This is a genomic window from Nonomuraea sp. NPDC049504, assembly GCF_040676845.1.
Lineage (GTDB): Bacteria > Actinomycetota > Actinomycetes > Streptosporangiales > Streptosporangiaceae > Nonomuraea > Nonomuraea salmonea.
Window position 1 is genome coordinate 113,954 of the sequence record NZ_JBFAPT010000009.1, and the last position, 56,642, is coordinate 170,595.

At 71.1% G+C, this 56,642-nt stretch carries 54 protein-coding genes (2 of these 54 running past the window's edge); 23 read left to right on the plus strand and 31 right to left on the minus strand.

Annotated elements, in window-relative coordinates:
• Window positions 1–149 carry the start of an ABC transporter ATP-binding protein gene (locus AB0K28_RS18945; protein ID WP_364371412.1) on the minus strand. The gene continues 1,699 nt to the left of window position 1, outside the view, so only the first 149 of its 1,848 coding nucleotides appear in the window; its start codon is at window positions 147–149; its stop codon lies off the left edge, out of view.
• Window positions 150–1,838, minus strand: coding sequence for an ABC transporter ATP-binding protein (locus tag AB0K28_RS18950; RefSeq protein ID WP_364371415.1), 1,689 nt, complete (start codon window positions 1,836–1,838; stop codon window positions 150–152). It lies immediately after the preceding gene.
• A gap of 257 nt (window positions 1,839–2,095) precedes the next feature.
• On the opposite strand from AB0K28_RS18950, the gene AB0K28_RS18955 reads away from it, so the two are divergent.
• From AB0K28_RS18955 to AB0K28_RS18970, 4 genes are all read left to right on the plus strand, one after another.
• Entirely contained in the window at window positions 2,096–2,716 is a 621-nt protein-coding gene (locus tag AB0K28_RS18955) for a phosphotransferase (RefSeq protein ID WP_345389950.1), read from the plus strand.
• A gap of 66 nt (window positions 2,717–2,782) precedes the next feature.
• Window positions 2,783–3,574, plus strand: a complete 792-nt coding sequence (locus tag AB0K28_RS18960; RefSeq protein ID WP_345389952.1) for an NmrA family NAD(P)-binding protein — start codon at window positions 2,783–2,785, stop codon at window positions 3,572–3,574.
• Between the two features lie 103 nt (window positions 3,575–3,677).
• On the plus strand, window positions 3,678–4,832 hold the full coding sequence (locus tag AB0K28_RS18965; RefSeq protein ID WP_345389953.1) for an RtcB family protein: 1,155 nt from the start codon (window positions 3,678–3,680) through the stop codon (window positions 4,830–4,832).
• A gap of 4 nt (window positions 4,833–4,836) precedes the next feature.
• Complete coding sequence (locus tag AB0K28_RS18970; protein WP_345389955.1) at window positions 4,837–5,238, plus strand: hypothetical protein; 402 nt, start codon at window positions 4,837–4,839, stop codon at window positions 5,236–5,238.
• On the opposite strand, the gene AB0K28_RS18975 is transcribed toward AB0K28_RS18970, so the two are convergent.
• The gene (locus AB0K28_RS18975) at window positions 5,181–6,650 is read right to left on the minus strand and encodes a DHA2 family efflux MFS transporter permease subunit (RefSeq protein WP_364371420.1); all 1,470 of its coding nucleotides are present in this window, start codon (window positions 6,648–6,650) and stop codon (window positions 5,181–5,183) included. The two genes, AB0K28_RS18970 and AB0K28_RS18975, sit on opposite strands and share 58 nt — an antisense overlap.
• Window positions 6,651–6,730: 80 nt before the next feature.
• Here AB0K28_RS18975 and AB0K28_RS18980 point away from each other — a divergent pair, with 80 nt between their 5' ends.
• A complete protein-coding gene (locus tag AB0K28_RS18980) occupies window positions 6,731–7,351 on the plus strand; it encodes a TetR/AcrR family transcriptional regulator (protein ID WP_345389966.1) in 621 nt (206 codons plus the stop codon).
• Here AB0K28_RS18980 and AB0K28_RS18985 read toward each other — a convergent pair.
• From AB0K28_RS18985 to AB0K28_RS19010, 6 genes are all read right to left on the minus strand, one after another.
• On the minus strand, window positions 7,348–8,520 hold the full coding sequence (locus tag AB0K28_RS18985) for a CU044_5270 family protein (RefSeq protein ID WP_364371423.1): 1,173 nt from the start codon (window positions 8,518–8,520) through the stop codon (window positions 7,348–7,350). The two genes, AB0K28_RS18980 and AB0K28_RS18985, sit on opposite strands and share 4 nt — an antisense overlap.
• A complete protein-coding gene (locus AB0K28_RS18990; protein WP_345389975.1) occupies window positions 8,517–9,065 on the minus strand; it encodes an RNA polymerase sigma factor in 549 nt (182 codons plus the stop codon). The genes AB0K28_RS18985 and AB0K28_RS18990 overlap by 4 nt, the downstream gene beginning before the upstream one ends.
• A 43-nt stretch (window positions 9,066–9,108) precedes the next feature.
• On the minus strand, window positions 9,109–9,450 hold the full coding sequence (locus AB0K28_RS18995; protein WP_364371426.1) for a hypothetical protein: 342 nt from the start codon (window positions 9,448–9,450) through the stop codon (window positions 9,109–9,111).
• Window positions 9,451–9,807: 357 nt separating this feature from the next.
• Complete coding sequence (locus AB0K28_RS19000) at window positions 9,808–10,548, minus strand: succinate dehydrogenase/fumarate reductase iron-sulfur subunit (RefSeq protein ID WP_345389981.1); 741 nt, start codon at window positions 10,546–10,548, stop codon at window positions 9,808–9,810.
• The gene (locus tag AB0K28_RS19005; RefSeq protein ID WP_364371430.1) at window positions 10,545–12,467 is read right to left on the minus strand and encodes a fumarate reductase/succinate dehydrogenase flavoprotein subunit; all 1,923 of its coding nucleotides are present in this window, start codon (window positions 12,465–12,467) and stop codon (window positions 10,545–10,547) included. Before AB0K28_RS19005 ends, AB0K28_RS19000 begins: the two co-directional genes overlap by 4 nt.
• The gene (locus AB0K28_RS19010; protein WP_364371433.1) at window positions 12,464–13,213 is read right to left on the minus strand and encodes a succinate dehydrogenase cytochrome b subunit; all 750 of its coding nucleotides are present in this window, start codon (window positions 13,211–13,213) and stop codon (window positions 12,464–12,466) included. The genes AB0K28_RS19005 and AB0K28_RS19010 overlap by 4 nt, the downstream gene beginning before the upstream one ends.
• A gap of 133 nt (window positions 13,214–13,346) precedes the next feature.
• On the opposite strand from AB0K28_RS19010, the gene AB0K28_RS19015 reads away from it, so the two are divergent.
• From AB0K28_RS19015 to AB0K28_RS19045, 7 genes are all read left to right on the plus strand, one after another.
• Window positions 13,347–14,276, plus strand: coding sequence for a LysR substrate-binding domain-containing protein (locus tag AB0K28_RS19015; protein ID WP_364371436.1), 930 nt, complete (start codon window positions 13,347–13,349; stop codon window positions 14,274–14,276).
• A 35-nt stretch (window positions 14,277–14,311) separates the two neighbouring features.
• Window positions 14,312–15,445 carry a fused response regulator/phosphatase gene (locus tag AB0K28_RS19020; protein ID WP_364371438.1) on the plus strand — a complete coding sequence of 378 codons (1,134 nt, stop codon included), beginning with the start codon at window positions 14,312–14,314 and terminating at the stop codon, window positions 15,443–15,445.
• The gene (locus AB0K28_RS19025; RefSeq protein WP_364371441.1) at window positions 15,442–16,593 is read left to right on the plus strand and encodes an ATP-binding protein; all 1,152 of its coding nucleotides are present in this window, start codon (window positions 15,442–15,444) and stop codon (window positions 16,591–16,593) included. The genes AB0K28_RS19020 and AB0K28_RS19025 overlap by 4 nt, the downstream gene beginning before the upstream one ends.
• Window positions 16,590–17,039 (plus strand): response regulator, encoded by a 450-nt coding sequence (locus tag AB0K28_RS19030; RefSeq protein ID WP_364371444.1) that lies wholly within the window; start codon window positions 16,590–16,592, stop codon window positions 17,037–17,039. Before AB0K28_RS19025 ends, AB0K28_RS19030 begins: the two co-directional genes overlap by 4 nt.
• A 193-nt stretch (window positions 17,040–17,232) precedes the next feature.
• On the plus strand, window positions 17,233–18,021 hold the full coding sequence (locus AB0K28_RS19035; RefSeq protein WP_355424269.1) for a hypothetical protein: 789 nt from the start codon (window positions 17,233–17,235) through the stop codon (window positions 18,019–18,021).
• 13 nt (window positions 18,022–18,034) lie between these two features.
• Window positions 18,035–19,939, plus strand: coding sequence for a fumarate reductase/succinate dehydrogenase flavoprotein subunit (locus AB0K28_RS19040; protein ID WP_345389987.1), 1,905 nt, complete (start codon window positions 18,035–18,037; stop codon window positions 19,937–19,939).
• Window positions 19,936–20,703, plus strand: a complete 768-nt coding sequence (locus AB0K28_RS19045) for a succinate dehydrogenase/fumarate reductase iron-sulfur subunit (protein WP_345389990.1) — start codon at window positions 19,936–19,938, stop codon at window positions 20,701–20,703. The genes AB0K28_RS19040 and AB0K28_RS19045 overlap by 4 nt, the downstream gene beginning before the upstream one ends.
• Before the next feature lie 308 nt (window positions 20,704–21,011).
• Here AB0K28_RS19045 and AB0K28_RS19050 read toward each other — a convergent pair whose 3' ends face one another.
• From AB0K28_RS19050 to AB0K28_RS19110, 13 genes are all read right to left on the minus strand, one after another.
• Window positions 21,012–22,352, minus strand: coding sequence for a hypothetical protein (locus AB0K28_RS19050; protein WP_364371449.1), 1,341 nt, complete (start codon window positions 22,350–22,352; stop codon window positions 21,012–21,014).
• Between the two features lie 98 nt (window positions 22,353–22,450).
• Entirely contained in the window at window positions 22,451–24,067 is a 1,617-nt protein-coding gene (locus tag AB0K28_RS19055; RefSeq protein WP_364371452.1) for a hypothetical protein, read from the minus strand.
• Between the two features lie 65 nt (window positions 24,068–24,132).
• A complete protein-coding gene (locus tag AB0K28_RS19060) occupies window positions 24,133–24,522 on the minus strand; it encodes a (deoxy)nucleoside triphosphate pyrophosphohydrolase (protein ID WP_364371455.1) in 390 nt (129 codons plus the stop codon).
• Window positions 24,519–25,613: a bifunctional lytic transglycosylase/C40 family peptidase gene (locus tag AB0K28_RS19065; protein WP_345390005.1), complete on the minus strand. Its 1,095-nt coding sequence runs from the start codon at window positions 25,611–25,613 to the stop codon at window positions 24,519–24,521. The genes AB0K28_RS19060 and AB0K28_RS19065 overlap by 4 nt, the downstream gene beginning before the upstream one ends.
• A complete protein-coding gene (locus tag AB0K28_RS19070; protein ID WP_345390008.1) occupies window positions 25,610–26,236 on the minus strand; it encodes a hypothetical protein in 627 nt (208 codons plus the stop codon). Before AB0K28_RS19070 ends, AB0K28_RS19065 begins: the two co-directional genes overlap by 4 nt.
• A 3-nt stretch (window positions 26,237–26,239) precedes the next feature.
• Window positions 26,240–28,555: a type IV secretion system protein gene (locus tag AB0K28_RS19075; protein ID WP_364371460.1), complete on the minus strand. Its 2,316-nt coding sequence runs from the start codon at window positions 28,553–28,555 to the stop codon at window positions 26,240–26,242.
• Complete coding sequence (locus AB0K28_RS19080) at window positions 28,552–31,029, minus strand: ATP-binding protein (protein ID WP_364371463.1); 2,478 nt, start codon at window positions 31,027–31,029, stop codon at window positions 28,552–28,554. Before AB0K28_RS19080 ends, AB0K28_RS19075 begins: the two co-directional genes overlap by 4 nt.
• 47 nt (window positions 31,030–31,076) lie before the next feature.
• Entirely contained in the window at window positions 31,077–34,508 is a 3,432-nt protein-coding gene (locus tag AB0K28_RS19085) for a TcpE family conjugal transfer membrane protein (RefSeq protein ID WP_364371466.1), read from the minus strand.
• A 55-nt stretch (window positions 34,509–34,563) separates the two neighbouring features.
• The gene (locus AB0K28_RS19090; protein ID WP_345409394.1) at window positions 34,564–34,815 is read right to left on the minus strand and encodes a hypothetical protein; all 252 of its coding nucleotides are present in this window, start codon (window positions 34,813–34,815) and stop codon (window positions 34,564–34,566) included.
• Between the two features lie 75 nt (window positions 34,816–34,890).
• Window positions 34,891–35,901, minus strand: coding sequence for a conjugal transfer protein (locus tag AB0K28_RS19095; RefSeq protein WP_364371469.1), 1,011 nt, complete (start codon window positions 35,899–35,901; stop codon window positions 34,891–34,893).
• Between the two features lie 351 nt (window positions 35,902–36,252).
• Window positions 36,253–36,552, minus strand: a complete 300-nt coding sequence (locus tag AB0K28_RS19100) for a hypothetical protein (protein ID WP_345390029.1) — start codon at window positions 36,550–36,552, stop codon at window positions 36,253–36,255.
• A 199-nt stretch (window positions 36,553–36,751) separates the two neighbouring features.
• Window positions 36,752–37,828 carry a redox-regulated ATPase YchF gene (ychF, locus tag AB0K28_RS19105; RefSeq protein WP_345390032.1) on the minus strand — a complete coding sequence of 359 codons (1,077 nt, stop codon included), beginning with the start codon at window positions 37,826–37,828 and terminating at the stop codon, window positions 36,752–36,754.
• Between the two features lie 76 nt (window positions 37,829–37,904).
• Window positions 37,905–38,633 carry a hypothetical protein gene (locus tag AB0K28_RS19110; protein ID WP_364371474.1) on the minus strand — a complete coding sequence of 243 codons (729 nt, stop codon included), beginning with the start codon at window positions 38,631–38,633 and terminating at the stop codon, window positions 37,905–37,907.
• Between the two features lie 96 nt (window positions 38,634–38,729).
• Here AB0K28_RS19110 and rmuC point away from each other — a divergent pair, with 96 nt between their 5' ends.
• Together rmuC and AB0K28_RS19120 are read left to right on the plus strand one after the other, a co-directional pair.
• Window positions 38,730–39,986 (plus strand): DNA recombination protein RmuC, encoded by a 1,257-nt coding sequence (gene rmuC, locus AB0K28_RS19115; RefSeq protein WP_364371477.1) that lies wholly within the window; start codon window positions 38,730–38,732, stop codon window positions 39,984–39,986.
• Window positions 39,987–40,001: 15 nt separating this feature from the next.
• Entirely contained in the window at window positions 40,002–40,511 is a 510-nt protein-coding gene (locus AB0K28_RS19120) for a DUF6542 domain-containing protein (protein ID WP_364371480.1), read from the plus strand.
• Here the strand turns inward: AB0K28_RS19120 and AB0K28_RS19125 are convergent.
• On the minus strand, window positions 40,508–41,473 hold the full coding sequence (locus AB0K28_RS19125) for a 4-hydroxy-3-methylbut-2-enyl diphosphate reductase (RefSeq protein WP_364371483.1): 966 nt from the start codon (window positions 41,471–41,473) through the stop codon (window positions 40,508–40,510). The two genes, AB0K28_RS19120 and AB0K28_RS19125, sit on opposite strands and share 4 nt — an antisense overlap.
• A 102-nt stretch (window positions 41,474–41,575) precedes the next feature.
• Between AB0K28_RS19125 and AB0K28_RS19130 the strand changes: the two genes are divergently transcribed.
• Window positions 41,576–42,481, plus strand: coding sequence for a hypothetical protein (locus AB0K28_RS19130; protein ID WP_364371486.1), 906 nt, complete (start codon window positions 41,576–41,578; stop codon window positions 42,479–42,481).
• Window positions 42,482–42,510: 29 nt separating this feature from the next.
• Window positions 42,511–43,719, plus strand: a complete 1,209-nt coding sequence (gene xseA / locus AB0K28_RS19135; protein ID WP_364371489.1) for an exodeoxyribonuclease VII large subunit — start codon at window positions 42,511–42,513, stop codon at window positions 43,717–43,719.
• Between the two features lie 2 nt (window positions 43,720–43,721).
• Here the strand turns inward: xseA and AB0K28_RS19140 are convergent, their stop codons facing one another.
• Window positions 43,722–44,321 (minus strand): helix-turn-helix domain-containing protein, encoded by a 600-nt coding sequence (locus tag AB0K28_RS19140; protein ID WP_364371492.1) that lies wholly within the window; start codon window positions 44,319–44,321, stop codon window positions 43,722–43,724.
• A gap of 94 nt (window positions 44,322–44,415) precedes the next feature.
• Between AB0K28_RS19140 and AB0K28_RS19145 the strand changes: the two genes are divergently transcribed.
• Window positions 44,416–44,826 (plus strand): nitroreductase family deazaflavin-dependent oxidoreductase, encoded by a 411-nt coding sequence (locus tag AB0K28_RS19145; RefSeq protein ID WP_364371495.1) that lies wholly within the window; start codon window positions 44,416–44,418, stop codon window positions 44,824–44,826.
• Window positions 44,827–45,075: 249 nt separating this feature from the next.
• Here AB0K28_RS19145 and AB0K28_RS19150 read toward each other — a convergent pair whose 3' ends face one another.
• Genes AB0K28_RS19150 through AB0K28_RS19160 form a run of 3 tightly spaced genes read right to left on the minus strand, consistent with a single transcriptional unit; the run spans window position 45,076 to window position 46,552 of the window.
• Entirely contained in the window at window positions 45,076–45,324 is a 249-nt protein-coding gene (locus AB0K28_RS19150) for an exodeoxyribonuclease VII small subunit (protein ID WP_364371498.1), read from the minus strand.
• A 32-nt stretch (window positions 45,325–45,356) separates the two neighbouring features.
• On the minus strand, window positions 45,357–45,887 hold the full coding sequence (locus AB0K28_RS19155; protein ID WP_364371501.1) for a DUF4245 domain-containing protein: 531 nt from the start codon (window positions 45,885–45,887) through the stop codon (window positions 45,357–45,359).
• An 11-nt stretch (window positions 45,888–45,898) separates the two neighbouring features.
• Window positions 45,899–46,552 carry a TetR/AcrR family transcriptional regulator gene (locus tag AB0K28_RS19160; protein ID WP_364371504.1) on the minus strand — a complete coding sequence of 218 codons (654 nt, stop codon included), beginning with the start codon at window positions 46,550–46,552 and terminating at the stop codon, window positions 45,899–45,901.
• Between the two features lie 171 nt (window positions 46,553–46,723).
• Between AB0K28_RS19160 and glpX the strand changes: the two genes are divergently transcribed.
• Window positions 46,724–47,758 (plus strand): class II fructose-bisphosphatase, encoded by a 1,035-nt coding sequence (gene glpX, locus AB0K28_RS19165; protein WP_345390048.1) that lies wholly within the window; start codon window positions 46,724–46,726, stop codon window positions 47,756–47,758.
• A gap of 15 nt (window positions 47,759–47,773) precedes the next feature.
• On the opposite strand, the gene AB0K28_RS19170 is transcribed toward glpX, so the two are convergent.
• On the minus strand, window positions 47,774–48,427 hold the full coding sequence (locus tag AB0K28_RS19170; protein WP_345390051.1) for a DUF1707 domain-containing protein: 654 nt from the start codon (window positions 48,425–48,427) through the stop codon (window positions 47,774–47,776).
• A gap of 164 nt (window positions 48,428–48,591) precedes the next feature.
• Between AB0K28_RS19170 and AB0K28_RS19175 the strand changes: the two genes are divergently transcribed.
• Both AB0K28_RS19175 and AB0K28_RS19180 read left to right on the plus strand, forming a co-directional pair.
• On the plus strand, window positions 48,592–49,257 hold the full coding sequence (locus AB0K28_RS19175; protein ID WP_345390054.1) for a DUF998 domain-containing protein: 666 nt from the start codon (window positions 48,592–48,594) through the stop codon (window positions 49,255–49,257).
• An 87-nt stretch (window positions 49,258–49,344) separates the two neighbouring features.
• The gene (locus AB0K28_RS19180; RefSeq protein ID WP_345390057.1) at window positions 49,345–50,505 is read left to right on the plus strand and encodes an MFS transporter; all 1,161 of its coding nucleotides are present in this window, start codon (window positions 49,345–49,347) and stop codon (window positions 50,503–50,505) included.
• 56 nt (window positions 50,506–50,561) lie between these two features.
• Here the strand turns inward: AB0K28_RS19180 and AB0K28_RS19185 are convergent, their stop codons facing one another.
• A complete protein-coding gene (locus tag AB0K28_RS19185; RefSeq protein WP_345390060.1) occupies window positions 50,562–51,500 on the minus strand; it encodes a Gfo/Idh/MocA family oxidoreductase in 939 nt (312 codons plus the stop codon).
• Window positions 51,501–51,534: 34 nt separating this feature from the next.
• The gene (locus AB0K28_RS19190; RefSeq protein ID WP_345390064.1) at window positions 51,535–52,944 is read right to left on the minus strand and encodes a PLP-dependent aminotransferase family protein; all 1,410 of its coding nucleotides are present in this window, start codon (window positions 52,942–52,944) and stop codon (window positions 51,535–51,537) included.
• 68 nt (window positions 52,945–53,012) lie between these two features.
• Between AB0K28_RS19190 and AB0K28_RS19195 the strand changes: the two genes are divergently transcribed.
• Together AB0K28_RS19195 and AB0K28_RS19200 are read left to right on the plus strand one after the other, a co-directional pair.
• Window positions 53,013–53,894, plus strand: a complete 882-nt coding sequence (locus AB0K28_RS19195; protein WP_364371511.1) for a DMT family transporter — start codon at window positions 53,013–53,015, stop codon at window positions 53,892–53,894.
• Between the two features lie 59 nt (window positions 53,895–53,953).
• Window positions 53,954–55,606 carry a fumarate hydratase gene (locus AB0K28_RS19200; RefSeq protein ID WP_364371514.1) on the plus strand — a complete coding sequence of 551 codons (1,653 nt, stop codon included), beginning with the start codon at window positions 53,954–53,956 and terminating at the stop codon, window positions 55,604–55,606.
• Window positions 55,607–55,675: 69 nt separating this feature from the next.
• On the opposite strand, the gene AB0K28_RS19205 is transcribed toward AB0K28_RS19200, so the two are convergent.
• Window positions 55,676–55,864 carry a DUF5999 family protein gene (locus tag AB0K28_RS19205; RefSeq protein ID WP_345390070.1) on the minus strand — a complete coding sequence of 63 codons (189 nt, stop codon included), beginning with the start codon at window positions 55,862–55,864 and terminating at the stop codon, window positions 55,676–55,678.
• 636 nt (window positions 55,865–56,500) lie between these two features.
• Here AB0K28_RS19205 and AB0K28_RS19210 point away from each other — a divergent pair.
• Window positions 56,501–56,642: the 5' end (the start) of a serine/threonine-protein kinase gene (locus AB0K28_RS19210; RefSeq protein ID WP_364371517.1), read on the plus strand. The gene runs 995 nt beyond the window's last position; the window shows 142 of its 1,137 coding nt (coding positions 1–142); it begins with the start codon at window positions 56,501–56,503; the stop codon falls past the right edge of the window.

Genomic DNA, 56,642 nt, shown 5'->3' on the forward strand with positions numbered 1-56,642 from the left:
AGCTGCCAAGGGACGAGCAGGCCGGCGACGGCGGCCAGGCCGTGCAGGAGCAGGGCGAAGCCGAGCTCGCGCGGATATTTGAGGGTGAGCCGCCTGGCGTAGGCGCGCACCTGTCTGCGATCGGCGACCGGCAGGATCTCGCGTGCCATTCAGTCCTCCCCGCGGGTCACGGTCGCCGCGTAGGCGGGCGAGCCGTCGAGCAGTTGCCGATGTGTGCCTTCGGCCAGCACCCGGCCCTCCTCGACATAGATGACGTGTTCGGCCCGGTCGAGCACGAGCGGGCTGGTGGTGCAGATGAGCGTGGTGCGGCCGGCTCGGGCGGCGGCGAGGCGTTCGGCGATGCGGGCCTCGCTGTGGGCGTCGACGGCGCTGGTGGGCTCGACGAGGATGAGCACCTCGGGGTCGGTGATCAGCGCTCTGGCGAGCCGCAGCCGCTGCTGCTGGCCGCCGGAGAACTCGCGCCCCGCCTCGGCCACCTCGGTGTCGAGCCCGTCGGGCAGGGCGTCGACGATGTCGGTGGCGCAGGCGGCGCGCAGGGCCCGGTGGATGTCCTCGTCGGTGGCCTGGCCGCGGACGTCGAGCTCGTCGCGGAGCCGGCCGTTGAACAGGCGGGCGTCGTTGTCGGCGACGAGGATGCGGGAGCGCACCTCGTCGATGGGGAGGGTGCGCAGCTCGGCGGAGCCGAAGGTGACGTCGCCGTCGGCGTAGCGGCCGAGCCGGTCGGCGATGGCGATGGCGTCGCCGGGCGCGGCGGCGGCGACGGCGGTGAGCCAGCCGGGCTGGAGGGTGACTCCGCTGTAGGAGTCGCGCAGCACGCCGCCCGCGCTGCTGCCGGTGCCGCCGGTGACCTCGGGCTCTAGCGACAGGATGCGGATGACCCGGCCGGCGGCGACGTGGCCTTTGGTGAGCTTGTCCGCGGCTTCGGTGAGGGTGCGCATGGGGCCGATGAGGAAGACCGCGTAGAGGTAGAAGGCGACGAGTTGCCCGGTGGGGATGTCGCCGGCGACGGCGAAGGAGGCGCCGATACCGGTGACGAGGGCGATGAGCAGGCCGGGCAGCACGATCTGGGCGCCTTCGAGCACGGACTCGACGCCGGCGACGCGGACGCCCGCCCCGCGTACGTCCTGGGACTCGTCGCGGTAGCGCCGGGAGAAGACCTGCTCGCCGCCGACGCCGCGCAGCACCCGCAGCCCGGCGACGATGTCGGCGGCTCGGGTGGACAGCTCGCCGGTCAGCTCGCGCTGGTGGCGCTGGCGCCGGTGGAGCGGGCGGAGCAGGGGCGCGACGGCGGCGGCCATGATCGGCACGCCGACCAGCACGAGGAGGCCGAGCGGCAGCGAGGTGGAGATGAGGATCACCGTGACGGTGACGATGGCGACGACCGCGCCGGTGCCGCGCAGCAGGATGTCGATGCTGTTGCCGATGTGGGCGATGTCGGAGTTTCCGACGCTGACGACCTCGCCGGTGGACAGGCGTTTGGGCAGCGTGGCGCCGAGCCTGGCGGCCTGGCGGGAGGTGAGCTGGACGGTGCGGTAGGCGGCGGCCAGCCAGTTGTAGACGGCCATGCGGTGCCGCATGATGCCGCTGAACGCCTGGATCAGCCCCAGCCCGAACAGCACGGCCGACCACGTGACCAGGGACGGGGTGTCCTTGGCGGTGACGGCCTGGATGCCCTGCCCGAGCACGGCCGGCATGAGGGCCTGCACCAGCCACCACAGCACGGCGAAGCCGATGCCGAGGAGCAGGGACGGCGCCTGGCGCCCGGCGTTCCACCACAGGTAGCGGAGCGGGCTGCGGATGTCGGGCACGCCGGGATCGGCCTCAGGAAGGGAGCGCATAGCTCGACCACCTTGACAAGGCGTCACCTGGACCGGCAAACCGTTTTCATCCAGTTACAAGAGCCCCGTCCACAATCTTTACAAGGTGCACATCCGGGGCGAATGGGGTGCCCCGGACGCTTCCCGTCCAGCCTCCCGGTGCCCAGAATTTCCGCCCTGTTGGGGCATTTGTACCGTCCTTACATCGTGTATCGGAGCCGCCCGGATCGCGCGGCGCAGCGCCCGGCGAGGGTACGCGTACGCCAGAATCGACCCTTGTGAAGCACGGGTACACCAACAGCACGTTCGGCGACGGCGCCCTGGTCGTGAAGTGCTACCAGGGTCCCGAGGCGGCCTTCAGGCTGACCACCGAGAGCCGCTACCTGCGCCGCCTGCGCGGCCGCCTGCCCGTCCCCCGCGTCCACCAGGTCACCGCCACCAGCCTCACCACCCGCTACGTCGACGGGCTGCACGGCCAGGACCTCCTCGACGAGGGGCGGGCCGAGGAGGTGTTCGCCGAGTGCGGACGCATGCTGGCCCGCATCCACCGGCTCGGCATCGTCCACGGCGACTACGGGCCCCAGAACATGCTGTTCGACCCGGCCACGTACGAGACGGCGGCCATCCTCGACTGGGAGTGGGCGCACCCTGGGCGCCCTGTCGAGGACCTCGCCTGGGTGGAGTGGATCGTGCGCAGTCACCACCCCGAGCACGTGGCCCTGCTGCCGCGCTTCTTCGCCGCGTACGGCGACCCCGTGCCCGCCTGGCCCGACCGCCACGCCGCCATGGCGGCCCGCTGCCGCGCCCTGCTCGACTTCTGCGCCCGCTGGGAGCCGGGCGGCGACGGCGAGAAGCTGTGGCGCACCCGCCTCGACGCCACCACCGCCTGGACGGAGTGACCCACCGGCACACCGTGGACGGTTTCTGTCGGTGGGCTTTGCTTGAGTGCGGGGATGAACTCTCAAGTGATCCTTGTCCTCGGTGCCACGGGGTCCACCGGCCGCCGCGTGGCGAAGATCCTGCGTGAGGCCGGTCACCCCGTCCGTGCCGCCTCCAGGAGCGGCCAGACCAGGTTCGACTGGTCCGACCAGGCCACCTGGGAGCCGGCCGTCACCGGAGCTTCGGCGGTCTACCTCATGGCGCCCGACGGCGTCCCGATCGACCCTGAGTTCGTGTCCCTGGCGGTCGCCAGGGGCGTGGCGCGGGTGGTGCTGCTGTCGAGCGGCGCCATCGAGGTGATGCGCGACGAGCGCCTGCTGGCCGCCGAGCGGACCGTGCGCGACTGCGGCGCCGCGTGGACGATCCTGCGGCCGAGCTGGTTCGACCAGAACTTCGACGAGGGCTTCCTGCGTCCCGCGATCATGGCGGGCGAGCTCCTGCTGCCGCTCGGCGACGTGGGCCAGGCGTTCGTGGACGCGGGCGACATCGCGGCGGTCGCCGCGGCGGCGCTGACCCAGGACGGTCACGCCGGCCGCTCGTACGAGGTCACCGGCCCGCGCTCGCTGTCGTTCGGTGAGGCCGTCGAGATCATCGGCCGGGAAATCGGCCGCGAGGTGCGTTACCGGGGCGGCGAGGAGGACTACATCGCGGCCAACGCCTTCTCGGACGAGTCGATCGGGGCGGCGAAGGCGTTCGCGGCGCTGCGCGCGCTCGGCGACCAGCCGGTCTCCGAGGTGGTCGCCCAGGTGACGGGCCGCCCGCCGAAACCCTTCGAGACGTACGCGGCCCGGGCCGCGGCGGCAGGAGCATGGCGCTGACCTGGCTGTACAGGGCCTGAGCCACCCCCCGAACGGTAAAATAGATGGGAAATCCTCTCGGGTCACGACACACTGATCACGACTCAGTGAGGAGATTCCTTTCATGCCGAACCAGCCCGCACCGAACCTGCTGTCGTGGGCCAGCGAGATCGACGAAGGCGCGATCATGCAGGCCGCACGCACCGCCCGCCTGCCATTCGTCGCCGGTCACGTCGCTCTCATGCCTGACGCTCACGTCGGCATCGGTGCGACGGTCGGCTCGGTGATCCCGACCGAGAACGCCATCATCCCGGCCGCCGTCGGCGTCGACATCGGCTGCGGCATGGTGGCGACCGAGACCACGCTCACGGCCGCCGACCTGCCCGACACGCTGGCCGCGCTGATGCCGATGGTCGAGCGCCGCATCCCGGCCGGCGTCGGCAAGGGCCACGACGACCCGGGCATCGACCGTTCGCTGAGCGAGCTCGGCCTGCCCCACACCGACCTCAACCCGAAGCAGACGAAGAAGGTCGCCGACCAGTTCGGCACCCTCGGCTCCGGCAACCACTTCGTCGAGGTCTGCCTCGACGAGCGTGACCGGGTCTGGACGGTTCTGCACTCGGGTTCGCGTGGCATCGGCAATCAGCTCGCCCAGTTCCACATCACGGGCGCGAAGAAGCTCATGCGCAAGCAGGCCGTCGGTCTCGAGGACCCCGACCTGGCCTACCTCGTGCAGAGCACGCCGGAGTTCACCGCGTACATCGAGGACATGCTGTGGGCGCAGCGCTACGCGATGGCCTCGCGGGCGCGGATGGACCGGGTGCTGATCAACGCGCTGTTCAAGGTCGTCGGGAAGGGGCAGCGGGTCCGTACGATCAACTGCCACCACAACTTCACCCAGCAGGAGACCCACTTCGGCAAGTCGTTGTGGATCACCCGCAAGGGCGCCATCAAGGCCGACCACGGTGACGAGGGCGTGATCCCGGGCTCGATGGGCACCCGCTCGTACATCGTGCGCGGGCGCGGCAACCCCGACTCCTACCACTCGTGCTCGCACGGGGCGGGGCGGCGCATGTCGCGGACGAAGGCCAAGAAGCAGCTGTCGGCGCGGTCGCTGACCGAGGCGATGAGCGGCCGCACCTGGAACGCCGACCGGGCGGCCGCCCTGGTGGACGAGCATCCGGAGGCGTACAAGCCGATCGACCAGGTCATGGCCGACCAGCAGGACCTGGTCGAGGTGCAGCACACGCTGCGCCAGATCTTCAACTACAAGGGGTGAGCCGGTGGCGATGCCGAAGAAGGGCTCGCGACGCATCACCGTCGCCGGCGGTTCCTACCGCTGGCGGGTGCGCCGCAAGCCGTCCTACAGCCAGGGCAACGGGTGGACGCCGCTGACGTTCGCGGTCGAACGGGCGGAGGAGCCGGGCGACGTCCTGGTGGTGTCGCTGCCGTGCGCCCGGCCGGACAACTGGCTGGGTCACCGTACGATCCCGGTCACGCCCGCCCTGGTGGCCGCCTGCGTCGGGCGGGCGCTGGAGCGGGGCTGGGACCCGGGGCGGTCCGGCTCGGCCGTCACGCTGAAGGTCTCCGAGGACGATCTCACGCACTTCCTGGGCGAGCAGCCGCGCTACCTGATCCCGTTCTTGTGGGGTTTCGTCCCCGCGGACGGCACGGCCTCCGCCTGAGCCGCCGCTGCTGCCCGGCCCGGCAGCAGCGGGATGAGCGCCAGGACGACCACGACGGCGGCGAACGAGATCCAGAAGACGCCGCGCAGCCCGCTCATGGTGTCGGCGGCGGTCTGGACGACGAGCGTGACGAGGGCGACGCCCAGGGCGGCGCCGAGCTGGTTGAGCATGTACAGCACGGAGCTGCCCTGGGCCACCATCGGCCCGGGGAGCGTGCGGTAGAGGGAGCCCATGGTGGGCGCGCTGAAGCAGCCACTGCCCAGCCCGAACGTCAGTGCCGCCAGGGCCGGCCACACCTCGGGGGTGTCGGGGCCGATGCGGGTGAGGGCGTACACGCTGAGCAGGGCCACCAGCGCGCCTCCCGTGGCGAGGCCGCGCGCGCCGAGCCGGTCGGACAGCCGGCCGGCCAGCGGCATCGCGATGGAGCCGCCCAGCCCGAGCGGCGCCATGAGCAGCCCGGCCGCCAGCACGTCATGGCCGTGCTCCTGCTGGTAGTACAGGGGCAGCGCGAACAGGGCGGCGTACAGGCCCATCCCGCCGAGCCCCATGATCGTGACGCTGGCGGTGAAGCCGCGGCTGCGGAACAGCCCGAGGTCGATCAGCGGGCGCTGGCGCCTGGCGTGCCCGGCGTACGCGATGAGCAGCACGATCCCCGCGACCAGCGGCAGCAGCACCTGCCACGCCCCGAACCCGCCCTGCTCCGCCGTCTGCGACAGCCCCAGCACGACGGCCGCGAACCCGGGCCCGAGCAGCGCCAGGCCAATGACGTCGAGCCGCGCGGGCCGCTCGCCGGCCGGTGAGTCGGCCGGTGAGTCGGCGGGTGAGTCGGCGGGTGAGTCGGCGGGGATCACCCGTACGGCGAGCACCAGCGCCACCACCCCCACGGCCACGCTGAGCAGGAACATCGCCCGCCACGACAGCGACCCGAGTATCGCGCCACCGGCGATCGGCCCCAGCACGGGCCCGAGCGACAGCACGACCCCCATGAGCCCCATCACCCGCCCGGCCCTGGGCGCCCCCGCCGCCCTGGCGAGCAGGATGAGCACGAGCGGGTCGAGCAGCCCGGCCCCGAATCCCTGCACCACGCGGAACGCGATCAGGCTGCCGATGTCCCAGGCCAGCCCGGCGGCCAGCGACCCGGCGAGGAACACGCCGAGGCCGGCGAGCCAGAGCCGCTTGCCGCCGTAGCGGTCGACGGCCCAGGTGGTGAACGGGATGGTGGCCGTCACCGCGAGCAGGAACCCGGTGGACGCCCACCCGACCGTGCTCAGCGAGGTGTCGAAGACCGTGGCCAGGCTGCCGGTGGCGACGGCGGCCATCGTGCTGTTGAGGATGCCCAGCAGGCCGCCGAGCAGGACCACGGCGATGGTGGCGAGCAGCCGCCCGTCCATGCGGTCGTCATTTGAACTCATGAGTTCAACGTAATGATCCCATCCGTTGCATGGCAACCCGACCAGTCCACCTACTTGAACCCGTGAGTACAATCGGAACCATGACGACCACGCGCGGCCGGATCGACAAGCGCCAGGCGATCCTGGAGGGCGCGTTCACCGTGTTCGCCCGCGAGGGCTACGCGCAGGCGTGCGTGCAGGCCATCGCCCGCGAGGCCGGCGTGGCCAAGCCGACGGTCTACAACCACATGACCGACAAGGCCACCCTGTTCAGGCACGCGCTGGAGGCCGCGGCACGCACCGTGCTCGACGAGCGGATCGCCGCCCTGGAGCCGCTCACCGCCCCAGGCGACGACCTGCGCGCCACCCTGGAGCAGGTGGCCGGCCGCCTGCTCGGCCTGCACACCGACGGGCGCTCATGCGCGCTGCGCCGGCTGCTCTACTCCGAGGTCACCCACTTCCCCGACATCCTCGACATCGTCAAGGACAGCGGCCCCGACCGGCTCACCAGGGCGCTCGCCGACCGGCTGGCCCGCCTCGCCCTCGCCGGACGGCTGCGCGCCGCCGACCCCGACCTCGCCGCCGAGCAGTTCCTCGCCCTGCTCCTCGGCCCACTCGAAGCACGCACGCAGCTCGGCACCCGCACATTGGCGGACGCCGAGCTGCGCGCGATCGCAACGTCGGCCGTGGACACCTTCGCCCGGGCCTGGGACCTCTCCTAGCGGGGCAGCGTGTCCGTCCAGCTCGCCTCGATGAGCGCGTTCGAGTTCCACACCGTGCCCGGCTCAAGCCCCGCCTGGTAACCGCCGGACCGCACGACCACGTGCTCGTTGGCGAGCGGGCGGCCGGTCGCCTCGTCGAAGATCAGCCGGTTGTCCGAGACGCCGCCCTTGGGGTAGGTCTCGCGTACGGACACCGCCGTGCCCCGCCGTCCCTCGGCGTCGGTGACGCCGGCGGTCACCTCCACCTCGTCCAGGTCGGCCAGCATGCGGAAGGCGGCGCCGCGCACCTCGGGCGTCACCGGCATGTCCATGATCAGGCCCATCGCGACCCTGAACAGCCAGGCGTCGCCGGTCATCTCCTCGCTCGTGGACTCCGTCCCGTGCCCCGCGTACGACGCCATGAGCCACTTCTTCAGCGCCTCCGGCTCGTCCGGCAGCCCGCGCAGGTCCTTCATCGTGACGTTGCGGCCCAGCCAGAACACGTGGCCGTCCACCAGCTTGCTGCTGTCGAACCGCTCCGGGCGCGGCGTCGTGGGCAGCGTGAGCCTGCCCGGCTTGTTCTTCCTGTCCTTCGCGGGCATCCGCACGTCGATCTCGGACGGCTTGCCCGCCGCCTCCCACGCCTGCCTGTCGGCGTCGGTCATCGGCTGCACGCCCAGCGACCGCGTACGCCACCACTGCTCGCCCTTGGGATCGGCGGGCGTCCACTGCTCGCTGCTCGACCGGTCGACGACGCGGTAGCCGTCCTCGGCGACGTACACGTTCCTGCTGATCGTGACGCTGTGCCAGAAGTCGCCCTTGCCCTCCACCTGCCGCCCGGCCTTCTCTGCGGCGGCCAGCAGCACGTCACGCGCCGACAGCCGCACCGTGGGGGCCTGCTCGGTCGGGGTCTGCTCGGTCGGAGTCTGCTCGGTCGCCACCGGGTGCCGCACCCCGGGGCCGGGGACGGCGGTGTTGCCGGAGACGACGATCGCCACCGCCGCCGCGGCGGCCACCGCGCCCGCGAGCCCGAACCCCCACACCGGCCGCGCCACACGATTGCGCCCCCGTCTCGGCTCGCGCGGCCGCGCCATCGCCCTGGCCAGCTCCACCGCCCGGGTCTGCTCGTCCACCTGCCGCTCATCGAGATGCGCGGGCCTGGCCGCCCGGAGCTCCTCCATCGGGTTCATGACCACTCCTCGCTGAGATTCCGCACGTGGGACCGCTTCGGCGCCGGCTCCGTCTCCATGGCCTGCTTCAGACGCTTGCGGGCCCGGTGCAGGCGTACGCGGTAGGCCGCGGGCGAGCAGCCGACGACTCCGGCCGCCTCCTTCGGCGACAGGCCGTGCCAGGCGACGAGGACGAGGATCTCCCTGTCGTCCTCATGCAGCGCGGCCAGCGCCCGCAGCACCCCGAGCCGCTCGGTCACCTGCTCGGCCACGTCGCCCTCGGTCCAGGCCCGCAGCTCGGCCGCCAGCGCCTCGCGGCGCAGCTCCGCGCGTACGTTGTCGCGCAGCACGTTCCTGGCCACGCCGAGCAGCCACGGCAGCGCGGGCTCCGGCACGTCGTCGAGCCGCCGCCAGGCGATCGCGAACGTCTCGCTCACCACCTCGTCGGCGACCTGCCGCCCGGCGCGACTGACCACGTACGCCCACACGCGTTGCCGGCATGCGTCGTACATGCCGGTGAACCGGTGCGCATCATCCGCCACCGCCCAGCCCCTTCGTTCGGACATCGTTTCTTCCTGACACCGGGAAGTGGTCCGAACCGCCCCCTTGTTACCGCCTTCTCAGAAAAAGAGCTATTCGCGCGTACAACCGGTGCAGATCCACCAGCTCCACATCCCACCGCCCGCGCGCCGCCTCCACCAGCTCGCCCGTGAACCCCGCCCTGGCGAACAGCAGCAGCTTGGGCGGCCCGTCAACCCGATCGTCGGGCAGCAGCGCGCGCAGGTGCTCCAGCCGCTGGAGCTGGGGGACGTCCATGGGGGCGAGCGTGCCCTTGGCCTCGCCGATGGCGGTGACGCGATCCCGTTGCGACGAGGCCGTCTCGGTGACCACGACCGCGTCGGGAGACGATCCCGCGGTTGAGATGGCGTCAAGGGACCACCGTCTCCGCACGCGACCTCCTCCACAGCCGTCAGCCGCAAGACCCTCACGATTGAGGTGGGCAGCCTTCGCTCCGGGCCTCACAGGCAACTACGATGAACGGCCCCACGGCCCTGATCGTGCAAGGCCACAGGTCAACACGCTCAGGACGATCCCAAGGTCAGGGAGGGCGTAGAGGGCCCACCGTCTCCACGGGCAACGGGTGGGAGACCAGTCACCGGAGGCGTGGGGTGCGCCGGGAGGCGCCGAAAGCAGAACTGCCTGAGCTCACTTGCGCGAAGCGCTCCAGAGCGAAGACCTGTTTGCTCGGAGCACCGAAGCCGAAGGGGCGGGTGAGCGCAAGCTCACCCGCCCCTTCGGCGTGATCGGCTACTTGGCGTTCGCCTTCAGGTAGTCGCTGTTCATCTGCGCGATCGTGTCCAGCGGAATCCCCTTCGGGCACACGGCCGTGCATTCACCGGTGTTCGTGCAGCCGCCGAACCCTTCGGCGTCCATCTGGTCCACCATGGCCTTGGCGCGGGAGAGCCGCTCAGGCTGCCCCTGCGGCAGCAGGGACAGGTGGGTGATCTTGGCGGCGGTGAAGAGGGAGGCGGAGCCGTTCGGGCAGGCCGCCACGCAGGCGCCGCACCCGATGCAGGTGGCCGCGTCGAAGGCGGAGTCGGCGTCCTCCTTGCGCACCGGGACGCTGTGGGCGTCCGGCGCGGACCCGGCCGGTACGGAGACGAAGCCGCCCGCCTGGATGATGCGGTCGAACGCGCTGCGGTCCACGACGAGGTCCTTGACGACGGGGAACGGCGCGGCCCGCCACGGCTCGATGGTGATCTCGGCGCCGTCCTCGAAGTGGCGCATGTGCAGCTGGCACGTCGTGGTGGCGCGCTGCTCCCCGTGGGCGACGCCGTTGATGACCATGCCGCACATGCCGCAGATGCCTTCGCGGCAGTCGTGGTCGAAGGCGATCGGGTCGTCGCCCTCCAGGATGAGGCGCTCGTTGAGCACGTCCAGCATCTCCAGGAACGACATGTCCGGGGAGACGTCCTCAACCTTGTACGTCACCATGCGGCCCTCGTCCGAAGGGCCCTTCTGACGCCAGACGCGTAGGGTCAGGTTCACTTGTAGCTCCGCTGGGTCATCTTGACGTACTCGTACTCGAGCGCTTCCTTATGCAGGACCGGGCCGTCGGGGGTGTGCTCCCAGGCCGACACGTGCGCGAAGTTCTCGTCGTCGCGCAGCGCCTCGCCGTCGGCGTCCTGGGACTCGGCGCGGAAGTGGCCGCCGCAGGACTCGGTGCGGACGAGGGCGTCCAGGCACATCAGCTCGGCCAGGTCGAAGAAGTCGGCCACCCGGCCGGCCTTCTCCAGCACCTGGTTGAGCTCCTCGGCGGTGCCGGTGACCTTGACGTTCTGCCAGAACTCCGCACGCAGTTCGGGGATGCGATCGAGGGCCTTGCGCAGCGACTCCTCGGTGCGCTCCATGCCGCAGTAGTCCCACATGAGCTTGCCGAGCTCGCGGTGGAAGGAGTCGGGCGTCCTGGTGCCGTTCACGGACAGAAGCCGGTCGATCTTGTTGCGGACACGGATCTCGGCCTCGGCCACGGCCTCCTCGTCCACGTCGCCGAACGGGCCGGCGGCGAGGTAGTCGCCGATGGTGGTCGGCAGCACGAAGTAGCCGTCGGCCAGGCCCTGCATGAGCGCGGACGCGCCGAGGCGGTTGGCGCCGTGGTCGGAGAAGTTGGCCTCGCCGATGACGAACAGGCCGGGGACGGTGGACTGCAGGTCGTAGTCCACCCACAGTCCGCCCATCGTGTAGTGGACGGCGGGGTAGATGCGCATCGGCACGTCGTACGGGTTCTCGCCGGTGATGCGCTCGTACATCTCGAAGAGGTTGCCGTACTTCTTCTCGACGGCGTCGCGGCCGAGCCGGTTGATGGCGTCGCGGAAGTCGAGGTAGACGCCGAGCCCGCCGGGGCCGACGCCGCGGCCTTCGTCGCAGACGTTCTTGGCGGCGCGGGAGGCGATGTCACGCGGCACCAGGTTGCCGAAGGCGGGGTAGATGCGCTCCAGGTAGTAGTCGCGCTCCTCCTCCGGGATGTCGCCGGGGGCGCGGGTGTCGTTCTTGCGCAGCGGCACCCAGACGCGGCCGTCGTTGCGCAGCGACTCGGACATGAGCGTGAGCTTCGACTGGTATTCGCCCGACACGGGGATGCAGGTCGGGTGGATCTGCGTGTAGCAGGGGTTGGCGAAGTACGCCCCGCGCTCGTGCGCCCGCCAGATGGCGGTGGTGTTGCAGCCCTTGGCGTTCGTGGACAGGAAGAACACGTTGCCGTAGCCGCCGGTGGCGAGCACGACGGCGTCGGCGTAGTGGCGCTCGATCTCGCCGGTGACCATGTCGCGCACGATGATGCCGCGCGCGCGGCCGTCGGAGACGATCAGGTCGAGCATCTCGTGCCTGGTGTGCATGGTGACGGTCCCGGCCGCGACCTGCCGCTCCAGCGCCTGGTACGCCCCCAGCAGCAGCTGCTGCCCCGTCTGGCCGCGGGCGTAGAAGGTGCGGGAGACCTGGGCGCCGCCGAAGGAGCGGGTGTCGAGCAGGCCGCCGTACTCGCGGGCGAACGGCACGCCCTGCGCCACGGCCTGGTCGATGATGTTCACCGAGACCTGGGCGAGGCGGTAGACGTTCGACTCGCGGGCGCGGAAGTCGCCGCCCTTGACGGTGTCGTAGAAGAGCCGGTAGATCGAGTCGCCGTCGCCGCGGTAGTTCTTGGCGGCGTTGATGCCGCCCTGGGCGGCGATGGAGTGGGCGCGGCGCGGGGAGTCCTGGTAGCAGAAGGACTTGACGTTGTAGCCCAGCTCGCCGAGCGTGGCGGCGGCGGATCCGCCGGCCAGGCCGGTGCCGACGACGATCACGTTGAGCTTGCGCTTGTTGGCCGGGTTGACCAGCTTGGCGCTGAACTTCCGCTTTTCCCAGCGCTCCTCGATGGGCCCGGCGGGAGCCTTGGTGTCCCGGATCTCGGGGCCTTCGGTGTACTTCACTTGACTACTCCGAACGTGATCGCGAGGGGCGGGGCCAGGAAGCCGATGACCAGCGCGGCGGAGACGAGGCCGGCGGTCGCGCGCAGGACGCGGTAGCGGCTGCGGTTGGCCCAGCCGAGCGTCTGGAAGCCGCTCCAGATGCCGTGCCGCAGGTGGAGGCCGACCATGACGACGGCGACGAGGTAGATCAGCGTCACCCACCACCGGGAGGGGTCGAAGCCCGCGATCATCCGGTCGGCGGGTTCTGAGTTGAAGCCCTTGGGGTTGACGACGCCGAAGGTCAGGTCGAGCAGGTGCCAGATCACGAAGAGCACGATCGTCACGCCACCCCACCGCATGATGTGCGTGGTGTAGCCGCTCGCCTGGGACTTCTTGGCCACGTACTTGACCGGCCTGGCCTTGCCCGCGCGGCGGGAGAGCGAGATCGCGGCCCACATGTGCGCGACGACCGAGACGACGAGGACGATCTCGACGAGGGTCAGCAGCGTGCGGTAGGGCGCGATGGGCTCCAGCAGGGTGCGCAGCGCGTGGGCGTACTCGTTGAAGGACTCACGGCCGAAGAAGATCTTCAGGTTGCCGAGCATGTGGCCGACGAGGAAGAGCACCATCACGGCGCCCGTGACGGCCATGACGACTTTCTTGCCGTTGGACGAGCTGAGGAACCCGCCGGGCTTCTTGCCCGTCGGGGCTTTCTTGGGGGCGGAAACAGGCGCGGTGGCGGACCCGCGCTCTATCGTGGCAGTCACAACGCAAAAGCTAGGTATCCAGCAATGATCCGTCCAAGTCATCGTGGGTCTGGTTTCGATAGCTTGCGGCTATGATGTGGGTCGGTGCGGCTTTCTCGAAGTTCCCCGCACGCGCCGATGCGAGGAAAATCACATGCAGTTTCAGCAGCTCGCGTACTTCGTGGCGGTCGCGGAGGCCCGTCACTTCACGCAGGCGGCCGAGCGCATGCGGGTCGCGCAGCCGTCGTTGAGCAAGCAGATCAAGGCGCTGGAGGAGGATCTCGGCGCCCGGCTGTTCTCGCGGGCGCGCGGCAACGTCACGCTGACCGCCGCGGGCGAGGCGCTGCTGCCGCTGGCCCGCCGCATCCTCGCCGACGCCGACACCGCCCGGCAGGAGGTGGCGCAGCTCGCGGGGCTGCGCAGGGGCCGGGTACGCCTGGGCGCGACGCCCTCGCTCTGCGCCGGGCTGATGGCCGACGCGCTGGCCCGCTTCCACCGCTCGTACCCCGGCATCGAGCTGCTGGTCGAGGAGGGCGGCTCGCGTGATCTGGTCAGGGCGCTGGCGAGGGGGCAGCTCGACCTGTCGCTGATCATCATGCCGCTGCAGAGCGACGACCCCTCGCTCGTCACCCAGGAGATCCTGCGCGAGAACCTCGTCGTCGTCGCGCCCGCCCACGAGCCGCTGAAGCGCCCCTACCTGCACATCGAGGACCTGCGGGGGCGACAGATGGTGATGTTCAGGCGCGGCTACGACCTGCGCGAGGCGACGCTGGCGGCCTGCCGGCAGGCGGGGTTCGAGCCGCGGTTGGCGGTGCAGGGCGGCGAGATGGACGCGGTGCTGCGCTTCGTCGAGGCCGGGCTGGGCGTGGCGGTGGTGCCGTCGATGGTGCTCGACGGCCGTCCTGGGCTGCGCGGCACGCCGCTCGCGCCGCCCGGCCTGAGCAGGACGATCGCGCTGGCCCACCGCAAGGACGTCGAGCCCACGAGGGCCGCGCAGGCCTTCAGGGAGACCCTCCTCTCATACGTCGTCGAGGCCGGGCACGACGGTACGCTTCCGGAAGGGGTCGAGCTCATCGCAGAATGAGCATCCAGGGCACCGCACTCCCCAGAAGAGGTGTTTTGACCGCCAATCTCTCCGAAACGCTGACGTTGCTCCTCATCGAGGATGACGACGGTGACGCGTTCCTGGTCGAAGAGCTGCTCAAGGAGGCGGTGGCGCCGCCCCGGATCTTCCGTGCCCGCAGCTTGAGCGAGGCCAGGCGCAAGCTGACTCCGGAGATCCAGTGCGTGCTGGTCGACCTCTCGCTGCCCGACGCCAGCCGGCTGGAGGCCCTTGAGGAGGTCATCGCGCTCGCGCCGTACACCGCCGTGCTGGTGCTGACCGGCCTCAGGGACGTCCACGTGGGCGTCACGGCGGTCCAGGCGGGCGCACAGGACTATCTGGTCAAGGGCGACGTGGACGCCCGGCTGCTGGCCAGGTCCATCCGCTACGCGATGGAGCGCAAGCGGGCCGACGTGGCGCAGCTCAAGCTCGTCCAGGCGGAGCTGACGGCCAAGGAGAACGCGCGGCTGGAGAGCGCGCTGTTGCCCGACCCGCTGCTGCGTACGCAGGAGATCGAACACGTCACCCGCTACCTGCCCGGCAGCGGCGGCACGCTGGCCGGCGACTTCTTCGACACCGTGCAGACCCCCGACGGCTCGGTGCACCTGGTGATCGGCGACGTCTGCGGCCACGGCCCCGACGAGGCCGCGCTGGGCGTGGCGCTGCGCATCGCCTGGCGCACGCTGGTGCTGGCCGGGCAGACCGGCGACACGCTGCTGCGCACGCTCGACGCCCTGCTGCGCGCCGAGCGCCAGGCGCCCGAGATCTTCACCACGCTGTGCACGGCCACGATCTCTCCCGACCTGCGCCACGCGACCATGCGCGTGGTCGGCCACCCGCCGCCCGTGCTGGTGCGCGGGGGCACGGTGGAGGTGGTGGACGGCACGCCGTCGGGGCCGCCGCTCGGCATCTTTCCCGACGCGGCGTGGTCGGTCATCGACGTGCCGCTGGGCGACGACTGGTCGATGATGCTCTACACCGACGGGCTCATCGAGGCGGCCGTGCACGAGCCGGGCCGGCTGCTCGGCGTGGACGGCCTGGTCGAGCTGGTACGCGCCCACGGCGTCATCGACCTCGACGGCCTCATCAGACATGTCGGCACGCTCAGCGACGATCTGGCCGTGGTCATGCTGAGGAGGAGGAGAATGTGAGCATCCACCCGCTTCCTCCGCCGAAGGAGCCCACGGGTCTCGGCCGGCTGCCGGTCGCCCGCTGGTTCCTGCTGGTCGCGATACTCGCCGGGCTCATCTTCGCCGCCGGGGTGGCGACGGTGATGACGATGACCGCCAAGACCGCCGAGCTCAACCCGCGCCCCGAGGTGGCCGCCCAGATCGACCGGCTGATCGTGGCGCTGGTCGTGGTGTTCGTGCTGCTGCTCGGCTGCGGCGCGGGGCTGGTGGTGATCGTCAGGTACGCGGTGCTCAAGCCCATCGACCAGCTCACCGACCAAGTACGCGCGGTCGCCGCCGGCGACTTCGACCGCGACCTGCACGTCGACCGGCCCGCCGAGCTGGCGGAGCTGTCCAGCCACATCGACTCCATGCGCGGCCGCATCCTGTCGGCCTGGCGGGTGGCCAACGACCAGGCGGAGGAGCTGCGCCGGTCGAACGGCGAGCTGGAGCAGTTCGCGTACGTCGCGAGCCACGACCTGCAGGAGCCGCTGCGCAAGGTGGCGAGCTTCACCCAGATGCTGGAGCAGCGCTACGGCTCCCAGCTCGACGAGCGGGCGAAGCAGTACATCGCCTACGCGGTCGACGGCGCCAAGCGCATGCAGCTGCTCATCAACGACCTGCTGGACTTCTCCCGGGTGGGCCGGGTCACCGGCGAGCGCACGGTGACCGAGCCGGGCGCGGCGCTGGACCGGGCGCTCGACAACCTCTCCGCCACGATCGAGGACACCGGGGCCACCGTCACCCGCGACGAGCTGCCCGCGGTCATGGGCAACCACCTGCAGCTCACCCAGCTCTTCCAGAACCTCATCGAGAACGCGGTCAAGTTCCGCTCGGAGGAGCCGCCCCGGGTGCACATCGGGGTCAGGCGCGACGGCGACATGTGGGAGTTCAGCTGCTCCGACAACGGCATCGGTGTCGAGCCCAAGTACGCCGACCGCATCTTCCTCATCTTCCAGCGCCTGCACGCCCGAGACGTCTATCCGGGGACTGGCATCGGGCTGGCCCTGTGCCGGAAGATCGTCGAGTATCACGGCGGACAGCTCTGGCTCGACGGCGAGGACACCGAGCCGGGCGGCCACGGCGCCACGTTCCGCTGGACGTTGCCTGCGGCGGGAGACGGACGATGAACGGATGGCGGCCCATCGAGGTGCTCCTGGTGGAGGACGACCAGGGGGACATCCTGCTGACGAAGGAGGCGTTCGACCTCAACAAGGTGCGCAACCGGCTGAACGTGGTCAACGACGGCGAGCAGGCGATGGCGTTCCTGCGGCAGGAGGGCGAGTACGTCGACGCGCCGCGCCCCGACCTGATCCTGCTCGACCTCAACCTGCCGCGGATGAGCGGGAAGGAGGTGCTGCGGGAGGTGAAGGCCGACGCGGTGTTGCGGACGATCCCCGTGGTGGTCCTGACGACGTCGGAGGCCGAGGAGGACATCCTCCACAGCTACCACCTCCACGCCAATGCTTATGTCGCGAAACCGGTGGATTTCGAGCAATTTATCCGGGTTGTCCGACAAATCGATGATTTTTTCGTGACGGTGGTTAAGTTGCCGGCACAGGGGCAGCGCCTCTGACGCGGGTACGTGACAGGAATCACAGCTAGTCATCGAAAAAGTGAGTGACCCCGCTCACAAAACACGATCCTGTCGTCGTAACGTATCCCCCACCAACGCGCGCCCGAGCGGATCCCGCCGTGTGAGCGCGCCCAGCGAAACGAAACCACGGACCCCCTGCGCGAAGGGTCCGCGGGAGGTGGAGAGGTCCGCGATGACCCAGACGACGCCCGAAGCTCCGGTCCGACGGCAGCGTGCGCAAGTGAGAGTGCGCACCCTGCGAACAGACAGATGGTGGCTGGCCCCGCTCGTGACATTCCTCGGGCTCGCCTCCTTCCTCGTCTACGGCGTATGGGCGATCATCGACAACAGCATCTTCGTCGATCCGTACATCGCCCCGTTCGCCTCGCCCTGCCTGGCGGCGGTGACGTGTCCCGAGGGGGCGCAGCTGTTCGGGTGGGCGCCGATCGGCGACTGGTACACCCTGTCGCCCGGCCTGCTCATCCTGGCGCTGCCCGGCGGGTTCCGGCTGACGTGCTACTACTACCGCAAGTCCTACTACCGCTCGTTCTGGCTCTCGCCGCCGGCCTGCGCCGTCCAGGAGCCCCACGGCAAGTACACCGGTGAGCGCCGCTTCCCGCTCATCCTCCAGAACGTGCACCGCTACTTCTTCTACGCGGCCATCGTGATCGGCCTCGTCCTGGCCTACGACGCGGTGCTGGCGCTCGTGCACAAGCCGCTCGGCCTCGGCAGCTGGATCCTGATCGCCAATGCCGTGCTGATCAACGCCTACACGCTCTCGTGCCACTCCTGCCGGCACATCACGGCCGGGCGGCTCAACCACTTCTCCCGTCACCCGCTGCGCTACCGGGCCTGGACGTTCGTCTCCAAGCTCAACGCCAAGCACCAACCCCTCGCGTGGGCCTCGATGTTCTCGGTGATGGGCGCCGACCTGTACGTCCGCCTGGTCGCCAAGGGCATCATCGCCTTCCCGTACGCGTAAGGACAGCTTTCAAGTGGAAAACACGCACAACACAGAGCGCCACGAGTACGACGTCGTCGTCATCGGCGCCGGCGGGGCCGGTCTGCGAGCCGCGATCGAGGCCCGCCAGCAGGGCAAGCGCACGGCCATCGTCTGCAAGTCGCTGTTCGGCAAGGCGCACACGGTCATGGCCGAGGGCGGCGCAGCCGCCGCGATGGGCAACGTCAACCCCGACGACAACTGGATGGTGCACTTCCGTGACACCATGCGGGGCGGCAAGTTCCTCAACAACTGGCGGATGGCCGAGCTGCACGCCAAGGAGGCTCCCGACCGCGTGTGGGAGCTGGAGGCGTGGGGCGCGCTGTTCGACCGCACCAAAGACGGCAAGATCAGCCAGCGGAACTTCGGCGGGCACGAGTACCCACGGCTCGCACACGTGGGCGACCGCACCGGCCTTGAGCTCATCCGCACCCTGCAGCAGCGCGTCGTCGCGCTCCAGCAGGAGGACTACGAGACGCACGGCGACCACGAGGCCTACATCAAGGTCTTCGCCGAGTGCACGGTCACCCGGCTGCTGAAGGACGGCGACGCGATCTCCGGCGCGTTCGGCTACTGGCGCGAGACCGGCAACTTCGTCCTCTTCGACGCGCCCGCCGTGGTCCTCGCCACCGGCGGCATCGGCAAGTCGTACGTCGTGACCTCCAACTCCTGGGAGTACACCGGCGACGGCCACGCCCTGGCCCTGCTGGCCGGCGCCAAGCTGATCAACATGGAGTTCATCCAGTTCCACCCCACCGGGATGGTCTGGCCGCCCTCCGTGCGCGGCATCCTCGTCACCGAGTCCGTCCGCGGCGACGGCGGCGTGCTGCGCAACTCCGAGGGCAAGCGCTTCATGTTCGACTACATCCCCGAGGTCTTCAAGGACAAGTACGCGACCACGGAGGAGGAGGGCGACCGCTGGTACACCGATCAGGCCAACAACCGGCGCCCGCCGGAGCTGCTGCCCCGCGACGAGGTGGCCAGGGCGATCAACGCCGAGGTGAAGGCCGGGCGCGGCTCACCCCAGGGCGGCGTCTTCCTCGACGTGTCCACCCGGCTGCCCGCCGAGGAGATCAAGAAGCGGCTGCCGTCGATGCACCACCAGTTCAAGGAGCTGGCCGACGTCGACATCACCGCCGAGCCCATGCAGGTGGGCCCGACCTGCCACTACATCATGGGCGGCGTCGAGGTCGACGCCGACACCGGCTCGTCCAGCGTGCCCGGCCTGTTCGCGGCCGGCGAGGTGTCCGGCGGCATGCACGGCTCCAACAGGCTGGGCGGCAACTCGCTGTCCGACCTGCTGGTCTTCGGCCGGCGGGCGGGCGCGGGCGCGGCCACGTACATCGACTCCCTGCCCGCCCGGCCCAAGGTCGCGGCCGAGCAGGTGGAGACCGCCAGGGAAGAGGCGCTGGCCCCGCTGGGCCGCAGCGGCGAGAACCCGTACGAGGTGCACCACGAGCTCCAGCGGACGATGAACGACCTGGTCGGCATCATCCGCAAGGCCGAGGAGGTCTCCGAGGCGCTCGGCGTGGTCGAGAAGCTCAAGGAACGCGTCCGCATGGTCGGCGCGGCCGGCTCGCGCATCTACAACCCCGGCTGGCACCTCGCGATCGACCTGCGCAACATGGTGCTGGTGTCGGAGTGCGTCGCGCGCGCCGCGCTCATGCGCGAGGAGAGCCGCGGCGGGCACACCCGCGACGACTTCCCCGGCATGAGCCCGGAATGGCGCCGCAAGCTGCTCGTCTGCTCCACCGAGGACGGCTCGACGGTCAACGTGGAGGTGAAGGTCCAGCCGCCGATGCGCGACGACCTGATCAGCCTGTTCGACCGGGACGAGCTGAAGAAGTACCTCACCGACGAAGAGATGGCCGAATTCGACAGGATAGCGAAGACGTCATGAGCTACAAGGCAAAGTTCAAGGTCTGGCGCGGTGAGGGCGGCGAGGGCCGGCTGGAGGACTTCACGGTCGAGGTGAACGAGGGCGAGGTCGTCCTCGACATCATCCACCGCCTCCAGGCGACCCAGGCACCCGACCTCGCCGTACGGTGGAACTGCAAGGCCGGCAAGTGCGGCTCGTGCAGCATGGAGATCAACGGCAAGCCGCGGCTGGGCTGCATGACCCGGATGTCCACCTTCGAGGAGGACGAGACCATCACGGTCACGCCGATGCGGACGTTCCCGGTCATCAAGGACCTCGTCACCGACGTGTCCTACAACTACCAGAAGGCCCGCGAGGTGCCGTCCTTCACGCCGCCCGCCGGCGTGCGGCCCGGCGAATACCGGATGAAGCAGGTCGACGTCGAGCGCTCGCAGGAGTTCCGCAAGTGCATCGAGTGCTTCATGTGCAACAACGTCTGCCACGTCATCCGTGACCACGAGGAGAACAAGACCAACTTCTCCGGTCCCCGGTTCCTCATGCGGATCGCCGAGCTGGACATGCACCCGTACGACGTGGCCGACCGGCAGGAGGCGGCCCAGCAGGACCACGGGCTCGGCTACTGCAACATCACCAAGTGCTGCACCGAGGTCTGCCCCGAGCACATCAAGATCACCGACAACGCGCTGATCCCGATGAAGGAGCGCGTGGTGGACCGCAAGTACGACCCGCTGGTGTGGCTGGGCAACAAGATCTTCAGGCGCGGCGCCGACACCACCAAGCCGTAGCCCGCTCAACCGAAAGGGCCGGTTACCCCCGCGGGGGTCACCGGCCCTTCGCCGTCTACGGCCCGGCACGCTCGCGCCCCTCAGAGCCTCCGCGCCTTCTCGGCCCGTGCCCCCAGGGCCTCCGCGCTCCCTGGCCCGGCGCTCCCTGGCCCGGCGCTCCCTGGCCCGGCGCTCCCTGGCCCGGCGCTCCCTGGCCCCGCGCTCCCTGGGCCCGCGCTCCCTCCCTGGGCCCGCGCTCCCTCGCTCGGCCCGCGCGCCCAGCGCTCACCGGCCCCGCGAGCTGTCCGCCCGGCGCCTCGGGCGGTTCGCTACTTCTTCTTCCTGCCGAAGAGGCGGCGCTTGGAGTCGGGCATCTCCTTGGTCGGCTCCTGCGGCTGAGCCGCCTGCTCCTGCTCCTGCTCCTGGGCCGGAGCGTCGGGCTGGGGCTGGGGTTGGGGCGGGAGAGGCTGGATGGCCGTCGCCTCGCCGTCGGCCGGCACGTACGGCGGCGGCTCATAGTCCTTGGCCGGCTCGAACAGCCCGCGCTGGTGCTGCTGCCACGGCTCCGAGTCGCCCGACTCGGCCGCCGAGGCCGGCCCGAGCGGCTGGTCCTGGTCAGGATCGTACGGGCCGGCCCCACCCGGCGGGATGTCCGCCGCCACCGGCTCCGGCGGAATCACCGGCTCGAACGGGTCACGCTCACGGGACGTCGGCGGCTCGCTGTAGGAGTCGAACTCGTCCGGGTGCAGCACCACCGGCTCCTGCGGCGGCTCCGCGTAGGGGGTGGTGGGTTCCTGCACGTACCCCTGCGGCGGGTAGGGGTGGTTGGGGTCGTACTGGGGCGGGGCGGCCGTCGGGTAGGTCTGCACCGGCACGAAGCTGATGATCGGCGCGTACGCCGTACCGCCCGGGTAGCCGGGAGCCGCGAACCCGGCCGTCGCGTAGCCGGGCCCCGCCGGGTAACCGCCGGGCGGCATGGCCGCCGCGTCCGGGGGCAGCTGCGGCCCCGCCTTCCGTACGGCGGCCGCGTGGGCCATCCTGCGCAGCCGTCCCTCGAAGATGAGCACCGCGAACAGCGCGAGCAGCACCAGCACCAGCGCCGGGATGCTGAGCTTCTGCGTCAGCGTGCGCTGGTCGTACTCCGGCGCCGCCTGCCGCAGCTCCAGCGGCACCTCCTCGGTGGAGGCGGCCTGCGTCTGGCTCGGGGGCGTCTCCGGGGTGGTGGCCGCGTCGGTCGGCGCGACCGTCGGCAGCTCCACCGACGCCTCCGCCGTGGGAGTGGTCGAGGTCACCGGGGGGACCTCGATGTCCTCCTGCGTCGGCAGCGGCTGCGGGGCGTGCGTGGGGGTGGTCTGCGGGGTGGGCGTGCTCTTGGTCTTGGTCGGCTTGGGCGTGGCCGTCTTGCTGGGAGTGGCCTTGGTCGGGGTCGCCGTGACGGTCTTGGTGACCGTGGTCTCCGGCGCCTCCTCGTCGCTCTCGGGCGGCGGCGGCTGGCCGGCGGTGGCGGTGACCGTGACGGTGACGTCGGTCTCCGGCGGGTCCAGGTCGCACACCTGGCCGGCGTCACACCCCTCAATGGGGTCCATTGCCACGGAGGCGCTCGCACTCTGCATGATGAACGGCGCCGCACCGGCACCCGACAGGGTGAGTGCGAGGACGATAGCGGACACGGCCGTCACTCGTGTGCGTGCCACCGGTGCCCTCCGCGTAGTCCCGAAACCTTGGTCAAGGGAATACTAGTCGGGTCAAAGTAACAGTAAAGACGAAATTAGAACACCTTTCTCCGGTTGCGCCACTTTTGTACCGTGACAACGAGCCACAAGCCGCTCATCAGCACGGCGATGGCCGCCACGACCAGGGGAAACGCCTTCGGCCCATCAATCGGGCTCACCCACGCGACCGGCTTGACCGGCTTCGTCCGTACGCCCATTTCCCACGGCAACGGCGCTTCACCCACCGGCAACCCCCCGTCCCCCACAACGCCACCCACCGTTCCGGGCATACCTCCAGCCGCCACACTAGGAGCCACCCCAGGCACGCCACCGGGCGCGGAACCCAAGGCGCCACCAGGCGCAGGCACCGCCTCCGGCATCACCAGCCCCGCCGCACCCGCCCCATCACCACTCACGCCCGCATCACCACTCACGCCCGCATTCCCGGTCACCCCCGGATTCCCGGTCACGCCGGCATTCCCGGTCACCCCGGCTGCGGCCTCCCCCGCCACGCCCGCGTCCACGCCTCCGACACCCGACTGCGCCGCCGCACCGGCCTGCGCCTGGTTCCCCGCACCGGTCACCGCACCGGTCCTCGCCCGCTCCCCCGCGCCGGCCGCCGTTCCGGCCCGCCCCGCGCCCTTGCGCGCCACGCGGGCGTCGCCCGCGCCTCTCCGTGTCGCGCCGGCGCGCGCCACGCCGCTCTGAGCGGTGGCCGTTACGGGGCTGGTCGCGGTTCTGTCGGTGGGGGTGTGGGGTGCGCTCTGGGCGGCTCGGGTGCCGGTGGGTCTCAGGCGGTGGGCGGGGCCGCTGAAGGTGGCGGCGTCTCCCGTGATCGGTCCGCGCACCTGTACGGCGGCCGTCCTGCTCATGGTCGTCAGCTTCTTGCCGTCCCGCATCCTGGCCACGGCGGCTACCACCACCTGTCCGGCTCCCTCCGGCGCTCGCACGGTCACGTCGACCGCCTTCGTCCCGGACACCTTCCCCAGCGCGCACACCCGCGCCCCCGGCACCACCGCGCCGTCCGGCAGTGCCTGGACGTGCTTCGCGTCTTCCAGGACGGCCTGGGCGCTCGTCGGGTCCGCCGACGAGGCCATCCTGGCGGCGCCGGCGGCGGTCAGGGCGCGGGCGGCCAGCGCCCCCGCCGCGACCGTGCGACCCGTCACCTGCACCTGATCCACCGGCACGGTGCCCACCTCGGCGGCCCGGTGCCCACCTGCCGTCGCAGGCTGAGCCGCACCCGCGATCGGCGGCACCCCACCAGAACCGCCCGCGACCACCCCAGAGGCCGCCCCCGCCGTCCCAGAGCCCGCCCCGGCCGCCGCAGAGTTGGCCGCCGCAGAGTTGGCCGCCGCCGTCCCAGAAGCCATGGGACCGGCCGTGGTCGCGCCGGAGGCCGCCGACAGTGCGGCGGTCTTCGTGTCGGGAGGTGTGGCGCATGACACCTCGGCCAGGGCTTCGGCCGGGTCGGCGGCGACCGCCACCCGTGTGCCCCTGGCCATCCCGTTCACCCGCACCCGGAACCGCTGCGTGTCCCCGGTCCTGACCCACTTGCCGACGTCCTCGGCCCCGTTCATCCGCTCAAGCACCAGCGACACCCCGGTCGCCGCCACAGGCACGGACGGCACCGCCACCAGGGTCAACACGCCGGCGACGATCCACCCACGCCGCATCGCTCCCCACTCCCCCGCCGCGACAAATTACTCGTAGTAATCATTGTGTCACAGAGAGGAACGGCCTAATCCTCCGGGAGCAGGTTCTCCACGGCCCTCATGATGGGCAGATCAGCGGAAAGCCAGGCGACGTCGTAATACTCGCCCGGCCCGAGCCAGCGCAGCGCCAGATGTTCCTTGGCCACGGGCTCCCCGGAGGCGAGGGAGCAGAGCCAGACGCGCATGACGTACCCCTCGGCGAGCGGCCAGTCGGCCCCCACCCGCCGCCCGACCGCGACCTCGACCCCGATCTCCTCCCGGCACTCGCGGACGAGCGCCGCCTCATCGCTCTCCCCCGGATCCACCTTGCCGCCGGGGAACTCCCACCCACCGGCGAGCGCGGCGGGCTCGGCGCGCTGGGCGGCCAGCACGCGCCCGCCGGGGGCCACGATCACGGCTGCGACGACTGTTCTCATAGGGCAGGATTCTGCAGCTTCTTGAGCTGCTCCAGCACAGCGGGGTTCTGCAGGGGACGGGTGAAGCCGACGCGGTTCTGGCGGGCTTGGTAGCTGGTGACCTTGATGGGCCCGCACAGCCGGCACCGCGCCTCCAGCATCTTGCCCTTGGAGACGACGAGCCCGACATGGCCGGGGTTGTTCGGCGCCGTGCCGGGCCCGGAGTTGAAGAACACCAGGTCACCCGGCTGCTCCTCGCCCGCCTTGATCTTCACGCCGAACGGCCACTGCCCGAACGTCGTCCGCGGGATGGACAGCCCCGCCGACCGGTAGGCCGCGTAGATGACCCCGGAGCAGTCGAACGCGTCGGGCCCCGTGCCGCCCCACAGGTACGGCTTGCCGCGCTGCGCCAGCGCGAACTGCAGGATCTTGGCCACCACGTCACTGGGCGCCGCCTCGACGAGGGGCTCGTCGCAGTCCTCGGACGCCTGCGGCGGCACCTTCACCTCACCCGACTTGGCGTACTTCCTGGCGATCTCCTCGACCTGGTCGACGTACCACCAGGCGCGGTTGTAGACGAACAGCGCCTGCCGCACGTTCTCGGGCGCGCCGTTGCGCTTGAGCATCTTGGCGGCGCCGAGGATGGCGTCGGCCGGGTTGTAGACGTCGCCGACGCCGTCACCGTCGCCGTCGGATGCGTACCCGTTGAACGTGGACGACATCGGCACCCTGGCCTTGCCGCCCCACGTGGAGATCAGGAACTGCATCGGCCCCGCCGCGCCCGCGTGGTTGGTGCCGCTCTTGACACCGGGCAGGTCGGACCTGCCGTGGTCGGTCTCGCGCTTGCCGACGGCGGCGAGGATGTTCCACTGGACGCCGATCTTCTTGCCGTACTCCTTGTAGAGCTCCAGGTAGTCGTCGGGGATGTCGGAGGAGGCCGAGTCGGAGACCTCCTCCACCTGCGCCTGGTCGTCGCAGTCGACGGTGGTGCCGCCGTTGCTGAGGAACGACGGCATCGACATGAGCAGCAGCGGCGAGACGACGACCGCGACCAGGAGCAGTAACCCGGCCAGGCCGACGAGCAGCGCGATGCGTCCTCGTGTGAGCTTCACCCGGAGGTGTCTCCCTCCTGGCCCTCGGTGGACGGGAGGATGTCGTAGATCCGCCAGTCGCTCCCCGACTGGCTGACCGTGACGGCGTACTCCTCGCTCGCCTGCTTGTCACCGCTCTGCGCGGCGATCTGCCGGGTGGCGGTGACGACGAAGACGATGGAGTTCTTCTCGACCTGCCTGATCTCCTTGAGACTGGCGGTGGCGGTGGAGACGATCTGGTCGTTGCGGTTCTGCTCGACGGTGCCCGCCGAGGTGAGCGTCCTGGCCAGCGTGTTGCCGAGCTCGGGCGTGGTGTACGCCTTGAGCCTGGCCGCGTACGCCGCCGGGTCCTCGTCGAAGCGGAAGGTGCCGTACTCGGCGGTGAACCGCTCGGCCAGGTCCGCCGCCGCCGCGAGCTGCTCCTTCGACATCGGCAGGTACGAGTAGACGTCGAACGGCGCCGCGCTCGCGGTCGCCAGCGGCGTGCTGGACACCACGGCCGAGCCGGTCGTACGGGCCGCGGGCGGCTCGGCCTGCTCCTGGTCGGGCGTGTCGGGCCACATCGTCAGGTAGATGCCGACCGCGGCGATGACCACGACGACGGCGGCGAAGGCCACCCCCCGCCTGTCACCTGGCTGCGCCATGTCTCAGTCCTTGTCGGGGTTGTTCGGCTTGAGCCAGAACGGCACGGAGGGGCTGTCACCTCCGGAGCCACCGCCGTCACGGCTGCTGCGCAGCCAGAGCGGGGGTGCCTCGGAGGTGCGGGAGGAGGGCTCGTCGGAGCCGAAGATCCTGGGGCCTGGCGAGGTGCCACCGCCCGACCTGCCGCCGCCGCCCGTACGGGACGAACCGCCGAACAGCCCGCCGCCGCCGGACCGCGACCCGTTGCCGCCTCCGCCACCCGACCGCGACCCGCCCGACCGCGACCCGCCGCCGCCGAACAGCCCGCCACCCGAGCCGCGCGACCGACCGCCGCCGCCCGAACCGCCCGACCCGCCGGAGCCGCCGAAGCGGGAGCTGCGCGTGCCGCCGCCCGAACCGCGGGTGCCGCCCGCGGAGCCGCCGCGCCTGGCCCAGCCGCCACCCGACGCCCCGCCGAACCAGCCCCCCGACCCGGCCCCGGCTCCGGAACCTCCCGAAGCGCCGTTCGTGGTCGGGCCGCCGACCCGGGGACCACCCGCTGCGGGACCCCGCGTACGTCCCTGACCGCCGCCCAGGTTGAGCGGCGGCGCGGTGCCCCTGCGCGGCTCGGGAACAACGCGCCCGGCCGCCTTGCCGCCCTGCTGGTCGGTGTCGAGGGGAGCCGCCGTCGCCGGTACGCGGGTGCCGGAGGGCGTGCCCTCCCCTTCCTCCCCGCGTACGCGGACCTGCCCGGCCGCCATCGAGCCGGCCGCCGAGGCCGCCGCGCCCGTGCCGCTGACCGCGCTCGCCGCCCTGACGATGGGCTCGGCCTTCCGCAGCCCCCAGCGTCCGATCCTGGCCGAGGCGACCGGCGGCAGCACCCCCGCCGACCGCTCGAGCACCGGCGAGCCGGCCGCCTCGCCCAGCATGCGGGTGGCGACCGTGTGGCCGCTCATCGAGGCGAACAGGTGCTGGAACGGCCGCCGGTAGAAGAACACCGCGATCGTCAGCAACGCCATGAACAGCACCTGCATGCCCCACGGCATGGCGGTGGAGATGATGAGCGCGTACCCGTAGACGAGCACGCTGAGCACGATGGTCAGCACGGCCTGCCGCAGCAGTGTGCCGATGAGCATCTCGACCCAGCGCATGGCGATGATGCGGCCGCTGCCCGGATGGACGCCGATCAGCAGGAAGATCGGCCCGAGTATCAGGAGCAGCAGGAAGCCCACCTTGAGCACCAGCAGCGAGACCGCCACGAGGAAGATGAGCAGCCCGGCCACGAGCGCGGCGATGAACGCGCCCACCGCCACGCCGAGCCGGTTGGACCAGTCGCGCCCTGAGAAGGTGGCGTAGCGGGGGTCGTTGCGCAGCTTGTCGGCCAGGTCCGCGTATTCGGACTGGCGGGCTCCCACGTCGGGCGCCGCCTGCCCGGCGACGGCCTGCGGGACCGACTGCATCTCCAGCACCTTGCGGCCCCAGTCGCGCACGATGGGCTGCTGCGGGTCGGCGGTGCCGAACTGGCCCACCAGCCACGGCTTGCAGACCAGCGTGGACCACAGCGCGTCGGCGTTCTGGTCGACGCCCGGGGTGCCGGTCTGCGCGTAGCCGCCCGCCCTGACCTGCGCGTCGGCCTGGCCAGGCGGCTGCAGGCAGGACGCGCCGCCGGCGCCGGGCAGGCCGGCGAAGGCCGAGTTGACGACCTCGCCCGTCTTGTCGGTGACGACCTTGCCGAGGCCGGTGAAGTCGCCGGGCCGGCTGAAGAACCAGACGGCCACGGTGACCGCCAGCACCATCCAGATGACGCCCTCGGCGGTCGTGGTGGCGCGCTTGCGGATCAGGCCGTACCAGGCGAGCCAGATGGCGCCGAGGATGACGATCGGCCGGAGGAAGGGCCAGTACATGGCGTTGGACAGGTTCGTGACGATGTCGTCGACGACGTCCTTGATGGACTGGAGCGGTCCCTCTGTCGCCGCCGCCTGGTACGTCGTGATCGTCAGCCGGTCGACCGCCTTGGCCGCGGTGAAGATGCCGTTGGCCCACATGTTGCCCAGCACGGCCACGTAGTCGGAGCAGGTCAGCTCGTGCGTGTGCCAGAACTGGCCGCTCATGCCGAACTGGGCGTAGTTGGTGGTCGCCGCGGGCTGGGCGCCCTCGGGCACCGGCGGCTGGATCAGGCCGTCGACACCGCTGCCCACCATCTCGGGCGACAGCGGGCCCGACAGGTCACAGGGGGCCGCCGCGACCGGTGTGGCCACCGCCCCCACCACGATCGGAACCACCAGGATGCCGGTGACGAGCGCGAGCGTCAGCGCGAGTCGTCGGGATAGCCGGATCTTCATGACCGTACCTCCTGCGCCCTGCCCACGCCCCCTTGAAGATCATCATGCCCGGCGCCGTCGGGTTTGTCGTGTGTCGGGTTCGTGTCGAGCCAGCGGAGAAGTTCCTCGGAGATCAGGTCTACTCCGATGCGGCCCGCCCTGCCATCCAGATCGCGGAATACGCATTCGCCGTTGCCCAGCGAACGCAGCACGGCCTTGTGCTCCTCCGACGACTCCACCCCGAGCAGGGACATGACGTGGTCCACCTCCACCCGTTCGGTGGACCTGAAGGCGAAGACCGACGACAGGCAGTTGGTCACCTGTTCGTTGAGCAGGTCTCCGGCGTTCTGCGACACCAGGACGAGCGCCGTGTTGCGGGAGCGGCCCATCCTGCTCACCTCGGGCACCAGCTTGGCGCCCTCCGGCGTGGACGTGATCGCCCACGCCTCGTCCAGGAAGATCGCCTTGGGCGCGCGGCGGTCGAGCCCGTTCATCAGCCGGCGGGCGAACTGGGAGACCAGGTAGAGCAGGGCCACCGAGAGCCGCTGCTCGTAGGAGTAGTCCTCCCTGCCGGTGGTCACGTCGGGCAGCGTCAGCCCGCCCAGCGTGAACACCGTCGTCCACCCCTCGGTGTCGATCTGCTCGCCGCCCGACGGGTCGAAGCAGAGCCGCGCCAGGTGCATCTCCGACATCGAGCGCAGCACCGCGCCGAGGTTCTTCGACGCGGCGTCGTCGGCCCGCTCCAGGTAGTCGACGACCTTGCCGAGCGACGGGTCGGAGCCGTTGGAGACCGCCGCGACCGCCTGGATCATCGCCGACTCGCGCTCCTCCGACATGCGCGGCAGCAGCAGCCGCAGCGTCTCGGTGGCCATCGTCTTCTTCGCCGCGATGTCGTCGCCGAACGAGAACGGGTCGAGCAGACCCGGCGCCGCCGAACCGAGCGGGATCACCCTCGCCTTGCGCCCGCGCTTGTCCAGCAGCTGCACCAGCGACTCCGCGTCGCCCTTGGGGTCGATGACCGCGACCGTCACGCCGCGCAACGCCATCTGGTAGATCATCAGCAGCGCCAGCGTGGTCTTGCCGCCGCCGGGCTCGCCGGTGATCGCGATGGCCGTCGGCCTGTTACGGGTCGCCGCCACCAGCGGGTCGAAATGCACGATGCTGCGCGCCCTGCCGACCGTCTCCCCGATGTACGGCCCCAGCCAGCCCTCGCTGCCCTCGCCCAGCCGGTCGCCGAGATCGACCGTGGCCGTGGCCATGCCGCCCGCGATCGTGCGCAGCGGCTGCCGCTGGGCGTAGGCGTTGACCCTGACCTTCTCGCCCGGCAGCGCCTCGCAGAACAGCGAGAACTGGTCGCCCGTCGAGTTGACCACGTCGATGCCCATGTCGCGGTAGTGCTCCACCACCGCCTCCACCCGCTGCACGCAGATGTCCTCGGTGGGGGCCGAGATGATCAGGCGGTGCCAGCCGTACACGAAGGGCAGGCGCTCCTTGGTGATGCCGTGCTCCAGCATGCGGGCCGCGTCGATCTGCTCGGCCAGCGCCAGCGGCGCCTCCGCGCCCGCCTCCCTGATGTGGTGGTCCATGTCGCGGGCGTGCGCCAGCTTGCGCGCCACGTCCTTCGACGCCTTCACCGGCGGGATCAGCCGCATCCGCGAGGAGATCTCCACCGGGAACGGCAGCTGGTCCGCGAAATGCATCCACGGCTCGCCGTCGGGGAACGGCATCAGGTCGGGGAAGCGCGCGAACGACAGATGCGCGACGTACGAGTCGCCCTGGGGCTGCACGATCCGCAGCAGCGACCTGCCGTTGTGGATCTCCCCCTCGACCAGCGACTCGATCTCGCCCCTGCCCCAGCGCCGCCGCGGGCTCGCCGACGGCGGCGGATCACCGAGCGAGCCCGCCGCCGCGTGCTGGAACAGCCACGCCACCTCCGTCGAGGTGGCGTGCCTGGCGTAGAGCGCGCTCGACGCGAGCGCCCTGCCGAGCCGCTCGGCCGACTCGGTCCACCGGCCGATCTCGCTGTCGGGTACGTGGTCGTCCTCCATGCCCAGCGTCTTCTCCGTCTTCTGGTAGAAGCCGAAGAGCTGGGAGAGCACGCCGCTGCCGAGCTGCTTGCCGCGCGGGCCGAGGCGCACCCCGAGATAGACCTCCTTGGTCCAGAAGTCCTTCGCCCAGACGTGCCGGTACATCTCCTCGAGGTAGTCGCGCCAGCCGGGCCCCTCGTCGGAGGTGGCGTTCAGCGCCATGGCCCACTCCGCCGCCGGATAGGTGCGGTGCGCCACCCGCAGGTGGACCTCGGCGTCGGGCATCCTGATCGCGGCCAGCGCGATCGTGATGTTGGTGGCCAGCGCCTCGCGCTCCTCCGGCGTGACGAACTCGTAGCTGACCGTGGGAAGCCGGAAGTACGCCCATGCGCAGGTGTCCGTGAGCAGAATGCGGTCGTCGAAGTAGCGGACCGCGAGGCGCTGATGCGCTCGGGACGCCCTGCTCATGCCGCCCCCTCGGCGCATGAACGGGCCAGACCTGCTCGCTTGTTCACTTATCGCTCACCGATTCTCGTGCCCGGGGGGTCACTCGCCAACTCCTCTTCGCTCGGTCGTACGGTCTGCGCCGCGAAGCCCGCGACCACCACACCGGCGAGGGCGAGGTAGGCCCGCCGCCCGGCCGCGCGCAACTGCCCGGGATCGACCACCTCCGCGCCGCCAGGCGCCAGGTCGTCCTCCCAGGGGACCCTGACGATGGCCCGGCACCTGCCCCTGGCCACCGACTCCGCCTGCTCGACGTCGGCCATCGAACGCCTGCTGACGCCGTTGACCACCATCACCGCCCGCCTGCGCAGCTCCGCGCAGCCGTGCCCGTCGAGCCACTCGTACGTCATCGCCACCGCTTCCGGCGCCTCCTCGCTCGCCGGCACCACCAGGACGAGCTGGTCCGCGTACGGCAGCAACCTGGCCGCCAGCGCGGCGGCCGGGTCGATGACTGCCAGCTTGTAGTGGCGGTCGAGCAGGCGCATGGATTCGCCGATCCGGCGGTCGGAGAAGAAGGACCGGTCCGCGAGCCGCTGCTCGGCGCCCGCGTCGGTGTCCGCGCTGATCACCTCGAGGCCCGAGGCGGTCCGCGTGGTGTATCCCCGCATCGTGAGGTAGCCGCTGACCCGGTCGAGACCCGACAGCAACGACGTCAGGGTTTCGGGGGTCTCCGGCTCGATCTTGCTGGTCAGGGTGCCGCCGCCGGTGCTCGCATCGACCGCCACCACCCTGTCGTCCCTGTACTGCGCGAAGGTGTGCCCCAGCATCAGCGCCGTCGTGCTCTGCCCCGCCCCACCGGTGCACCCCAGCACGACGACCCTGCGGCTGCCGCCGAACACCGCGCGGGCCCGCGCCTCGTCCAGCTCCGACCCGTCGGTACGCACCCCGCCACCGCCGACGACGACCTGAGCGATCCGCCGCCATCCGCCGGAGTCGCGTCCCACGACGGACTCGACCCTCCGCACCCGCCCTTCACCACGAGGCCCCGGCACCGGCACGTCGGCCGCCCGCCGCCCGGCCTCATCGCCGTCAGGCTCGGTCACATCCCACCGAGGCAACCGCGCCGCCATCTCCCGCCCCGGCCGCGACGAACCCGCCGCCCGCCCGGACCGCTCATCGGCACCCGCACGCCCCGCCGCACCCGAACGCCCGCCGGCAACCTCCCGGCCCGCCGCACCCGAACGCCCGCCAGCGGCCTCCCGGCCCGCCGCATCCGAACGCCCGCCGGCGGCCTCTCGGCCCGGCGCCTCGCTCGGACGCGCGGCGGCTGCCTCCTTGCGCTCCCGGCGCTCCCGGCCGAGCGGAATGACCTGCCCCTCAGCCGCCTCCGGCGCACCGGCAACGGTCGGATTCTCGGCAGCCGCCTCACGCCCGGCCGCCGAGCGCGACCGCTCACGACCCTGCTCACGCTCACCCGCAACCGTCGGCGTCTCACCTCCGGCGGCCGAGCCCTCGGTGCTCCTCGGCTCAGCGCTCGCCTGTGGGGTCTCGTTCTCATCGACCGCCTCAGCGCTGGACGCAGCGGCCGGGCGCTGATCGGTGGGGGCACCTTCCGCGGCCTGCTCGATCACCGGCGCGGCCGGGCGCTCGTCCGCGTCGCCCGTGGCCGACCTCGGCTCGGCGTCGTTGCCGGTGTCCTCACCGCTCGCCTGGACGGTGTCCTGGGCCGGGGCTTCCCCGCCCGCGGTCGCGAGCTCGCCGGGCTCGGTGGCGGGCATCTTGGGGAGCGGGCGCAGGTCGTCGTTCGCGTGCGGCTCGGCGGCCGGACCTGAGGCGGGCACCGGCGTCCCCGCCTCCGGCGCGGACGCCGTGGCCGATGGCTCCGGCGCCGCAGCTTCCCTCTCGTCTGCCGGGGCACTCGTGCCGTCGGTCCGGGACGGAGTGGGGCCGGCCGGAAGGTCGTGGCCGGCCTGGACTTCGCGACCGGTCTCCGGGGCTTGGGCGGGGTGCTCGGTGCGGTCCTCGGTGCGGCCCTCGGTGCGGCCCTCGGTGCGGTCCTCGGTGCGGCCCTTTGCCTGCTCGTCGTCCTTGCGGGGTGCGGGGCGCGGGGTGGGCTTGGTGTTCGGGTTGAGCGGGGGCCAGACGCGGTGGGTGCCCGACAGCAGCAGACCGGGGGCGAGCCGGGGTGGCTGGCCCTTTCTGTGCTGGTCGCGGGCGATCTCGTCCTCGTGCCGTGCGTCCTCCGGAGATCCGCCGCCCTCGACGTGCGAGGCCGCCTCGGCCCGTGCGTCGGCCTGTGCGTCGGCCCGTGTGTCGGCCCGTGTGTCGGCTCGGCCCGCCGGCTCGGCCGGCGCGTCGGCGCTGGCCGCCAGCTTGCGCAGCCGCCGCAGCGCCTCGGTGTCGATCGGCTTGCCCGCCACGCCGCTCACCACACCATCGGCGCCATGCCCATCGGCGCCATGCCCATCGGCCTCTTGACCGTCCGCGGTGCGGTCCGCGCCACGCAGCGCGGGGCTCTCCGAAGCGGCGGGCTCGTCGGCCGTGAGGTCGGGGGCGGCGGGGTCCAAAGGCTCGTCGGCGGGGGTGCGGCGGCGGATGTCAGAACCCCCGCCCCACACGTCACCTCCGCCCCGCAGGTCACTTCCGCCCCGCATGTCACCGCCGCCCCGCAGGTCACCAGCGCCCCGCAGGTCACCCCCGTCTCGTCCGTCACCCCCGTCTCGTATGTCCGGGTGGAGGACGATGCGGTCGGTGGAGGCGCGGCGGGCGGTGCCGATGACCTCGTCCATGAGGGGCACAGGTTCCTGGCTGCGCCCAGAGCCGCCTGAGAGGCCCTCCTCGCGCCGTACGCCCCCGCCCGGGGCGCCGGTGCCCGCCGGCAGGGCCGGAGCCTTGAGAGCGGGCGCTGTACCCCTGCGGGACCCCCACCCCGTACGCCCGGCCGCCGGCTCGGCGACGGGCGCCTGTGAGGCGGCGGCCGCCGCGGCGGCGACGGCGGGACGGACCTGCCGCGGCCCGGTGAGCTGACCCTCGCGGCGCCGCTGCGTCCTGCGTTCCTTGCGCGGCGCCTTGGCCGCCTTGGCCGCCTTGGCCGCCTTGCCCGCCCGCGTGGCCTTGGTGGCCTTGACCCGCGCGGGCGCGGCCCGCCAGACCCGGCCGGAGAAGGCGACGACCTCGGGCTCGGACGAGGGCGCGAGGCGGTACCAGGCCTTGGGCTGCCCGAGGTAGCGCAGCTGGGACTCCAGCAGCTCGGTGAGCCGCTTGCCCTCGATGACGGGCCGGGTGGACAGCCACGTGACGATGCCGGGCGGCACCAGGAACAGCACGTGCCAGGGCATCTCCACCGGCACGCCGACCAGGACCAGCAAGAGGGACCACGGGACGAACACCCCGACGAACACGCCGATCCAGACGATGGGCAGCGGCATGGGCAGCCGTAGGTCGTACAGCTTGTAGAGCCGCTTCTCGATACGCCAGATGTTCGTATACGTGGGCAGGTCCAACGCGGTCCTCCTCTCCACCCGCTCGTACATGACCGCGGGAAAGCGGTCTCAACCCTTACTTGATGCCCAGTGCGCCCGCGATCGCCCTCGCCGTCACCTCGATGATGTTGGGAACGTAGAAGATCACCCCGATGGCCACGGCCAAGATCAGGAACTGTACGAAACGGGTGATCTCCCGCGTGAAGAGGAAGAACAGCGCCACCACGGAGACGACGACGAGGAACAGCGGGGCGAAGAACGCCCGCAGGAAGTTGGCGAGCCCCCCGGTGTCGATGCCCGTGGGAGTCGGCGTGGGCGTCATCTCCATCAAGGTGAGCAATATGGTCTTCAAGGTCACTTCTTGTCCTCCCGGGGGGTACCGTTCAGCAGCGCGGCCGTGCGTCTATCCAACGGACCGGCCGCCGCCGCGGATGTCGGCGACGAACCATTTGTCGCCCTGCTTCTCGACGGTCAGCCGGTAGGCCTGCTCGAGCGTGCCCCCGACCACGGCCGGGTCGGTGGCATCGGGAGACGGTGATGGGGCATCGCTCTGCACGGCCCACACCACGACCGCCTGGATCTCTCTTGTGGCACCCCCCACAGGCACCACGACTTCCTTGAGCTGCGAGAAGGTGAACGTGCCGCCGAAGCTCGGCAGGCTCTTGCCGGCGGCGACGTAGCGCTGCAGCCCGGCGGAGTCGCCAGAAGCGTATTCCTTGAAGAAGCCTTCGAGCTGCGGCTTCAGCTCCGCCGCCGCGGCGTCGTCCGTCTCTGGCGCGGCGACCTGGGGCAGGTCGGCGGGAGCCGGCGCGGGCAGGATGGCGGGGCGGCCCGAGACCACGAAGCGCCCGGCGTCGTCGCCGGAGAAGTAGACGGGCACGGTGAGGATCATGCGCTTGGGCCCCGACTGGAAGGCCACGCTGACCACGGCGTTCTGGGCGTCGGTGACCTCGACGTCGTACGGCTGGATCGCGACGGCGGCCAGCTTGCCGTAGCCGTCCCAGCCCATCTGCTGGTCCATGCCGGCCGCGAGGAATGCGGCGAGCTTGCCCGACCTGCTCGCCGCGTCTTCCGGGCTGAAATTGAGATAGACCCCGGCGATCTGGGCGGCGAATGCCATGCCGCGCTCGGTCGGGAATCCATGGTCGGCCTGCACGGCGCCATTGGGCGTCGCAGGCTCTTGCTGGGTAAACCGCTCAAATGGGGCACGAATCCCATTCACCACGATAACCACAATAAGCGCCCAGAGAATGACGCGGCCGGTCCATACCAGCCAGCGCCCGCCGCCACCCGACCAGCCGCCACGCCGCGGCCGGCGCGGCGGCGGCGCGTCGAAGTCAGCCGTGTCAAGGGTTGCGGAAAGCCCGGGGCCGTCAGCGATCCGAGGATCGTGGACGGTAGACCTACGAGCCATCACGCCTCCGCTCGCGCCGATCCCCCCGGCTGGCGCGGTGTCGTCCGTTGCCGATCCCCATCATCCGCGGTGAAGTAGCCACCCTATCCGGTCTCCGCCATTGTTCCAGGAAAGCCACGCCCATGCTGCGGCATGACCGTCCGCACGGCAAACCGGGCCCGTATGACAGGCCGCAGTGCCGATTCCTGTCAGTTCCCGGCAGAAACAGCTTTTGACCAGGCCAGACGCCTAAAATCGGGTAGCGCGGCGGCCACGGATTCCTGTCCAAAACAGGCATGAACTGTCCCGACCTGCGGAATCGGCATGGCTCGCGCGCCGGAGGTCACGGCCGGGCAGCATGGAAACCTGTGCTCAGGCGGGCTCTGGGTCCTGGTGCGCGCGCGCCTGGCGCCTGCTGTGGAGGTCGACGACGGTCGGGCGCACCGACCGCTCGAGCGAGTGGCGCAGATCGGCCAGCATCTCGGCGGGCTCGCGCTCGCGCATGCGCGTGGCCATCTCGTTGCGCTCGTCCACCTTCCTGCGGAGGTACTCCTCGCGGTTGACGCGCAGGCCGTACATCAGCTCGACCCTGATGAGGGCGAGCTCCTCCTCCAGGCTGATGCCGGTGAGGGTGGGTGCCGGGCGTCGTTTCCGGATGATGCGACGGATCATGAGGGCCTCCCGAGTCAGCGTGAACGCCGTGACGATTCGACGCGCGGGGGCCCAGAATGGTTGACGCATCAGTTGTCCCGGCGGCAAGCGATGGACGGCCGCCGGGAATGAGCACGCCAGACGGGCTGCACCGCCGTCCGCCGTCGGTAACCTACCGCAAGCGAAGATCACCGAGCGTGATTGGCGGGCGGCGGGGCGCTCAGACGTTGAAGCGGAACTCCACGACGTCGCCGTCGCGCATGACGTAGTCCTTGCCCTCGATCCTGGCCTTGCCGGCCGAGCGGGCGCTGGCGATGGAGCCGGCCTCCACCAGGTCGTCGAACGAGACGACCTCGGCCTTGATGAAGCCGCGCTGGAAGTCGGTGTGGATCACGCCGGCCGCCTCCGGCGCGGTGGCGCCCCTGCGGATCGTCCAGGCCCTGGTCTCCTTCGGGCCGGCCGTCAGGTAGGTCTGCAGGCCGAGCGTCTCGAAGCCGACCCTGGCGAGCTGGCGCAGCCCCGACTCCTCCTGGCCGACCGACTGCAGCAGCTCCAGCGCCTCCTCCTCGTCGAGCTCGACCAGCTCGGACTCGATCTTGGCGTCGAGGAACACCGCCTCGGCGGGCGCGACCAGCGTGGACAGCTGCTCCCTCAGCGCGGTGTCGGTCAGCTCGTCGGCGTCGAGGTTGAAGACGTACAGGAACGGCTTGGCGGTGAGCAGGTGGAGCTCGCGCAGCTCGTCGCGGTCGAGACCGCTCTCGAAGATGGTCTTGCCGGTCTCCAGGACGGCCAGCGCGGCCTCCGCGGCCTCCAGCGCGGCCTTCTTGTCCTTGTTGTTGCGCGCCTCCTTCTGCAGGCGCGGCACGGCCTTCTCCACCGTCTGCAGGTCGGCCATGATCAGCTCGGTGTTGATGGTCTCGATGTCGCGCTTGGGAGAGATCTCACCGTCGACGTGGGTCACGTCGGGGTCGCTGAAGACCCGGATGACCTGGCAGATCGCGTCGGTGTCGCGGATGTTGGCGAGGAACTGGTTGCCCCGGCCCTGGCCCTCGGACGCGCCCTTGACCAGGCCCGCGATGTCGACGAACTCGACCTTGGCGGGCAGGATGCGGGCCGAGCCGAAGATCTCGGCCAGCACGGGCAGCCGGTCGTCGGGCACGCCGACGATGCCGACGTTGGGCTCGATGGTGGCGAACGGGTAGTTGGCCGCGAGCGCGTTGCCGGTCTTGGTCAGCGCGTTGAACAGCGTGGACTTGCCGACGTTGGGCAAACCGACGATGCCGATGGACAGACTCATCGGAGCGGCTCCGTCTCTCGCGGAAGTCTCTGACTGCTGGTTGTCGCCTCGCTGCGCTCGTTCACGGTCAGCGAGTTTACTGGCTGGCGACGTACAGACAGGTAACCGGACGATAGCCGCCCTCGGCGCGGAGGTAGCGGCGCGCGCGCTCCGGGCAGTCATCGGGCGAGGACGTGAACGCGAGCACCTTCGCCCAGGCGTGCGGCGCGTCGCACGGCACGCGGGTGAGGGCGGACCTGGCGGTCACGTTCGCGGGCGGCTCGGCCACGCAGGCGCCCTCGTCGAGCACCTGACCGCCCCGGCCGAGGCAGAGGACCTGGGCGCCGGCCTGGAGGGTGTCGAGGGTGCCGTCAGGGCAGGTCTCGGGGGCGGGGGCGAGCGCGAGTGCGCGGCCGTACCAGCCGGAGCCCGCGCAGGGGTGCTCGCGGCCGTCCAGCGAGACGCAGTCGCCGGGCCTGAGCAGGCCGCCGCCCCCGCCGGGCGCGCCCGGGTGCGGATCGAGGAAGTTGCGTACGCACGCCGTCCTGCCCTTGCCCACCCGCAGCACGTCGTCGGTATCCACCGGGCACTCGCCCGGCCCGGGCGGGTCGGAGGCCAGCGCCACCACCTCGGACCGGCCGCCGTTGCACGCGGTGAGCGCGTAGTCGGCCGTCACGCACGCGCCGGGCGACCAGCGCAGCACCGGACGCGGCGGGCCGGTCTCGCGCACGCCCGTCTGCGAGCCCGCGACGACGGCCCCGGCCAGCGCGATCAGCGTGAGCGCCAGGGCGCCGCAGGCGGCGGCCACCTTCGGGAGCGTGTTCATCCCTGTACTCTGCGTGACCGTCGATGGACCGCACAAGCGGAACGCCCAAGCGTGTCGGGAAGAAGCGCGGCCCCAAGTTTTGCCATCATCGCTGGAGTGGACGTCGTCTCGCTTGTCATCGGTCTGGCCGTCGGGTTGCTCGTCGGGTTCCTCGTCGCGCGGACGCGGGCGGCGGTGCGGGTCGCCGAGGCCGACGCCAGGGCGAAGGCGTCCGCCGAGAAGCTCGTCTACGTCGAGGAGCAGCTCGCCGAGCGGTTCCAGGCGCTGTCCACGCGGGCGCTCGACGTCAACAACATCCGCTTCCTTGAGCTCGCCGAGACGCGCCTCGCCGCCACCCGCGCCGAGGCCGCGGGCGATCTCGACCAGCGAAGGCAGGCCGTCGAGCACCTGGTCGAGCCGCTGAAGGACGCGCTCGCCCGCGTCGAGGAGCAGCTGCGCGACACCGAGACGGGCCAGAAGGTGGCACGGGCCGAGCTGGCCAAGCAGATGGAGTTCGTCCGGCAGAGCAACGAGCAGCTGCGCTCGCAGACGACCGCGCTGGTCAGGGCGCTGCAGCGGCCCGAGGCGCGGGGGCGGTGGGGCGAGCTGCAGCTGCGCAGGGTCGCCGAGATCGCCGGGATGCAGCGCTTCTGCGACTTCGACGAGCAGGTCACCGAGGGCTCCATGCGGCCCGACATGGTCGTCAGGCTCGCCGGCGGCAAGAACATCGTGGTCGACTCCAAGGTGTCGCTGGCGGCCTATCTGGAGGCGGCAGAGGCGTCCGACGAGTCGCTCGCGTCCGTCCGGCTCGACGCCCACGCCAGGCACGTACGCGAGCACATCGACCGGCTGGCGGCCAAGGCGTACTGGCAGGGGTTCAACCCGTCGCCGGAGTTCGTGGTGCTGTTCATCCCCGGGGAGGCGTTCCTCGCGCCGGCGCTCGAACGCGACCCAGGGCTGCTGGAGTACGCGATGACCCGCCGGGTGCACATCGCCACCCCGACCACGCTGATCACCATGCTGCGCACCGCGCACTACGCCTGGCAGCAGGCGGCGCTCAGCGAGAACGCGCGCACGGTGTTCGAATTGGGCAAGGAGCTGTACGAGCGGCTGTCGTCACTGGGCAGGAACGTCGAGTCGCTCGGCCGGGCGCTGACGCGGACCGTGGAGGCGTACAACAAGTCGGTCGGATCTCTCGAAAGCCGCGTCCTGGTCACCGCGCGCAAACTTAACGATCTGGGCGTGGTCGAGGGCGAACTCGACGCCCCGGAGATGCTCGAAGGGCTGCCCAGGCCTTTGGCCTCCCCCGAACTGCTCGAAACCTCATCTCTGATAACCCACGCGAACGGTAAGTTGGCCAACGGGTCGCAGTAAATGGGGGTGGGCCACGTGGGTGAGAAGGGCAGGCGTTCTGCCGTCAGGCTGACGGCTCGCGGTGCCATCGCGCTCGCCCTGGTCGCCACTCTGGCGGGCTATGTGCTCGCCGCCCTGCTCGACGTCGAACACGTCGTGGGGGCCGCGTTCGTGCTCGCCAGCGCGCTCGGCGTGCTGCTGGTCAACCGGCGCGAGCTGCTGTCGCTGGTGGTGACGCCGCCGCTGGTGTTCTTCTGCGCCACGCTGTTCGTCGAGCTCGGGCGGGCGTTCGGGTCGGTGTCGATCGTGCAGTCGCTGGCGCTCGGCCTCTACACATCGATGACGCGCGGCGCGCCCTGGCTGTTCGCCGGCTCGGCCATCGTGCTCGGCGTGGCCTGGCGGCGCGGCCTGCGCGACAACGTGCGCGAGCTGCGCGAAGAACTGAAGGCGGGCGCGGAGGCCGCGCGCCCGCGTCAGTCGTTCGTGCCCGAGCCCGAGGGGTACTTCGAGCCCAAGGTGTACGGCACCCCGCGCGGCGAGGACTAAGAGACCCGCAGGTCCTTGCGCAGCTCGTGGGGCAGCGCGAAGCGCATGCTCTCCTGCACCGGCTCGACCTCGGTCACGTCGCCGAACCCGTGGCCGGCCAGCCGCGCGAGCACCTCCTGCACCAGCTCGTCCGGCACCGACGCGCCGCTCGTGACGCCCACCGTGGTGACGCCGTCGAGCCACTCGTCGCGGATGAAGTCGGCGTTGTCGACGAGGTACGACGCCTGCGCGCCGTAGTCCTTCGCCACCTCCACCAGCCGCTTGGAGTTGGAGGAGTTGTCGGAGCCGACGACGATGACCAGCTCGGCCTCGGCCGCGATCTCCTTCACCGCGACCTGCCGGTTCTGGGTCGCGTAGCAGATGTCGTCGCTCGGCGGGTCGAGCAGGTTGGGGAAGCGCTGCTTGAGCCGCGAGACGGTCTCGGTGGTCTCGTCGACCGACAGCGTGGTCTGCGACAGCCACACCAGCTTGCTCGGGTCCTTCACCTCGACCTGGTCGACCGCGTCGAGGCCGTCGATGAGCCTGATGTGCTCGGGCGCCTCACCCGAGGTGCCCTCGACCTCCTCGTGGCCCTCGTGGCCGATCAGCAGGATCTCGTAGTCGTCCTTGGCGAACCGCTTGGCCTCGTTGTGCACCTTCGTCACCAGCGGGCAGGTGGCGTCGATCGTGCGCAGGTTGCGCTGCCTGGCCTCCTCGTGCACCGCGGGCGAGACGCCGTGGGCCGAGAAGACCACGATCTGGCCCTCCGGCACCTCCTCGGTCTCGTCGACGAAGATGGCGCCCCTGGCCTCAAGGGTCTTCACCACGTGCGTGTTGTGGACGATCTGCTTGCGGACGTAGACCGGCGCGCCGTACTGCTCCAGCGCCTTCTCGACCGCGACGACGGCTCGATCGACTCCGGCGCAGTAGCCCCGTGGCTTGGCTACGAGGACTCGGCGGGAAGTGGGGGTCTGGGGCTCCATACTTCTTATGCTACGTGGAGCGGCCAATCGGCCTGCGCGTGCGGTGCCCGCCCGCGGTGCGCCAGACTGGCCGTCCAAAACTGACCTCCCAGGGAGACGTACATGTCCTTCAGCGACGTGCTACGCAACATCGCTAAAACCGTCACCAACAAGGACGAGCTCAAGGAGAAGGCCAAGGACCTGCCGCTGCTCGTCGTCCAGACCACCTTGAGCGCCGCCGGGCAGGCGCTGCTGCTCGTCGATCGCATGAAGAACTCGATCAAGGGGAAGGGCGGCAAGGAGGAGCGCGAGGAGGAGGAGTACGACTCCCGTCCCTCCGCCGCCGAGCAGGTCGCCGCCAAGCCCGCCGAGACCGAGGACGACGACAAGCCGGCCCGCAAGGAGCCGGTCATCTTCGCGCCGCGGCCCGAGCCGAACGGCGTCGCCAAGACCAAGCCCGACCCGGTCATCTTCGCCCCCGCCAAGACCGACGAGCCCAAGCCCGAGGCCGCCGCCGCTGAGGCTGCTCCGGAGCCCGCTGCTCCGGTGGTCGCCCCTGCCGCGCCCAAGGCCGTGGCCGAGCCCGCCGTCGAGAAGCCGGTCGCAGAGAAGCCCGCCGTCGAGGAGCGGGTCGCAGAGAAGCCCGCCGTCGAGGAGCCGGTCGCAGAGAAGCCGGCCAAGACCTCCAAGACCTCCAAGACCTCCAAGGCCGCCAAGCCGAAGGCGACCGAGTCGAAGGCCGCTGAGCCGGTCGCGGCGCCCGAGCCCGCAGCGGCGACCGAGGAGCCCGCGCCGGCGCCCGAGCCCGCCGCCGCTCCCGAGCCGGCCGCCTCCCCCGCCAAGGTGGACATGACCGAGCCGCTGCCTGGCTACGGGCAGCTCACCGTCGCGTCCCTGCGCGCCAGGATGCGCGGCAAGACGGCCGAGCAGATCGGCGACTACCTGGCGTACGAGAAGGCGACGACGGCGCGCCCCGAGGTCATCAAGATGTTCGAGAACCGCCTCGCCAAGCTCCAGGCCGCGGAGTAACCCCCACAGGACCCCGTAGTCTTCCCAGCATGACCTCGAAGACCTCGCCCGAGTCTCCCCTGCCGATCCGCACGGTCCTGCAGATGGTGGGCGGCTGGATCGGCAAACTCGGCACGGTGTGGGTCGAGGGCGAGATCACCGACCTGAGCGCGCGCGGCGGCACGGTGTTCCTGACCCTGCGCGACCCGATCGCCAACGTGTCCGCCAGGGTCACCGCGCCGCGCGGCGTCTACGAGGCCACGGTGCCGCGGCCGGCCAACGGCTCGCGGGTGGTGCTGCACGTCAAGCCCGACTTCTGGGTCAACAGGGGCTCGTTCGCCTTCACCGCGCTGGAGATGCGCCCCGTCGGGGTGGGCGAGATGCTGGTCAGGCTGGAGCGGCTGCGGCAGTTGCTGGCCGCCGAGGGCCTGTTCAACGCCGACAGGAAGCGGCGGCTGCCGTTCCTGCCCGGCACGATCGGGCTGATCTGCGGGCGCGAGTCGGCGGCCGAGCGCGACGTGCTGGAGAACTCCCGGCGGCGCTGGCCGGCGGTGACGTTCAAGGTCGAGGAAGTCGCCGTGCAGGGGCCGTACGCGGTGGGCGAGGTGACCGAGGCGCTGCGCAAGCTCGACGCCGACTCCTCGGTCGAGGTCATCGTGATCGCCCGGGGCGGCGGCTCGCTCGAGGATCTGCTGCCGTTCTCCGACGAGACGCTGGTACGCGCCGTCTCCGCCTGCCGCACCCCCGTGGTCAGCGCGATCGGCCACGAGCAGGACAGCCCGCTGCTCGACCTGGTGGCCGACGTACGCGCATCGACGCCCACCGACGCCGCCAAGAAGGTGGTGCCTGACGTGGGCGAGCAGCTGTCGCTGGTGCGCCAGCTGCGCGACCGTGGCCGCCGGGTGATGAGCGGCTGGCTCGATCGCGAGATGTCCTGGCTGACCTCCGTACGCTCCCGGCCGTCGCTCGCCGATCCCGTACGCGAGCTGGAGCGCCGCGCCGAGCAGGCGGAGGCGCTGCGCGACCGGGCCAGGCGGTCGTTGTCGAGCTCGCTCGACCGGGCCGCCGACGACCTGGCCCATCTGCGGGCCCGGCTGGTCTCCCTGTCCCCCGCCGCGACGCTCGAACGCGGCTACGCGATCGTCCAGCACCCGTCGGGCGACGTCGTCCGCCTGGCCAAGGACGTCGCGCCCGGCTCCCGTCTGACGATCCGGCTGAGCGACGACCGCCTGAACGTCCGCGCGGAGGAAGACGGCTGACCTCAGCGCATGACCGACTCGGCCAGCAGGGTCAGTCCCGCCTTGATGTCGTCGACGGTCATGCCCCGTTCGTGGCGCTGGTAGGCGATCAGGCAGGCGTTGGCGGGGGCGAGCAGCGCGTCGGCCAGGTAGGCCGTGGGCGTGCCCGGCCGCACCTGGGTCAGCAGCGCGGCCAGGTGGACGTGGTGCAGCCCGTACGGGCCCATCCCGATGTTCGCCTTGCGGCTGCGCTCCAGCAGCACGTACAGGTCCTCCTGGGCCACGATGCGGTCCACGAGCGCGTGCAGGAAGGCGATCACCCGCTCGTCGGGCGGCGCGCCGGGGCCCAGCGGTGGCGGGCCGGCGAGGAACGCCTCCTGGAAGCGTCGCTCGTGCTCGTCCAGCAGGGCCATGAGCAGTCCCGTACGATCGCCGAAACGCCGGTAGACCGTACCCACGCCGACCCCCGCGGCGCGGGCCACCTCGTCGAGCGACAGGCCGTCGGTGCCGTGCTCGGTGATCATCCTGGCCGCCACGTCGAGGATCTTGCGCCGGTTGCGTACGGCGTCGGCTCGCTCCGGCTGCGGCTGGCCGATGACGGGCAGAAGGCGACGTTCCCACACGGGGTCGAGCATACCGATGACAACCGGAGAGAATTCCGGTTAGGCTGCCTCAAGCGGAGAATTCTCCGATTAGTGGGACGAGGAGCCGAGAATCGTGAACGACTTCAACGCGAAGGTCATCGAGGAGTTCCGGGCCAACGAGGGCCGGGTCGGTGGCATGTTCGAGGGCCAGCCGCTGCTGCTGCTCACCACCAAGGGCGCCAAGAGCGGCAGGGACGTCACCACGCCCGTGGTGTATCTGGCGGACGGCGACCGCTACGTCGTCATCGCCTCCAACGGCGGCGCCGACAACAACCCCGCCTGGTACCACAACCTCCGCGCCACCCCGGAGGCCACCATCGAGGTGGGCAAGGAGACCTTCGTGACCAAGGCGGACTTCGTGGGCGACGAGGAACGCGACCGCCTCTACGCCCGCATGGTGGAGCAGGCCCCGGGCTTCGCCGAGTACGAAAAGAAGACCACCCGCCGCATCCCGGTCATAGCCCTCACCCGCACCGCCGCCTGAAAACGGAGGCTCGGACGAGAGGCCCGGCACCGGGCCCGCAGCCGAAGGCCAGGGGCCAAGGGCCCGAGGGCCATGGGTGGGGGCAGGGGGCCAGGGGCCCCGACGGCCATAGGCGGGGGCCAAGGGCCAAGGGGCCCGACGGCCATAGGCGGGGCCAGCGGCCGTTGGCCGGAAACGCGGAGCCGGAAACCCGGAGCCGGAAGGCGGGCGGGAGCCGGAGGCCGAGGCCAGTGGCTCGGGAGTCGGGGGTCAGAAGGGGGTGTCGTCGGATGTGCTGGGGTCGGTGCGGCGGGCCATGGCGGCGGCGAGTTTGACGCGGGCGCCCTGCAGCCACTCCTCGCAGACGGCCGCCAGCTTCTCCCCCCGCTCCCACAGCTCGATCGACTGCTCCAGCGTCAGCCCGCCGGTCTCCAGCCGCCGCACCACCTCGGTGAGCTCTTCGCGGGCCTGCTCGTAGGAGAGTGTCTTCTCGCCCGCGGGCGCCTTCTCGTCTGCCACGCCGTCCAGCCTAGACGCGCCGGCGCCCGTGCTCAGCCTTTCGGCCGCTGCTGGAGGCGGCCGGCGAGATCGGCGAGTTCGGGCCAGTCGGCGGTGCCGGTGACGACGAGCGTGACGTCGGGCAGGACGCGGACGAGCGAGCGCTGGTTCTTGTCCTCGCGGAAGCGCTGCTCCCAGGCGACGCCGCCGATCTGCTGGGTGCCGACGGCCTTGTCGCTGTTGGCCATGCGGCTGGCGAACCCGGCGGCGGGCTGCTCGTCGCTCTGCGCGAACATCGCGTGCTCGCGCTTGGCGGTGGCGTAGCCGAGGTAGAGGACCTTGGCGCCGTTCTCGCCGTCGGCGATCCTGTTGCTGTTGGGGACCCACCCGGGCGGGTCCTGCTGCGGCGCCCACACACCGTACGGCACGCCGTGGCCGAAGTTGGCGACGGTGATGGAGTAGTCGAGGCGCGGAATGTGCTCATCGCGGCTTTGCGGGGTGACCAGCAGGAACAGCCCGGCCCCCGCGAGGCAGACGAAGAGGGCTACCGCGTAGCCGTAGAGACCTTGGGTGAACCGTCGCACACTTGGCGAGGTTACCCGTTGGAGCGGCCGGTCGCAGAAGCGGCCGGGCGGATGCCGCCGATGATGGCGAGAACGTCCTCGGCCAGGGCCCGGTTGTCGGTGAGGACGATCTCGGAGACGGCCGCGGCGAGCGCGCCGGTGATCACCACGACGAGGGCGCGGTCGTCCTCGAAGAGCGCGGCGTTGCGCTGCGCCCACGTACGGAGCCGGTCGCGCATGATGACGTCGAACCCGGGCGGCCCGTCACCGCGCAGGAACAGCGCGGCCAGTTCGCGTTCCTCAAGGCACCCGTCGAGGTACGCGCGCGCGGCACGCACGAACACCCCCATGGGGTCGCTCTCACCGGCGGCGCGGGCCGCGCGGGCGGCCTCCTTGGTGCGCTGGGTCTGCCGGGCCTGGAACTCCTCCCACAGCGTGAGGTAGAGGTCGGCCTTGCCGGAGAAGTGGTGGTAGAGGCTGCCGACGCTGGCCTCAGCCCGAGCGACCACGTCGGTCACGCCGGCCTCGGCGAACCCCTTGGAGACGAAGACCTCGCGGGCGGCGGCGAGCAGTGAGCTGCGGGTGGCCGCGCCGCGCTCGGACGTACGCGGCTGGGTGACGACGGCCCCGTCGCTGCTCGCGCCGGCGGGGACGTCGCCGTCGACGTCGCTGTCCACTTCGCTCATCAGGGATCTCCTCCACGGCGGGGGCGCCACGCACCATGTTGGAGGCGCGATCCCCGGCGCGCACAGCGTATGGCACAAAATCCACGCACCATTTGCAGATTATCCCCCTCCGACCGGGAATAGACCGGCAACTACGATCGAGGGAGACGTCCCACGAGGAGGCCAGCCATCATGTCCGACCAGACTTCCGTGCCGCCGGCGCTCGCCACCAGCGAGCACGCCCCTGATCGCAACCTGGCGCTGGAACTCGTCCGTGTCACGGAGGCGGCCGCGATGGCGGCGGCCCGGTGGGTCGGCCGCGGCGACAAGAACGGCGCGGACGGCGCCGCCGTCAACGCCATGCGCCAGCTCATCAGCACGGTCTCCATGAACGGCGTGGTCGTCATCGGCGAGGGCGAGAAGGACCACGCGCCGATGCTCTACAACGGCGAACAGGTGGGCGACGGCAGCGGTCCCGACTGCGACGTGGCGGTCGACCCGATCGACGGCACCCGGCTGACCGCGCTCGGCATGCCCGACGCGGTGTCGGTGATCGCGGTGAGCGAGCGCGGCTCGATGTACGACCCGTCGGCCGTCTTCTACATGGAGAAGCTGGTCACCGGCCCTGAGGCGGCCGACGTGGTGGACATCGAGGCCCCGGTCGCGGTCAACATCGACGCGGTGGCGAGGGCCAAGCACTGCTCGCCCTCCGACGTGACCGTGGTCGTGCTGGACCGGCCGCGCCACGAGCGGCTGGTCAAGGAGATCAGGGAGACGGGCGCGCGGATCAAGTTCATCACCGACGGCGACGTGGCCGGCGCGATCATGGCGGCCCGCCAGGGCACCGGCATCGACCTGATGCTGGGCATCGGCGGCACGCCCGAGGGCATCGTGGCGGCGTGCGCGCTCAAGTGCCTGGGCGGCGTCATCCAGGGCAAGCTGTGGCCGCGCGACGACGCCGAGCGCTCCCGCGCCGTGGACGCGGGCCACGACCTGAGCCAGGTGCTCACCACGAACGACCTGGTGAAGTCCGACGACGTGTTCTTCGCGGCGACGGGCATCACGCAGGGTGAGCTGATGCAGGGCGTACGGTTCCGCGCCGGCTCGGCGGTCACGCAGTCGCTGGTGATGCGCGGGCGGTCGGGCACGATCAGGAAGATCGAGAGCGAGCACCAGCTGTGGAAGCTACGGGCGTACAGCGCGATCAACTTCGACACCGCGGGCTGATCGTCAGAAGAGAGCTCAGCGGCGGCGCTTGCGGCGCGGCGGCTCCTTGACCTTGACCTCGCCCGCGAAGTTCGTGGTGCGCACCTCGACGACCGGCGCGCCCGGCTCGGTGGGCTGCTTGGTCAGGCGGACGGTCTTGTCCTTCGCCACCCTGATCACCTCGAGCCCCTCGGGCACGTGGATCTCCAGCCCGCCGAAGACGAGGGTGGCGTTGATGATGATCCGGCGGTTCTGCAGGATGGCGTCGCGGAAGTCGAGCTTGGTGGTGCCGAACATGGCGGTCACGGCCAGCTCGGCGGGCACCACCCAGCGCCCGCCGCGCTTCTCCTGCTTGAAGATCGCGGAGACGGGCCGTCCGTCGAGGTTGAGCGGCTGCTGGTCGGGCGGCAGCAGGTCGGTGGTGAGCTCGGCCAGTTCGCCGAGCGTGCGGGCTGAGTAGAGCACGCCGAGCCGCTCTTCGAGCTCGTCGAGCATGAGCCGGCCGTCGGCGTGGGCGTCCTGGAGCACCTGGGCGATGCGTTCGCGGTCGGCGTCGGAGGCGCGCAGCTCGTGCGGCTGCGGCACGTCGCCGCCCGATGGCTGCGGCCGGCGGGCGGAGACCCACTCCTCGGCCAGTCGCTCCCCGACTTCCTGCAGCTTCGGCAACCACGAGCCCGCGCGTTCGTTCACATCTCCGACGATATCCGGCGGTCGGCGGATTCGCTCGCTCTCGGTGGTGAGGTGTCCGAGGATCCCGGCGAACGGCGGCGTGCCGCGCGTGTCCCGTTTTCTCCGCCGATTACGCGGAATCCAGGCGTCCGTACGGCCGTTGATCCGCTTAAAGGGAGGCGTACGTGCATCGACCGGCGCGGTGGGGACTCGGCGCGGCAGGCGCCGGCATAGCGGTGATCATCGGCTTGGAGCTCTCCAGCCTGGACGAGATGGATCCGTTCCGCCGGACCATCAGCGAGCACGGGCTGGGGCCCGGCGGCTGGGTCTTCGGCCTCGGGGTGGGCTTATTGGCGGCGGGGTCGCTGGCCATCGGCGTGTCGCTGGCCAGGAAGAAGCTGGCCGGGGTGCTCGGCACGATCGCGCTGATGGGGTGGAGCCTGGGGTTGTTCGTGACGGCCTGGTTCGAGAAGCACGACTGGTCGGTGGGGCCGAGCATGAGCGGCAGCATCCATCGGGTGGGCAGCTTCGTGGCCTTCCTCTGCCTGCCGCTGGCCGCGCTGCTGATCGCCAGGCCGTGGCACCGGCAGCGGTCGCGGGCGACCTTGGTGGCGTTCGGGTTCGGGGTGTGCTCGCTGCTGTGGGTGGCGGGCATCGGCACGATGATGGTCATCGCGTCCGCCGAGGGGCTGCCGTGGTATCGCGTCATGCCGTTGGGGCTGGTGGAGCGGGGTCTGGCCGTGACGGAGGTGGCGGCGCTGCTGGCGCTCGGGGTGTGGGCGGCGGCGGGGCGGATCGACGTACGGGAGCGGGAGCGGCCGGGCGGCGTGGCGGTGGAGACCTCGACGTAAACGTGCCGATCTCGTGCTGGTGGTGGGCCGGGGCAGCCGCTAACCTGACTCAGCCTCACGTTTGACTCCCCCCACCAGGAGGCCGCCGTGCCGTCCTCACGTGATCGCCAGGCCCGCGTCGCCACGTACGTCGTCTACGGCGTCCAGGGCCTGTCCTTCGCCTCGCTGCTCATCCAGGTCGCGAACCTGCAGTCCAAGCACGGCCTCGACGAGGGCAGCCTGACGTTGCTGCTGCTCATCGTGCCCGTGTTCGCGGGCGCGGGCAGCGTGGCGGCCGGAGCGTTCGCCGCCCGCCGGGGCAGCAGGCTGCTGCTGCGCGTCGCGCAGCCGGCCGTGGCCGCCGCCGTGGTCCTGGCCGGGCTCGCCCCGAACGTGCCGCTGCTGGTGCCGGTGCTGCTGCTGTTCGGAGTGGCCGTGGGCGCGGTGGACGCGGGCATGAACATGCAGGGCGTGGCGGTCGAGCGCCGGTACGGCATACAGGTGCTCAACGGCTTCCACTGCGTGTGGAGCGTGCTCAGCATGCTCGGCGCGCTGTGGGCGTCGGCGGCGGCCGACCTGCCGCTGCCGGTCGTCATGGGCGCGCCCATGGTGTTCGCGCTGGCCGGCTCGCTGTACGCGGGGCGGCACCTGTGCGGCCCCGCCGAGGAGAAGGTGGAGACGCCCGCGGAGACGGTCGCCGGCCGCTTCCCCTGGCGGCCGATCATCCCGCTCTGCCTGGCCATGGGCTTCCTGTACGTCGGCGACGCGGCCGTCTCCAACTTCAACACCGTGTTCATGAAGGATGTGCTGGAGGCCGGCCCCCGGGTGATCCCGCTGGCCTACGTCGCCTACCAGGCGACCACGCTGGCCGTCCGCCTCGCCGGCGACCTGGCCGTGCGCCGCTACGGGCCCGCCGCCATCGTCAGGATCGGCGGGGTGATCGCCACGATCGGGTTCCTCGGCGTCGTGCTGGCGCCCAACCAGCCGCTCGGCATCGTCGCGTTCGGCCTGACCGGGGTGGGGCTGTCGGTGGTGGCGCCGCAGTCGTTCTCGGCGGCCGGGCGGCTCGACCCGGCGGGCACCGGCGTCGCCATCGCCCGGGTGAACCTCTTCAACTACGTCGGGTTCATCGTGGGCGCGGCGCTCGTGGGCGGGATCGCGGACGCCGTGGACATGCGGGTGGCGTTCGCCGCGCCGCTGGTGCTGGCGGCGGCGATCATCGCCCTGGCGCCCGGCTTCGAGCCCAAGCGCACCCCGGCCACCACCTGACGAACGCCGCCCACCGCCCACCGCCTGCCGTTTCGGCCGGCTGCGTCCCGGCCGCGTCAGCGGCGGACCTCCGCCACCTCCACCTGGCGGCCTTCGCGGAGCGAGAGGTCGGCGGCTTCGGCGACGTACAGGGCCTCCAGGGCGTCCTCGACCGAGCAGGGGCTGTGGTCGCCGGTGAGGAAGGCGTCGATCTCGGCGCGGTAGGCGGCCTCGAAGCGGGTGACGAAGTCGGGCCACGGCTCGGCGCCGCTCGCGGGCTGCTCGGCCGAGTGCAGCGGGGCGCGCGGGCCCAGCCCGACGGCCTGCGTGCGCCGGGTGCCGGCCAGCTCCATGCGCACGTCGTACCCGCCGCCGTTGTAGCGCGAGCCCTGCAGCGTGGCGAGCGTGCCGTCGTCGAGGGTGAGCAGCGCGGCGCTGTTGTCCACGTCGCCGGCCTCGGCGAAGAAGGCGGCGCCGCGGTTGGCGCCGCGCGCGTACACCGACGCCACCTCCCGGCCGGTGACCCAGCGCAGGATGTCGAAGTCGTGGATGTGGCAGTCGCGGAAGATCCCGCCCGACATCGGCAGGAAGTCGGCGGGCGGCGGCGCGGGGTCGGCCGTCACCATGTGGACGCGGTGCAGCTCCCCCAGCTCGCCGGCGCGCAGCGCCGCGGCGGCGGCCACGTAACCGGGGTCGAACCGCCGCTGGAACCCGATCTGCACCCGGTTGTCCCCGCGCGCCTCCAGCACCTTGACGGTCTCGGTGACCGTGCCCGCCACCGGTTTCTCGCAGAAGGCCGGGATGCCGCGCTCGCAGGCCGCGACGATCAGCTCGGCGTGGGTGCCGGTCGGCGTGGCGATGACGACGGCGTCCGCCTCGAAGGGGTCGCCCGGCCTGCCGTACGGGGATGTGCGCACGGGGTCGGCCACGATCAGCTCGTCCACCAGCGGGTGCGCGGCGAGGGTGGCGGCGTGGAAGGCGCCGATCCGGCCCAGACCCAGCAATCCCACCCGCATGACGCCTCCCTGCTTATGGGATCAGATTCTCGTTCTAGGCCCGCCTACCCTCTCCAGTCAAGATTTGTCCAGACATTCTGACCTTCAAGCCTCGTACGGCCTCCTCTGCCTTGTGCACGGGCAGCCGGGCGAACCCCATGACCACGGCCGGCGGCCCCGCGGACTCCCGCATCGGACCGACCGGCTCGACCGACAGGCCCAGCTCCTGGGCGGCCCGCACCGTACGCGGCTCGTCCCACCCGGCGGGCAGCTCCAGGTAGACGTGCAGCCCGGCCTCGATGCCGCGCACCCGTACGGCGGGCAGCTCCGCGGCCAGCGCGCCCACCAGCGCGTCACGACGGCGGCGATACTCCCTGCGCATCCGCCGCAGGTGCCGGTCGTAGCCGCCGGTCCGCAGGAAGTGCGCGAGCGCGTGCTGCTCGATGACCGGCGAGCCGAGGTCCAGCTCGCCACGCGCCCTGCGGATGCCCTCGGCCAGGTCGGGCGGCGCCGCCACCCAGCCGAGGCGCAGGCCGGGCGCGAGCGCCTTGCTCACGCTGCCGCACAGGATCACCCGGTCGGGCGCGAGCCCCTGCAGGCAGCCGACGGGGTCGCGGTCGAAGCGGAACTCGGCGTCGTAGTCGTCCTCGATGATCAGCCGGTGCCCCGCGTACGCCCACTCCATGAGCGCGGCCCTGCGCCGCGGCGAGAGCACCACCCCGGTCGGGAACTGGTGCGCCGGCGTCACCAGCGCCGCGTCACCGCCGATGCGCCGCACGTCGAGGCCCTCCTCGTCCACCGGCACCGGCACGACGTGCGCGCCCGCCCTCCTGAGCAGCGGCACCTGCCGGTGACTCGTCGGGTCCTCGACGGCCAGCCGCAGCGGGCGCTGGCCGGTGAGCACGTGCAGCGCCAGGCTCAGCCCCTGGGCGACGCCGCCCACGACGACGAGGTTCTCGGGGCGCACGTCGGCCGCCCTGACCCTCCTGAGGTAGCCGGCCAGCTCTTCCCGCAGCTCAGGCACGCCGCCGGGGTCCCCATAATCGAGGGCGTCCGAGGGTACGGTGGTCAGCACGTGCCTGACGGCCGCCAGCCAGCGTTCACGGGGGAAGTGGCTGAGGTCGGGGGAAGTGGGGCGATGGCCATGGTAGGAGACGGTGCTCGGCGTCCTGCGGCGCACCTGTTGCGGCTTGGGCGGCGGCGCGGCGCGCTGCCGGGTGTTCGCGGGCGTCACCTGTGTGCCGACGCCGACCCTGGAGACCAGGAAGCCCTCGGCCACCAGTTGCTCGTACGCCTCCACCACCACGCCCCTGGAGACCTGCAGGTCGGTGGCGAGGTCGCGGGTGGCGGGCAGGCGGGTGCCAGGCGCGAGCCGCCCGCCGCGGATGGACTCGCGCAGCTCCGACGCGATCTGCCCGGCGATGCCTCCCTTCCCGCGGTCTATCCGGATATGGAGGTCGGCCATATTGGTCCTGTCTTCCAGCGGCGAATTGGACTGTTTTCCCGAACCATTGTCTCCCTAGCATCCTTCGCATGATGAGAAACGGCATCCTGGGCGCCGCCGCGGCCATGTTCCTGGTGGGAACCCTGGCCGGAGTCGCGGGACTGATCGGCGCTTACCCCATATACGGCGGACAGGCCGTCAGGTATCTCGTCGCGGCGGTCGTTCTGCTCGTCATCACGCGGGTGCTCGGCCTGCGGTTCGTCAGGATGACCGGCCGCGAGGTGCTCTGCCTGGCCGGGCTCGCGCTGCTCGGGCTGGTGTTCTTCAACGTCTGCGTCATCGAGTCCACCCGCGCCTCAGGCCCCGCCCTGGTCGGCACCGTGCTCGGCACCGTGCCGCTGGCGCTCGCGCTGGCCGGCGGCCGGCCGGCGCCCCGGCTGCTGCTCGGCGCCGCCGTCGTGGTGTCCGGCGCGACGCTGGCCACCGGGCTCGGCAGCGGCACCACCGAGAGCCTGCTGTGGGCGCTCGGGGCGCTCGTCGGCGAGATCAGCTTCTCGCTGCTGGCCATCCCGCTGCTGCCCAGGCTCGGGGCGATCAGGGTCTCGGCGTACTCGACGACGCTGGCCGTGCCCATGCTGGCGCTGGTCGGCTGGGTGAGCGAGGGCCCCGCGATGCTGCGGACGCCCACCCTGCCCGAGGCGCTCGGGCTCGGCTACCTCGCGATCGTGGTGACGGTGATCGCGTTCTTCCTGTGGTACCGCTCGCTGCCCAAGCTGGGCCCCGGCAGGGCCGGGCTGTTCGCCGGGCTCATCCCGGTGGCGGCGATCGTCACGGGCGCGGTGCTCGGCGTCGCCACGCCGACCGCGTACGACCTGGTCGGGGCCGGGCTGGTGATCATCGGCATCATGGTGGGCCTGACCGCGGCGCGCACCGGCGGCCCCGAGCCCGCCGTCCGGCCGTCGGAGGCCTGAGCCGGTCCCTGGTCCGCTTCAAGGGCGCGTAATCTCTTGGAGCGACCGAAAGGATGGACATGGGCGAGTTCGACTACACCGACCTGCTTCCGCTTGGAGCCGACGACACCGAATACCGGCTGATCACCTCGGAGGGGGTGCGGAAGGTCGAAGCGGCCGGGCGTACGTTCCTCGAAGTGTCGCCGGAGGCGCTGCGCCTGCTGACCGAGGCGGCCGTCCACGACATCTCCCACTTCCTGCGCGCCTCGCACCTCGCCCAGCTCAGGAAGATCGTCGATGACCCCGAGTCCAGCGGCAACGACCGCTTCGTCGCCCTCGACCTGCTGAAGAACGCCTCCATCTCGGCCGGCGGCGTGCTGCCGATGTGCCAGGACACCGGCACCGCCATCGTCATGGGCAAGCGCGGCCGCCACGTGCTGACCGACGGGCGCGACGCCGAGCACATCTCGCGCGGCGTGTACGACGCCTACACCAAGCTCAACCTGCGCTACTCCCAGATGGCCCCGATCACCATGTGGGAGGAGAAGAACACCGGCGACAACCTGCCCGCCCAGGTCGAGCTCTACGCCGAGGACCCCCACGGGCACCCCGACGAGTACAAGCTGCTGTTCATGGCCAAGGGCGGCGGCTCGGCCAACAAGTCGTTCCTGTACCAGGAGACCAAGGCCGTGCTCAACGAGAAGCGCATGATGGCCTTCCTGGAGGAGAAGATCAGGTCGCTCGGCACGGCGGCCTGCCCGCCGTACCACCTGGCCGTCGTCGTGGGCGGCACCTCCGCCGAGTACGCGCTGAAGACCGCCAAGTACGCCAGCGCCCGCTACCTCGACTCCATCCCCACCGAGGGCTCGCCGTCCGGCCACGGGTTCCGTGACCTGGAGATGGAGGCCAAGGTGTTCGAGCTGACCCAGAAGCTGGGCATCGGCGCGCAGTTCGGCGGCAAATACTTCTGCCACGACGTCCGCGTGATCCGCCTGCCCCGCCACGGCGCGTCCTGCCCGGTGGCCATCGCGGTCTCCTGCTCGGCCGACCGCCAGGCGCTGGCCAAGATCACGCCGGAGGGCGTCTTCCTGGAGCGGCTGGAGACCGACCCGGCCCGCTTCCTGCCCGACACCACCGACGAGCACCTCTCCGACGACGTCGTACAGATCGACCTCAACCGGCCGATGCCCGAGATCCTGGCCGAGCTGTCGAAATACCCGGTCAAGACCCGCCTGTCGCTCACCGGCCCGCTGGTCGTGGCCCGCGACATCGCACACGCCAAGATCGCGGAGCTGCTCGACGACGGCGGCGAGATGCCGCAGTACCTCAAGGACCACGCGGTCTACTACGCCGGACCGGCCAAGACCCCCGAGGGCTACGCCTCCGGCTCGTTCGGCCCGACCACGGCCGGGCGCATGGACTCCTACGTCGAGCGCTTCCAGGCGGCCGGCGGCTCCATGGTGATGCTGGCCAAGGGCAACCGCTCGAAGCAGGTCACCGAGGCGTGCCAGAAGTACGGCGGCTTCTACCTCGGCTCGATCGGCGGCCCCGCGGCCCGGCTGGCGCAGGACTGCATCAAGAAGGTCGAAGTGCTGGAATATCCGGAGCTCGGCATGGAGGCGGTGTGGAAGATCGAGGTCGTCGACTTCCCCGCGTTCATCGTCGTGGACGACAAGGGTGAGGACTTCTTCACCGACAAGACGGGCCCCGTGCTGAGCATCGGCCGCCGCTGAGGCTCCTCATCGGACGGGTCACCGCCGCCGCTGGGGCTCCTGTGCCCTGGCGGCGCGGCGGTCAGGAGCTCAGGCGGCCAGCGGCGCGCGGTGCGGGGCCACGACGGTGCCGTCGGGCAGCAGCAGGCCGGTGTCGTCGAACAGCACGACGCCGTTGCAGAGCAGGCTCCACCCCTGGTCGGGGTGGGAGGCGATCACGTGCGACCGCTCACGGTCGGGAGAGTCGGCACTCGGGCAAACGGGGTAGTGACTGCACATCGCGCACCTCTCAGATGGCGCTCCTGGTAGCTGGTGGTCAGAAGGGCAGATGGCGCCCTGACGGAGTGCGGAGGTCGAGCGCCACCTTGACCGGCTTCCTCGGCCGGCGGCGCACCTGCGTCTGGCGCATCTCCCTCACATCCTTCGGCGGTCTGTCTTCGGTGGATGGGACTTCAGTCTGACGTCGGGGACCGACAGTTTCCGGTGAGTTCGCCGCGAGTTCGCCGGGCGCTTCGCCGGGTTTCTACGCCTTCACCGTGCCTCCGTCCTCTTACGGCACCCTTTCAACTCGCTGACGGCACCCCCGTGGTTCCTGTCAGCCAGCCTGCCGTACTACTGGTAGTCCCCTACCAGGCATCATGCACAACCAATCCGCCGAATGTTGTGCCGATCGGCACATACGGCGCATGACCTGCGAAAACGCTCTGCCACTCGGGGCAGGGGTTGCGACGAACCGCAGGTGATCGCGTACGCTGGGCTACCGGAGACGGGGCGCGAGCACCGCGAGCCCCCGGCGCACGCATGTGACCAGGGGGTTTGCTGACGTCACAAGTCATACGGGTTGACTTAAGTTCGCAACAATTAATCGGCCCTGCCTCTACTGGTCGGTTTACACAAATAGGTAAGCTGCCTGCCATGCGTGCGCCTTCCGGTTACCTCCTCGCCGCGCGCTATCGGCTTCTTGAGCCGGTTGGTCGTGGCGGCATGGGCACCGTTTGGCGGGCGCATGACGAGCTGCTCGACCGTGACGTGGCGGTCAAGGAGGTGCGGCTGCCCA

Coding starts and splice junctions, on each gene's coding strand:
- AB0K28_RS19045 (WP_345389990.1), top strand. CDS start 19,936: ATGAGCTACAAGGCAAAGTTCAAGGTCTGGCGCGGTGAGGGCGGCGAG.
- AB0K28_RS19035 (WP_355424269.1), top strand. CDS start 17,233: ATGACCCAGACGACGCCCGAAGCTCCGGTCCGACGGCAGCGTGCGCAA.
- AB0K28_RS19095 (WP_364371469.1), bottom strand. CDS start 35,901: ATGGCTCGTAGGTCTACCGTCCACGATCCTCGGATCGCTGACGGCCCC.
- AB0K28_RS19185 (WP_345390060.1), bottom strand. CDS start 51,500: ATGCGGGTGGGATTGCTGGGTCTGGGCCGGATCGGCGCCTTCCACGCC.
- ychF (WP_345390032.1), bottom strand. CDS start 37,828: ATGAGTCTGTCCATCGGCATCGTCGGTTTGCCCAACGTCGGCAAGTCC.
- AB0K28_RS18990 (WP_345389975.1), bottom strand. CDS start 9,065: ATGTCCGAACGAAGGGGCTGGGCGGTGGCGGATGATGCGCACCGGTTC.
- AB0K28_RS19090 (WP_345409394.1), bottom strand. CDS start 34,815: ATGGAGATGACGCCCACGCCGACTCCCACGGGCATCGACACCGGGGGG.
- AB0K28_RS19130 (WP_364371486.1), top strand. CDS start 41,576: ATGTCCTTCAGCGACGTGCTACGCAACATCGCTAAAACCGTCACCAAC.
- AB0K28_RS19070 (WP_345390008.1), bottom strand. CDS start 26,236: ATGGCGCAGCCAGGTGACAGGCGGGGGGTGGCCTTCGCCGCCGTCGTC.
- AB0K28_RS19205 (WP_345390070.1), bottom strand. CDS start 55,864: ATGTGCAGTCACTACCCCGTTTGCCCGAGTGCCGACTCTCCCGACCGT.
- glpX (WP_345390048.1), top strand. CDS start 46,724: ATGTCCGACCAGACTTCCGTGCCGCCGGCGCTCGCCACCAGCGAGCAC.
- xseA (WP_364371489.1), top strand. CDS start 42,511: ATGACCTCGAAGACCTCGCCCGAGTCTCCCCTGCCGATCCGCACGGTC.
- AB0K28_RS19060 (WP_364371455.1), bottom strand. CDS start 24,522: ATGAGAACAGTCGTCGCAGCCGTGATCGTGGCCCCCGGCGGGCGCGTG.
- AB0K28_RS19190 (WP_345390064.1), bottom strand. CDS start 52,944: ATGGCCGACCTCCATATCCGGATAGACCGCGGGAAGGGAGGCATCGCC.
- AB0K28_RS19080 (WP_364371463.1), bottom strand. CDS start 31,029: ATGAGCAGGGCGTCCCGAGCGCATCAGCGCCTCGCGGTCCGCTACTTC.
- AB0K28_RS19030 (WP_364371444.1), top strand. CDS start 16,590: ATGAACGGATGGCGGCCCATCGAGGTGCTCCTGGTGGAGGACGACCAG.
- AB0K28_RS18950 (WP_364371415.1), bottom strand. CDS start 1,838: ATGCGCTCCCTTCCTGAGGCCGATCCCGGCGTGCCCGACATCCGCAGC.
- AB0K28_RS18965 (WP_345389953.1), top strand. CDS start 3,678: ATGCCGAACCAGCCCGCACCGAACCTGCTGTCGTGGGCCAGCGAGATC.
- AB0K28_RS18985 (WP_364371423.1), bottom strand. CDS start 8,520: ATGAACCCGATGGAGGAGCTCCGGGCGGCCAGGCCCGCGCATCTCGAT.
- AB0K28_RS19160 (WP_364371504.1), bottom strand. CDS start 46,552: ATGAGCGAAGTGGACAGCGACGTCGACGGCGACGTCCCCGCCGGCGCG.
- AB0K28_RS18980 (WP_345389966.1), top strand. CDS start 6,731: ATGACGACCACGCGCGGCCGGATCGACAAGCGCCAGGCGATCCTGGAG.
- AB0K28_RS19055 (WP_364371452.1), bottom strand. CDS start 24,067: ATGCGGCGTGGGTGGATCGTCGCCGGCGTGTTGACCCTGGTGGCGGTG.
- AB0K28_RS19195 (WP_364371511.1), top strand. CDS start 53,013: ATGATGAGAAACGGCATCCTGGGCGCCGCCGCGGCCATGTTCCTGGTG.
- AB0K28_RS18975 (WP_364371420.1), bottom strand. CDS start 6,650: ATGAGTTCAAATGACGACCGCATGGACGGGCGGCTGCTCGCCACCATC.
- AB0K28_RS19200 (WP_364371514.1), top strand. CDS start 53,954: ATGGGCGAGTTCGACTACACCGACCTGCTTCCGCTTGGAGCCGACGAC.
- AB0K28_RS19075 (WP_364371460.1), bottom strand. CDS start 28,555: ATGAAGATCCGGCTATCCCGACGACTCGCGCTGACGCTCGCGCTCGTC.
- AB0K28_RS19100 (WP_345390029.1), bottom strand. CDS start 36,552: ATGATCCGTCGCATCATCCGGAAACGACGCCCGGCACCCACCCTCACC.
- AB0K28_RS19125 (WP_364371483.1), bottom strand. CDS start 41,473: ATGGAGCCCCAGACCCCCACTTCCCGCCGAGTCCTCGTAGCCAAGCCA.
- AB0K28_RS19110 (WP_364371474.1), bottom strand. CDS start 38,633: ATGAACACGCTCCCGAAGGTGGCCGCCGCCTGCGGCGCCCTGGCGCTC.
- AB0K28_RS19015 (WP_364371436.1), top strand. CDS start 13,347: ATGCAGTTTCAGCAGCTCGCGTACTTCGTGGCGGTCGCGGAGGCCCGT.